Origin of the sequence: Belnapia rosea (assembly GCF_900101615.1) — a bacterium.
GTDB lineage: Bacteria > Pseudomonadota > Alphaproteobacteria > Acetobacterales > Acetobacteraceae > Belnapia > Belnapia rosea.
This window is the reverse complement of the sequence record NZ_FMZX01000002.1, coordinates 1-54,502: the sequence shown is the minus strand read 5'-3', so window position 1 is coordinate 54,502 and position 54,502 is coordinate 1. Positions and strand designations below refer to the sequence as shown.

The window sequence follows — 54,502 nt, the reverse complement described above, 5'->3', positions numbered from 1 at the left end:
GGCCGTGCCGAAGTTACGGTCGGTGATCAGCATGGTGATGGCGCCCGCCAGCACCGGCACCGCCAGCAGCAGCAGGAAGGCGGTGATCAGCATCGACCAGACGAACAGCGGCATCTTGTGCAGGGTCATGCCCGGCGCGCGCATGTTGAAGATGGTCGTGATGAAGTTGGCCGCGCCCATGATGGAGCTGGCGCCCGCCAGGTGCAGGGCAAAGAGCGCGAGGTCCATCGACGCGCCCGGATGGTAGGCGCTGTCGGAGAGCGGCGTGTAGATGGTCCAGCCGGCGCCGGCACCCTCGCCCACGAACATGCTGGCGCCGAGCAGCAGGAAGGCCGGGACCAGCAGCCAGAAGCTGATGTTGTTCATCCGCGGGAAGGCCATGTCCGGCGCGCCGATCATCAGCGGGACGAACCAGTTGCCGAAGCCGCCGATCAGCGCCGGCATGACCACGAAGAACACCATGATCAGGCCGTGGGCGCTGACCACCGTGTTCCAGGTCTGGCCGCTGCCGAAGAACTGAAGGCCGGGCTGCTGCAGCTCAAGCCGCATCAGCATCGACAGGGCTACGCCGATGGTCGCGGCGAAGACCGAGAAGATGAGATAGAGGGTACCGATATCCTTGTGGTTGGTGCTGAACAGCCAGCGCGCGACGAAGCCGGGGGCGTGGTCGTGGTGGCCGTCGTGATGTGCGTCTGTGGCGTGCGCCATGGGTCCGCCTCGTGAACTAAAGGGTCAGCAGCCGCTCAGCGGCTCAGTTCGGCGAGCCGGGTGCCGGCCTCGGCCGGCGCGGGCTCGGCCGCGGCATACTTCTTCTTCGCCTCCTCGACCCAGGCCTGGAACTCGGCCTGCGGCACGGCGCGCACCATGATCGGCATGAACCAGTGATTGGTGCCGCAGATCTGGTTGCACTGGCCGTAATAGGTGCCCGGCTGGTCGGCGCGGAACCAGGTTTCCAGCGTGCGGCCCGGGATGGTGTACTTCTGCACGCCGAGCGAAGGCACGAAGAAGCTGTGGATCACGTCCTGGCCGGTGGTCAGCACGCGGATATTGGCGCCGACCGGGATCACCAGGGGCTCATCCACCGCGAGGTTGCGGGGCTGGTCCGGCTTCAGGTCCTCATCCGGGATCGGGCGGCTGTCGAAGGCGAAGTCGCCGTGATCCGGATAGGCATAGTGCCAGTACCACTGCCGGCCCTGGACATTGATCGTCAGGTCGGCATCGCGCGCCCGGTCCTCGTAATAGATCAGGCGGAAGGACGGGATGGCGATGATCAGCAGGATCAGCACCGGGACCACCGTCCAGGCGATCTCGAGCACCGTGTTGTGGCTGGTGCGGGACGGCGTCGGGTTGGCCGATTCGCGGAAGCGCCACATGCAGTAGCCCAGCAGGATCATCACGAAGATGGTGATCGCGACAATGATCCAGAGGACCAGCGTGTTGAAGTCGTGGATCGCTTCCTTCACCGGGCCGCCAGCCGGCTGCAGGCCGGTGCCCCAGGGAATGGGCGCCCCGAGATTGGAATGAGTGTCCCCGACGACCCCGCCTGACGTACGGTTATCCTGTGCGAGGGCAGGGCCCATCAGCCCACCCAGCGCGAGCAGGCCGGCCAGCGCCAGCCCCGATGCCCTACCGAACCACTGACCAATCACCCGCTGCATCCCGTGTCCCGCCCGCCGCGCGCGGTGCGCGCACCGCCTGAGATTAGGTCCTGCCGTCCGACCTGGCCGGCCGACGCGTCGCGGCACCCTTTTCCGGATGCGCCGGCGACGCGGCCGGACCATAGTCGCCCAGCACCGCACCGCACAAGTGAGGGTGCCGCCGGGATGCGCAAGTCCACCGGGTTTCGCCACGAAATTCAGCCCTGAGGCGGGCGCCTCTCCGCCTCAGGGCGCCGCGGCCTCGGCCTCGGCGTCCACCTCGGCCACATGGTCCACCATGTCGGAGAGCATGGAGCGGATATGCTCGTCCTGCACCGCGTAGAAGACCTGCCGGCCACGGCGGTCGGCCTGGAGCAGCCGGGCGGCGCGCAGCAGGCGGAGATGGTGGGAGACGAGGGAGGCGGAGATGCCCAGGCGCTCCGCCATCTCCCCCACCGCGGCCGGGGCATCGAGGCAGGCGAGGATGATCTTCAGCCGCGTCGGGTCGCTCATCAGGCGGAACATTTCCGCCAATTCTACCACCTGGTCGTCGCCAATCCGGATTCGTCCGCGCATCTGCCCTCACCTTCGGCCCGGCGCCTTGACAGGCCTGCTTGTCGGGCGCACCTGCAACATGTCGCATAAACCACTGAAAAACAAGGAACCTTTGAACAGTTGAAGACCTGTTCAGCCATCCCCCTGGAATCCGGCCGGTGCTGACCCGGCCGGAGGCGCCGCCGCCCGCGCCCGCCAGATCCGATCTCAGCCTCGCCGAGATGCATGGCAGCGTCCGCATCCCCGATGCCGCCGGCTGGACACGCCGGCTCGGCGCCTTCATCGGGCCGGGCTACCTCATCGCCGTCGGCTATATGGACCCGGGCAATTGGGCGACCGCCCTCGCCGGCGGCTCGGCCTTCGGCTACACGCTGCTCTCGGTGGCGCTGGCCTCCTCGCTGATGGCGATGCTGCTGCAGGCGCTCTGCGCGCGGATCGGCATCGCCACCGGGCGGGACCTGGCGCAGCTGTGCCGGGACCGCTTCCCGAAGCCCGTCAATTTCGTGCTCTGGGCCCTGGCGGAGGTGGCGATCTGCGCCACCGACCTCGCCGAGCTGATCGGCACGGCCATCGCCCTCAACCTGCTCTTCGGCATCCCGCTGCTGGCCGGCGTGGTGCTGACGGCACTCGATGCGCTGCTGATCCTCTGGCTGCAGCATCGGGGCGTGCGCTGGCTGGAGGCGCTGGTGGCGGGGCTGATGTTCCTCGTCTTCGGCTGCTTCGCCACCCAGCTGGTGCTGGCCCAGCCGGATTGGGCGGCGGTGCTCGGCGGCTACCTGCCGCAGGCCTCGATCCTGACGAACGAGAACCAGCTCTACATCGCCATCGGCATCCTCGGCGCGACGGTGATGCCGCACAACCTCTACCTCCATACCGCCGTGGTGCAGTCCCGCGCCTATGGCGAGGACCGGGAGGCGAAGCGGGAGGCGATCCGCTTCGCCACCATCGACAGCTCGGTGGCGCTGACGCTGGCGCTGCTGGTGAACTCCGCCATCCTCATCACCGCCGCCGCGGTGTTCCATGCCGGCGGGCGGACGGAGGTCGCGGAGATCCAGGAAGCCTATGAGCTGCTGACGCCAATGGTCGGCACGACCATGGCCGCCACCCTCTTCGCCGTGGCGCTGCTGGCCTGTGGGCTGAATGCCACCGTCACCGCCACGCTGGCCGGCCAGGTGGTGATGGAGGGCTTCCTCGGCCTCCGCCTCTCCCCGGTGCTCCGGCGGCTGGTGACGCGGCTGGTGGCGATCGTCCCGGCGGTGGTGATCACCTGGCTCTATGGGGAAAGCGGGACGGCGCAGCTGCTGGTTTTCTCCCAGGTGGTGCTCTGCCTGCAGCTGCCCTTCGCCGTGGTGCCGCTGATGCTGTTCGCCGGGGACCGGCTGCGGCTCGGCCCCCATGCGGCGCCGCGCTGGCAGGTGGTGGTTGGCTGGGCCAGCACGGTCGTGATCGTGGCGCTGAACCTGAAGCTGCTCTGGGGGATCATAGCGGAGTAAGGCATGGGGCCATGCGCTGGCTGCCTCTGCTCCTCCTGATCCTCCTGGCGGCCGGCCCGGCCCGCGCCGAGGATGATAGCTGGACCGCCTGCCGGCGCGCCATCCTGGCTGCCGAGCGCGGCACCAGCCTGCCGCCCGGGCTGCTGCTGGCGGTCGCCCTGGTCGAGACCGGGCGGGGCGACGCGCGCAGCGGCCGCTTCGAGCCCTGGCCCTGGAGCTGGAACGCCGAAGGCGAAGGCCATGCCGAGCCGACGCGGGAGGCGGCGGTGGCCGCGGTGGCGGGCTTCCTCGCCAGCGGGCGGCGCTCGGTCGATATCGGCTGCATGCAGGTGAACCTGCTGCACCACCCCGACGCCTTCCCCGGCCTGACGGAGGGCTTCGATCCGGCAGTCAATGTGCGCTACGCCATCCGCTTCCTGCAGGAGTTGCGGGCCCGGACCGGCAACTGGGCCGATGCGGTCGCGCAATACCATTCCGGCGACCCGGAGCGCGGGGCAGGCTACCAACGGCGGGTGGCGCTGGCCCGGCTGGGGGCCGCCTGGGCGCGCGGCGGGGCGGTGCCCCTGCCGGCGCGGGCCCTGGCCGGGCTCTGCGCCGCGGGGCGGCAGCCGGCCCTCGTGATCCGCCGGGGCGGCGGCGGGGTCAGGCCAAGGCTGGCCTGCAGCGGGGCCGTCAGGCCGGGTTCGGCACGCGCACCAGGGTGAAGAGGCCAAAGGGCGGGCATACGGTGATCTCGGCCGCCTGGCGTGGATCCTCGAGCAGATCCGTCAGGGCGAAGTCCGGATGCCAGCCCAGCACGCGGGAGAGCGGCGCGAGCGTCCGCTCGGCCCACCAGCGCAGCCCGCCCTCGGCGGCGAAATGGTTGACGAAGAGCAACTCGCCACCCGGCCGCACCACGCGGCGCATCTCGCGGTAGAGGCGGCGCGCATCCGGCACCACGGTCGCGGTGAACATGGCGACGGCGATGTCGAAGCTGCCATCCTCGAAGGCCATGGACTCGGCGTCCATCTCGAGCAGGCCGGTGACGTTGCGCAGCCGCTCATTGGCCACGCGGTCGCGCGCGCGGCGCAGCATGTCGCGTGAGAGATCGATGCCGACGACCTGCTTCTTGGGCTCGTAGAGGGGCAAAGCGAGGCCCGTGCCGACACCCACTTCCAGCACCTTGGTGCCGGCCAGGCGGTTCACCGCGGCGACGGCGCGGCGGCGGCCGGCACCGGAGACGCCACCAAAGACCTCGTCATAGACCCCGGCCCAACGGCGATAGGCGTCCCGCACCGCGCCCGCATCCAGCGCTGTGCGGGGATGCGACTCGCGGTCGATCTGCTTGCGGTGGGGCTGTTCCAGCCTGGCGTGCGAAATGACCCGGCTCTCCTCAGTCAGGGCTCCTGCGCTAGACCAAGCGGGCCCCGGACGCAAGCCGGGGTGGAGGCTGGCAGCGGGCGGGAACCGGCTGTTGATCGCGATGGCGCCATTCAGCCGGTACGCCGATCCGGCAGCGCGACGAGAATGCCGCCGCCGGCGATCACCACCCCGCCGAGCAGCGTCCAGCCATCCGGCCAGTCACCGAAGACAAGCACGCCGGAAAGGCTTGCCCAGACAAGCTGCGTGTAGGAGAGCGGGGCGAGCAGGCTGACCGGTGCCCGGGCATAGGCAAGCACCAGCAGCCCATGGCCGAGCGCGCCGAACAGGCCGAGCAGCACGAGCAGCGGCCAGTGCAGCGCCGGCGGCCAGGTCCAGACGAAGGGCTGCACCAGGGTCGTCACCACGCAGCCGGCGAAGCCGGTATGCAGGATGGTGGTGCGCGGGTCGTCGATCGAGGCCAGCTTCCGCGTCAGGATCTGGTACACGGCGAACATGCAGGCCGTGCCGAGGGGCAGGATGGCGGCCCAGTGCGGCGGCTCCGCGCCGGTGAGGAAGGGTGGGCGCAGCGCCACCATCACGCCGGCGAGGCCGATGGCGACGCCGAGCCAGCGACGCGCGCTCACCCGCTCGCGCAGCCAGACGGCGGCCAGCGCCACGGTCAGCAGCGGCGAGGCGAAGCCGATGGCGGTGGCATCGGCCAGCGGCAGGTAGGGCAGCGCCGAGGAGAACATCAGGTTGGCGCCGGCCAGCATCAGGCTGCGCCAGGCCTGCATCCAGGGCGCGCGGGAGCGCCATGGCAGCCGGTGCATGGTCAGCTGGAACAGCAGCGCCACGGCGAGCAGGCTGAAGAGGAAGCGCGCCCACATCAGCTGCGGCACGGCATAGAAGGCGGTGAGCACCTTCAGCAGCGTGTCCATGCAGACGAAGACGGCAAGGGCTGCAACCTGCAGCAGCAGCCCGGCCAGCCAGCCGCTCATCGGCTGGCGAAAGGAGTGAACATCCGGTCAGGATCGCCGCAGTGCCGCGTGGTGGCAACCCGTTGGCGTGCCGGGGGAAGGCCGCATATGCCAGGCGCTGCGGAGTCACGGGATGCCCCGCGCCGCCGCGCGGCGGCGTCATGGGGAGCGGATCAGGCCGCGTCCTCGCGGCGGTCGCGGGCCTTCACATAGGCGACCGAGGCATGTTCCTGGCAGTAGGGCTTGCCGGTCATCGCATCGCCCGAGCAGAAGCGGAATTCCGGCGTGCCCGGCTCGCCGAGCGGCCAGCAGCAGGTGCGGGCGGAGGCGCGCGGGAAGGCACGGACCACGGTGCCCGCCGATGGCTGCGCGGGCTGCTCGAGCCGGCGGAGCGATGCCCCGTCCCGGGCCGGGGAACTGCTGCGGCGGGGCTGCGCCGCCGGGCGCTCGCCGGCCTCGGCCTCACGACGGATCGGGCTCGGCCGGGCATCGAGATTCAGCCGATGGGCCTTGCCGACCACGGCATTCTTCGAGATACCCATGCGCCTGCCTATTTCGGCAGTGGAATGGCCCTCTGCCCAATAGGCTCGGAGCTGGTCGATCGCCTCTGCCGTCCACTCCATGTGGTTCTCCCCTGCCCCGACCTACCAGATGTCGTCGTCTACTAGATACGGTAGGATATCGCATGGGTGGGCCACAAGTTCTGGCGGGTCCTCAACCCCATGATTCCTGTGGAAAAGCCCGATTCGGGCTCAACCGAAGAGCGTGCGCCACAGCAGCGGCAGCAATAGGGCCGAAGCAAGGGCATTTAAACCCATCGCCAGCCCGCTGAAGGCACCTGCCGTGGCGTTGACGGAGAGGGCGCGGGCGGTGCCGATCCCGTGCGATGCAGTGCCGATGGCGAGTCCCCTCGCGCGCATGTCGCGGACCCTTGCCATGTCGAGCACCAGCGGGCCGAGCGCCGCGCCGGTGATTCCGCTGGCGATGACAAGGGCAGCGGTGAGCGAGGGCAAGCCACCGATTCGCTCGGCGATGCCCATGGCGACCGGCGTGGTGACGGAGCGCGGGGCGAGCGAGGCCACCACCTCCGGCGCCGCGCGCAGGGCAAGCGCGATGCCGACCCCGACCGCCGCGGCGAGGAGCCCGCCGGTGACGACCGAGAGCGCGGCCAGCAACGCCGAGCGGCGCACCGCATGCCATTGCCGGTAGAGCGGCACCGCAAGCGCGACCGTCGCCGGGCCAAGCAGGAAGTGGACGAATTGCGCGCCCTCGAAATAGCTGCGGTAGTCGATGCCGCTGGCGAGCAGGCCCGCTGCCAGGATCAGCACGGCGAAGAGCACCGGATTCGCCAGCGGATGGCGCCGGCAGGCGCGTTGCAGCCGCAGCGCGCCGAGCCAGGCGAGCAGCGTCGCGGTGAGCGCGGCCAGTGGCTCCCGCGCCAGATAGACCCAGATCTCGCCGAGCTCGCTCATCGCCCGCGGAGCAGCCATTGCGCAAGGCGGCCGGTGGCGGCGATGGCGGCGAGCGTGCCCGCCACCACGCCGAGCGAGAGCGGCGCCCAGTCCCGGGCCAGCAGCGGCAGGTAGAGCATCACCCCGACGCCGGCGGGGACGAAGAGCAGGCCGAGATTGCCGAGCAGCGCATCGGAGGTGGCCTCGAGCGCCGGCGGTGCCTCGCGGCCGCGCAGCAGCAGGCCGGCGAAGAGCAGCGCCATGCCGATCACCGGGCCGGGCACGGGCAGGTGCAGCGCGCGGGCCAGCACCTCACCGGCCAGCTGGCAGGCGAGCAGCGTGGCGAGAGCGCCGATCATGCACCGCGTGCCTTGTAGGCCTCGAAGAAGCCGGCCGGGCGGATGATGCGGTTCTGCATGCGGATGAGCGCACCCTGATCCGCCACCTTTTGCAGGTAGCCGGCCCAGGCCGGGTCGGCGGCCATGGCGGCGCGGCGTCGTTCGCGGTCGCCCTGGTCGGCATAGCCCCACATATGGACGACCGTGTTCAGCTCGCCCTCGACGGTGGTGTACCAGCCGACGCAGTGGCCGAGATGCTTCAGCTGGATCGGCCACCCCTCCGCCTCGTAGAGCGCGACGAACTCGGCCATGCGGTTCGGCAGGGTGGTGTAGATGCGGAGGTCGACGATCATGGCGGCAGGACTCCTTCCCGCCGCCATGATCCCCCCTGCCCTATTGCAGGTCCACCGTCACCAGGTCCTGGAACCAGGATTGCGCGCTGACGAAGCCGCGGACGCGGCGCGACATGGCGCGCGGGTTGAGGTCGTGGACGATGTAGAGCCAGGGCGGGTTGTCCACCAGCCGCTCATGCGCCCGCGCATAGGCGGCGTTGAAGGTGGCCTCGTCGCGCGCGACCTCGAGGGCGGCGAAGGCCTCCTCGAATTGCGGGTCGTTCCACTGGCCCCAGTTGAAGCCGTTCGGCGGCACGAAGGCCTGCAGGAAGTAGCGCGCGGCCACCGCCGGGTCGGAGGAGGGCGAGGAGGGGTTCACCGAGGTCGAGCCGTTGAGGATCGGCGCGTCAGGCGCCTGGCGCACCGCGGTCAGCAGCGTGTTCCACTCCGTCACCTCGAAGGAGACCTCGACGCCGCAGGCCTCCTTCAGGTTCTGCTGCATGTACTCGTTCATCGGCAGCGGCAGCATCTGGCCGGAGCCGCTGGCCGAGATCATCACCTTGAAGCGCAGCGGCCGCTGGGCGGTGAAGCCGGCCTCGGCCAGCATTGCCCGGCCGCGGGCGGGGTCGAAGGCGTAGCGGTTCTGCGGGTTGCCGAAATTGGGGTCGGAGGGCTTCAGCCAGCCGACCGAGGGCTCCGCCGTGCCGTTCAGCAGCTGCACCAGGCCGGCGCGATCGACGCAGTAGTTCAACCCCTGGCGGACGCGGATGTCGCGGAAGGGCGAGGTGTTGCCGCCCATCTGGTAGAACCAGGGCCAGACATGGGGGTAGCTGTTGGTGACGACCTGGAAGCCGGCCTGCTTCAGGCTCGGGATGGCATCCGGCGGCGGCACCTCGACCCAGTCCACCTGGCCGGAGCGCAGCGCGGCGAGGCGGGAATTCGCCTCCGGGATCGGCAGCAGCAGCACGCGGTCGAGCTTCGGCACCCGCGCCTGGTCCCAGTAGCCCTCGTTCTTCGAGAGCTCGGCCGAGACGCGCGGCGTGAAGCGGGAGAGGCGGAAGGGCCCGGTGCCGGCCGGCGGCAGGGCGGCCACCTTGGCCCAGTCGCGCCCGCCCTGCTCGAAGCTCTGCGGGCTGATCATCAGGATATAGACCGCCATATAGGGGAAGTAGCTGGCGACCCGGGTGGTGGTGATCGAGACGGTGAAGTCGTCGATCTTGCGGTAGCTGGCGAGGATCGGGATGCGGGCGCGGGCGATGCCGCTGCCGGCCGGGTCGAATTGTGGGCTGTCGTTCTTCCAGAAGCGGTCGAGCGTCCAGATCACCGCATCGGCGTTGAACTCGGCGCCGTCATGGAACTTCACCCCGCGGCGGAGGTGGAAGACCCAGGTCTTCGGGTCGGCCGGGTCCTGCTCGTAGCGCTCGGCGAGGCCGGGGCGCAGCGTGGCCGGGCGGTCGGCGCGGGAGAGGTCCCAGAGCACCAGCCCCTCGAAGGAGGGGTAGCCGAGGAAGCGCACGCCCTCGAAGCCGTTATTGGGCGCGCCCGATGTCGTCGGCACATCGGCGGCCGTCATGGCGATGCGCAGCACCTTCTGCTGCGCGAGCGCCGGCCCCGCCGCCAGCAGCGCGGCCAGGGCGAGGCCACCCAAGCTTCCCAATCGCATCATCTGTTGTCCCATCCCCCGGAATCGGTTCGCCCAGGGGATGCAAGGACCGTGCAAGCCGCCGGCGGGGTGAGATGCGCCCCGCCCTGCCGGATTTTCCCAACGACTTGCCCAGAGGCTGCGCAGGCCTGCCTGCGCCTGCGGCAATGGGCCTTATTGCTGCAGGTCCACCCGCGTCAGGTCCTGGTACCAGGACTGGGCGCTGACGAAGCCGCGCACCCGTCGCGTCATGGCGCGCGGGTTGAGGTCATGGACGATGTAGAGCCAGGGGGCGCCGTCCACGAGGCGTTCATGCGCCTTCCGCAGCGCGGCGCGGATGCGCTCCGGGTCGCGCTCGGTCTCGACGGCGGCAAAGGCGGCGTCGAACTCCGCGTCGCGCCAGTGGCCGGCATTGGAGCCCACCGGCGTCGCGTTGGAGGAGAGGAACCAGCGCGCCATCTGCGAGGCGTCGGAGGAGACGAGGCTGATGTTCAGCGCATCGGCGCCGAGCCATTGCGGCGCATTGGGCTCGGCGCGCAGGCCGGCGAGCAGCGTGTTCCACTCCACCACCTGGAAGCCGATCTCGACGCCGCAATTCTCCTTCAGCGACTGCTGCAGGAACTCGTTCATCGGCAACGGCAGCATCTGGCCGGAGCCGCTGGTGGAGATGCCGATGGTGAGCTTCAGCGGCCGCTGCGGCCCGTAGCCGGCCTCGGCCAGCAGCGCCTTGCCGCGGGCGGCATCCAGCCGGTAGCGGTTCTGCGGCTGGCCGAAGAGCGGGTCGTTCCCCTTGTAGAAGCCGATCGACGGTTCCGCCGTGCCGTTCAGCAAGGTGGTCATACCGTCGCGGTCGAAGCAGTAGTTCAGCGCCTGGCGGACGCGCACATCGGCGGTCGGGCTGCCCGGCTTGCCGGCGGCGAAGACCCAGGGCCAGACATGCGGGTAGGAGTTGGTGATGACCTGGAAGCTGCCCGAGCGCAGCGAGGGGATGGCATCCGGCGGCGGCACCTCGATCCAGTCCACCTGGCCGGAGCGCAGCGCGGCAAGGCGGGTATTCGCCTCGGGCATCGGTAGCAGCAGGATGCGGTCGAGCTTCGGCTTGCGCTCCGGGTTCCAGTAGTTGTCGTTGCGCGAGATCTCGGCCGACTGGCGCGGGACGAAGCGGGTGATGCGGAAGGGCCCGGTGCCGGCGGCGCCGGCGGTGGCGACCTTCGACCAGTCGCGGCCATTCGCCTCCCAGCTCTGCGGCGAGGTGAAGAGGATCCAGGTCAGCAGGTAGGGCAGGTAGGAGACCGGGCGGGCGGTCTCGAGCTCGACCGTGCCGTCGTCGATCTTGCGGTAGCCCGTCAGGATGGAGACGCGGCCGCGGGCGAGCGCCGCGCCGGCCGCGTCGAATTGCGGGCTGTCGTTCTTGTAGAAGCGGTCGAGGTTCCAGATGACGCTGTCGGCGTTGAAGGCGCTGCCGTCATGGAAGCTGACGCCCTGGCGCAGGGTGAAGCGCCATTTGCGCGGCTCGGCGGCATCCTGCTCCCAGGCCGTGGCGAGGCCGGGGCGGATATCGGCCGGCTTGTCGGCCGCCGTCAGGTCCCAGTCGACCAGCGGCTCGAAAACCGGAAAGCCGAGGAAGCGCATGCCCTCCGAGCCGTTGTTCGGCATGCCGGAGGTGGTGGGCACGTCGGAGGCGGTCATCGCGATGCGCAGCACCTTCGGCTGCTGGGCACCGGCGGCGAGCGGCAATGTCAGGCAGGCGGCAAGGGCAAGTCGGGCGGCGATGCGCAATAGCTCCACTCCCATGGATGTCTCCCCTCCCCTAGCAAACATCCTGCCGCTGGCGTTCCAGCAATTCGACCATGACGCCCTCCGGCCCGCGGATGAAGGCGAGGCGGAGGCCGCCGGCATCGAGCGGGCCGACCACGATCTCGGCGCCGGCGGCGCGCAGATGGGCGATGGCGGCGTCCATGTCGGCGACGGCGAGGCCGATATGCTCGAGGCCGCAATAGGGGAAGGCGGGGCCGGGCGCGGGCGGGTGATCCGCGTTCGGCGGGCCGATCAGCAGGGCCTGGCCGTCGAGGTCGAGGACCCAGCGGCCGGGGCGGCCCTCCGGCCTGGCGGTGGCGCCGAACAGGCTGGTGAAGAAGCGGGCCATCGCCTCCGGTTCGCGGGCGCGGAGGTGGATGTGATCGAAGCGGAAGCGCGGTGCTGCCATCGGGCGGGGTCCATCCATCGCGGCGGGGCCAGGCTCAGCCCAGCATCGGCTCCAGGCCGGGATCGCCCTTGGCCATCGCCCGCCGATAGGCCGGCCTTGCCCCGATCCGCGCCAGATAGGCCAGGATATGGGGATAGGGCCGGAGATCCAGCGGCTGGAACAGCCGCATCGTGGTCAGCGAGAACACGCTCATGATGTCGGCCGCCGTGAAGTCCCGGCCCGCCAGGTGATCCGCCTCCGCCAGCCGAGCCTCCACCAGGGCCATCACCCGGTTGACCCGGCCCTCTGCCGATACCCGCACCGGATAGTCGGGGGCCAGCCCTGCCCGTCCCACCACCATCAGCCGGCCCATGACCGGCTGGAGGTTGCCGTTGGCGAAATGGAACCAGTACAGGTAGGCGGCAAAATCGGGATGCTCCGGCCCGGGCCGCAGGCGGCCGCCCCCATGCCTCGCCAGGATGTAGTCGACGATGGCGGCGGATTCGGCCAGCAGCAGCCCATCCTCCTCGATCACCGGCGCCGCGCCGAGCGGGTGGAGCGCCCGCAGCGCGGGGGGCGAGAGCATGGTCACCGGGTCGCGGTCGTGCAGCGTCAGCTCGTAGGGAATCCCCAGCTCCTCGCAGAGCCAGAGGATGCGCTCGGATTGCGACCGCCCGAGATGGTGGATCCTCAGCATCCTGCATCCTCTTCATGCCGCGGGTTGGCGCCCGGGCCGGGCGGCGCCTACCCGGACTTGCGGGCATCCTTGTAGCGGGTCTTGAGATCGGCCTTCCACAGCTTGCCGGTCGCGGTGTGGGGAAGGCTCTCGACGAATTCGACGGCGTCGGGAATCCACCACTTCGCCACCTTGCCGTCGTAGAAGGCCAGCAGCTCCTCCGCCGTCGGGCTCATGCCGGGCTTCGGCTGGACGAGCAGCAGCGGGCGCTCGTCCCATTTGGGGTGGGCCATGGCGATCACCGCCGCTTCCTGCACCGCCGGGTGGCCCATGATCAGGTTCTCGAGGGTGATGGAGCTGATCCACTCGCCGCCCGACTTGATGACATCCTTGGCGCGGTCGACGATCTCGATGCAGCCGAGCGCATCCACCGTCACCACGTCGCCGGTGCGGAACCAGCCATCCTCGGTGAAGGCCGGATCGCCCGGGCGGTTGAAGTATTGCGCGGCGATCCAGGGGCCGCGGACCTCCAGCTCGCCGAAGGCCACGCCGTCATGCGCGATCTCCTGGCCATTGCCGTCGCGGACGCGGATCTCGACGCCGAACAGGGCGCGGCCCTGCTTGCGGGCATAGTCGAGGAAGCGGTCGGCGTCCCAGCCGGCATTCTCGGGCTTGCGGGCATTGGTAGTGCCGAGTGGGCTTGTCTCCGTCATGCCCCAGGCGTGGAGGATGGAGACGCCGTATTCCTTGAGGAAGCCGGCATTGATCGCGGTCGGCAGCGCGGTGCCGCCGACGACGAGGCGCGGCGGCCGGGTGAAGCGGCGGCCCGGTTCGGCGCGCAGCCAGTTCAGCAGCGCGGTCCAGATCGTGGGCACGCCGGCGGAGAAGGTAACGCCCTCCTCCTCGATGAGGCGATGCAGGCTGGCGGGGTCGAGCTTCGGGCCGGGCAGGACGAGGGAGGCGCCGGCGGCGGCGCTGGAATAGGGGATGCCCCAGGCATTGACGTGGAACATCGGCACGACGGGCATCACCACATCCTGCGCGCCGATGTTGAAGCAGTCCTTCTGCAGGGTGCTGATGGCGTGGATCACCGTCGAGCGGTGGCTGTAGAGCACGCCCTTCGGCTCGCCGGTGGTGCCGGAGGTGTAGCAGAGCGAGGAGGCGCTGCGCTCATCGAGGTCCGGCCAGGGATAGGTGGCGGGCTGGCCGGCGATGAGGCTTTCCTGGGCCAGCAGCTCGAACCGGCCGCGCAGCGGGCATTCGGCGGGGATGTCCGCCTCCGTCCCCATGACGATGATGGTGCGGAGGCTGGCGGGGAGCTTGTCGGCCAGCGCCTCGGCGCCGGCGAGCAGCGTCGGGTCCACCAGCAGGTGGGTGTCCTCGGCATCGGCGAGGATATAGGCGATCTGGCCGGGGAAGAGACGCGGGTTCACCGTGTGGAGGACGGCGCCCATGGAGGAGATGGCGTAGTAGGCCTCGAGGTGGCGGTGCTCGTTCCAGGCGAGGGTCGCGATGCGCTCGCCACGCTGCACGCCGCGGGCGGCGAGCGCATGGGCGAGCTGGGCGGCGCGGGCGGCGATCTCGGGCCAGCCATGGCGGACCAGGCTGCCATCGGGGCGGGCGGAGACGATCCTGGCGCCGCCATGATGGCGGGCGGCATGCTCCAGCAGGCTCGAGATCAGCAGCGGTCGGTCCTGCATCAGGCCCAGCATCGTGACGGTCTCCCCGGATTGGTTGCTTGGGGAGACTATCGGGGCTGGGCCTGCTTCGGCGCAAGCAGGCCGATCAGATGCGGCCGGACCACATGTCGCCCATCAGCCGGTCCTGGACGAGGCTCGGGAAGCGGATGCAGGCGCTGGCCGGGTAGTGGGTGAGCTCGCCGAACCAGGCGCGGCCATTGGCGAAGTAGAGATCGACCCGGACGAAGTCGAAATCCTCGCCCAGCCGGCCGGCGATGGCGGCGAGCTGCCGCGCCTCGGGCGGCGGGGCATAGGGCACCGAGCCGCGCCAGCCGCCACCCATGAAGGGCAGCGGGCGGAGGTCGTCGGGTGCATAGAAGCGGTAGCCGTACTGTTCCGTCCCGCGGTCGAGATGGATGCTCAGCAGCCGGGCACGGCCGCGGAAGACGTAGAATTTGAAGTCCTCCGGGACGCTGCTCGGGCGCTCGCCGGTGATCAGCATCTCGGCCAGCAAGCGGGGGCGAAGCTTGTGGTAGCCCCACTCGCCGGTACGCTGGTAATGGTCCTCGGCGAGCCAGGCGGCGGCCTGCCGGGTGACGGCGGCGCGGTCGAGGCTGCTCTTGTCGCGGACCACCAGGTTCATCTGCCAGCCATGGCTGGCCTTGAGGACGAATTGCTCGGGCAGGTCATCCCAGGGGATGTCCTCGGCGCGGTCCCAGACGCCGTAATGCGGCAGCAGCAGATCGGCGCAGCCCTTCGAGGCCACGTAATCGCGTGCCGTGATCTTGTCCGTCGTCAACGGGATCAGCGGGCTGCGGTCGTTCAGGATTTTCCAGGCCACATGCTCGTTGAAGGTGCGTGGCCGGCGGAGGTTGGGGGTGTAGCCGAGGGCCGCTTCCATGCGCCGCTGCAGGCGCCGGGCGGCGCGGGGGCGGTCGAGGATGGGAAGGGCGTCTGCGGCCCGGCGAAGGGTGGCGGGAATGGTCTTGCGCAACCCTTCGTAGGCCGCCCGCGCGGGGGCGCCGATATCCACTGAATCCAGCGGCGGTTCGCCTTGCAACCCCGTGGATCGGATAATTCCGGACATGGACGAACCTCTATTCGGCCGGACGATAATCGCAACGCCTGACAGCGCACAGCCTCTTCGGGACCTTAAAAGGACTTTTTACCGGGACTTACGAGGTGACGAGGCCGCAAGCTCTATTACACCAGGTTTCATTTCGGCAGTTTACATATTCCTGCGAGGTATGTTGCGATATCTCGCAACTTGCACGAGAAGCCTGGGCCGTCGGCGCTGCGGATGGAGAGGACTCCACCCGCCGCCGCCGCTGCTAGTCGGGGCGGATGCCGGCCTCCTGGATCAGCCGGCCCCAGAGCGCGGTCTCGCGTGCCAGCAGCCCGCCGAGCGCCTCGGCGTCGCCGGTGATGAGGGCGACGCCTTGCTGTGCGAGGCGGGCGCGGAGATCGGCATCCTCGGTCGCCACCCGCAATGCGGCACCGAGCCGGGCGAGGATCGGGGCCGGGGTGCCGGCGGGGGCGAAGAGGCCCTGCCAGAAGACCGCGTCGAAGCCCGGCAGCACCTCGGCGACGGGCGGGATCTCGGGCAGCAGGGGCTCGCGCCCGGCGGAGGAGATGGCAAGTCCGCGGGTGGTGCCCTCGGCGAGGCTCGGCAAGGCTTCCAGCACCGCCTGGAACATCGCCTGGATGCGGCCGGCGCGGAGGTCGAGCAGCGCCGGCGCCCCGCCGCGATAGGGCACATGCGTCACCTGGATCCCGGCGCGCTGGGCGAAGAGGGCGAGCGCCAGGTGGTTCACCGCCCCGGTGCCGCTGCTGCCGAAATCCAGTTTCCCAGGGTTGGCGCGGCACCAGGCGATCAGCTCCGCCGTGCTGCGCACCGGCAGGTCCGGATGGACGTGCAGGACGAAGGCGCTGCGGAAGACCATGCCGACCGGCGCCAGCTCCCGCATCGGCTCGCGCGGCGTGAGGCTCGGCTGCAGGCCGGGGTTGATGGCGAGCGAGGTGGTGCCCATCAGCAGGCTGTAGCCATCCGGCCGGGCCTGGGCCACGGCGGTGTTGGCGACGGCGGTGGCGCCGCCGACGCGGTTCTCGACCACCACCGGCACGCCGAACTCGCGGCTCATGCGCTCGGCGACAGCGCGGGAGGTCACGTCGGTGACGCCGCCGGGGGCATAGCCGGAGACGACGGTGATGGGGCGGTTGGGAAAGCCGTCCTGCGCCCGCCCGGGGCGGGCGGCGAGCAGCATGGGCAGGGCCAGCAGGGTGCGGCGGTCGGTCATGGGTTCCTCCGGGTCGTTGCGGAGAAGCTGACCCGGCCGGCTGCGCCCGGCAAGGGACATGCGGATGTCATCCGAGCATCATCCGTTTGTCATGGGCGGCTGGTAGAGGCCCGCCAACCCCAAGCGGAAGAGACCCCCATGCTGACCCGCCGCCACCTCGCCGGCCTCCTGGCCGGGGCCGCCATCCTGCCCGCCGCCGCCGCCGCCCAGCGCCGCACGCTGGACCCTGGCACCGCCATGCCGGAGGCAGGCGAGCGCGGCTGGAAGGCGCAGGTGCCGCAGCTGCGGATCGGCCTGCTCGGCGGCGAGAACGAGAGCGACCGACTGGGTCGCTTCGGCGCCTATCAGAAGCTGCTGGAGGAGACCTTCAAGCTCCCGGTGCGGCTCTTCCCGGCCTCCGACTATGCCGGCGTGCTGCAGGCCTTCAGCGCCGGGCAGATCGAGATGGCCTCGATGGGCCCCTCCGGCTATGCGGGCGCCTGGCTCGACACCAATGGCGGCGTCGAGCCGCTGCTGGTGCCGGAGGAGCGGGACGGCTCCATCTCCTATGTCTCGGTGCTGGTGGTGCGGGCCGATAGCGGCATCACCGCGCTCGAGCAGATGCGCGGCAAGTCGCTGGCCTGGGCCGACCCGAATTCGACCTCGGGCTACCTTATCCCCCGCTTCGCCCTGCGGAAGGCCGGCATCGGCGTCGAGAACGGGCAGTATTTCGCCCGCACCGGCTTCGCCGGCGGGCATGAGCAGGGTGTCGTTGCCGTGCTGCAGAAGCAGTATGACGGCGCGATGACCTGGGCCAGCGGCCAGGGCGACCCGGCGCAGGGCTACAGCCGCGGCAACCTGCGGGCGATGGTGGAGAAGGGCATGCTCACCATGTCCGACCTCCGCATCATCTGGACCTCGGAGCCGATCATCAACGGCCCGCTGACCGTCCGCACCACGCTGCCGGCGGCCTTCAAGGAGGACATGAAGGCCTTCCACCTCGCCCTGCCGAAGAGCCACCCGCAGGTCTACGAGCAGATCGAGCGTGGCGGCGGGATGGGCTACCGCGAGGTGACGCATGCCCAGTTCCAGTTCCTGGTCGAGATGCGCCGCGAGGAGGCGAACGAGCGCCGCCGGCGGTCCTGACCGGGTGCGAGGCTTGAACGCGATGCCCGTCCCGGCCAAGGATGCCGCAGCCTGGATGGGTGCGCGCGGCATGCTGGAATTGCAGGGTCTGACCAGGCGCTTCGGCGCCACCCTGGCGGTGGACCATGTGAATCTCGAAGTGCCGGCCGGGCAGATGGTCGGCGTCATCGGGCGCTCGGGCGCGGGGAAGTCCACCCTGCTGCGGATGATCAACCGGCTGGCCGAGCCCTCCTCCGGCCGCATCCTGGCCGGGGGCCGCGACGTGACCGCGCTGCAGGGGCGGGCGCTGCGCGAGTGGCGGCGCGACTGCGCCATGGTCTTCCAGCAATTCAACCTGGTGCAGCGGCTCGACGTGCTGACCAATGTGCTGATCGGCCGGCTGGCCTGGCAGCGCGGCTGGCGGGCGGCGATGGTGCTGGTCGGCGCCCGCTTTACCGCCGAGGAGCGGGCGATGGCGCTGGCGGCGCTCGACCGCTTCGGCCTGGCCGAGACGGCGCTGCAGCGGGCCGAGACGCTCTCCGGCGGGCAGCAGCAGCGCGTGGCGATCTGCCGGGCGCTGCTGCAGCAGCCGCGGCTGGTGCTGGCCGACGAGCCGATCGCTTCGCTCGACCCGCGCAACGCCCAGGTGGTGATGGACGCGCTGCGGGACGTGAACCGGCGGGATGGGCTGACCGTGCTGGTGAACCTGCACCATCTCGACACGGCGCGGGAGTATTGCGACCGCATCGTCGCCATGCAGGCGGGAAAGGTGGTCTTCGACGGGCTGCCGGGGGCGCTGACGGCGGAGCGGGTGCGCGCCATCTACGGCATCTCCGAGCAGGAATTCGCCGCCGAGGCGGAGGCGCGGCAGCGGGCCGCCGCTGCCCCGGCCCGGCTGGCGATGGCATAGTCCGCAGTCCGACCCTTACCGGACAGGACCCCCGCCGATGCCGACGCGCCGCGCCCTCGCCGCCCTGCTTGCCCTCCCTGCCCTGCGGCCGGGGCCGGTCCTCGCCCAGCGCGCGCCGCGGCGGAGCACGGATGCGGATATCGCCTTCCCCGCCGCCGGGCCGCGCGCCTGGAAGGCGCAGCTGCCGCAGCTCCGCGTCGGGCTGCTCGGCGGGGAGAACGAGGCGGACCGGCTGGGGCGGTTCAGCGAGTACCGAGCGCTGCTGGAGCGGACCTTCGAGCTGCCGGTGCGGCTCTTCCCGGCCAGCGACTATGCGGGGGTGATCCAGGCCTTCGGGGCGAAGCAGCTCGACATCGCCAATATGTCGCCCTCCGCCTATGCCGGCGCCTGGCTGGATACCAATGGCGGCGTCGAGCCGCTGGTGACGACGGAGGAGGCGGACGGCTCCGTCTCCTATGTCGCGGTGATGGTGGCGCGGGCGGATAGCGGCATCACCTCCATCGAGGACATGCGCGGCAAGGCCATGGCCTGGTCGGACCCGAACTCGGCGAGCGGCTACCTCATCCCGCGCTTCTCGCTGCGCCGCCAGGGGATCAACCCGGAGCAGTTCTTCGGCCGCACCGGCTTCGCCGGCGGGCATGAGCAGGCGGTGGTCGCCGTGCTGCAGCGGCAATACGACGCCGCCGTCACCTGGGCCAGCGGTCAGGGCGAGGCGAGCGAGGGGTTCAGCCGCGGCGCGCTCCGGGCGATGGTCGAGAAGGGGCTGATCGATATGGGCCAGCTCCGCGTCATCTGGCGGTCCGACCCGATCATCAACGGGCCGCAGACCACGCGGGTGGAGCTGCCGGCCGCCTTCAAGGAGGACATGCGGCTGTTCCACCTCGCGCTGCCCAAGGCGCATCCGGAGATCTACCGCCAGATCGAGCGCGGCGGCGGCGCCGGCTACCGCGAGGTCTCGGCGGCGGACTACCAATTCATGATCGACATGCGACGGCAGGAGGCGGCGGAACGCCGGCGACGCAACTGAGCACCACCTCCCCCATCATCCTCGCCGGCGAGGCCGCGTATCAGGCGGCGCGGCGGCAGAAGCGCAACGCGACGCTGCTCGGCCTCGTCATCCTCGGCCTCTGCCTGCTGCTCTCGGCGCGGATCAGCGAGGCCTATCCGGCGACGCTGCTGGCCGGGCTGCCGCGCATCGGCGAGTACTTCTCCCGCATCCTGCCGGGGCTGCGCTGGGACAGCCTGCTGGCCGGAACGGAGACGGAGGGCAGCCTGGCCTTCTGGATGTACCGGCTCGACAGCTGGGCCTGGCTGCTGCTCGAGACCGCCAACATGGCGGCGCTGGCGACGCTGATGGGCGCGGGGGCAGCGGTGCTGCTGGCCTTCCCGGCGGCGCGCAACCTCGGCGCCGGGCGCATCCTCTGCCCGGCCGCGAGGCGGCTGCTGGAGGCGATGCGGACGGTCCCCGAGATCGTCTTCGCCCTGATCCTCGTCTGGGCCTTCGGCGTCGGGCCGCTGGCCGGCATCCTGGCGATCGCGCTGCATACGGCGGGCGCCTGCGGCAAGCTCTTCGCCGAGGCGATCGAGAATACCGGGCTCGGCGCCTGGGCCGGGGTGCGCTCCGCGGGGGGTACATGGATGCAGGCCTGCCGCTTCGCCATCCTGCCGCAGGTGGCGCCGAACCTGTTGAGCTATGCGCTGCTGCGCTTCGAGATCAACCTCCGCTCGGCGAGCGTCATCGGCTTCGTCGGCGCGGGCGGCATCGGCGAGGAGCTCTACAAGGTGATCGCCTTCAACTACTACGAGGAGATCAGCGCCATCCTGCTGCTGGTCATCCTCGCCGTCTGCGCCATCGACCTGCTGTCGGAGCGGCTGCGGCACCGCGTCATCGGAGCGATGGCATGAGCGCCGCCCCGATGAGCGCGGCGGATGTCGCTGCCTGGCGGGCGCGGATGCCGGGGGCCTTCGGCCGGGACGGGCGGGCGCGGGCGCTGCGGCTGCTGGGCTGGGCGGCCTTCCTGCTCTGGCTGGGCTGGGCGCTGTGGCATTTCGGCTTCACGCCGGAGCGGCTGTGGAACGGGCTCTCGGGGCTGGCGACCATCCTGCGGCTGATGGTGCCGCCCTCGCCCGGCGAGCTGTGGGTGGACATCCTCCAGGGTCTCGCCGAGAGCGTCGCCATGGCCTTCCTCGGCACCTTCATCGCCGCGCTGATCGCGGTGCCGCTCGGCTTCCTCGGCGCCGGCAATGTGGTGACGAACACGCTGTTCCGCTTCTCGCTGCGGCGGGTCTTCGACGGGTTCCGCGGCATCGACCAGCTGATCTGGGCCCTGGCCTTCGTCCGCGCGGTGGGGCTCGGGCCGCTGGCCGGCGTGCTGGCGATCGCCACGGCCGATGTGGCGGTGCTGGCGAAGCTGAATGCGGAGGCGATCGAGAATGCCGAGCGGCGGCAGGTGGAGGGCGTGACGGCGGCGGGCGGCGGCTTCCTCGCGCGGCTGCGCTTCGGCGTGCTGCCGCAGGTGCTGCCGGTGATGCTGGCCCAGGCGCTCTATTTCTTCGAGAGCAACACGCGCTCCGCCGCCATCCTCGGCGTGGTGGGCGCGGGCGGCATCGGGTTGCAGATCTCGGAGCGCATCCGGGTGCGGCACTGGGACGAGGTCGCCTTCATCATCCTGCTGATGGTGGCGACGGTGGCGGCCATCGACTGGCTCTCGGCGCGGCTCAGGCGGCGGATGATCGGCGGCTGAGCCGCGCCGGCCGCATGGCGGCGTGGCTGGCGCCCCTGGGCGCCCCTGGGTCCGGCAGCCGCTTTACGGGCCGGCGTGCTTCGTGCTGCAAGCGGGCCCGATGCTGCCGGAGGACCGTGACCGCCCATGCTGATCCATCGTCGCGCGCTGTTGGCCGCCCCTGCCCTGCTGGCGGCCGGCCGGGTGTCCCCGGGCCTCGCCCAGGCGCCCTGGCCGGAGCGGCCACTGCGGCTGATCGTGCCCTTCCCCGGCGGCTCGACGCCCGATATCGCCGGTCGGGCGGTGGCGGCGCATTACAGCCAGGTGCTGGGCCAGCCCTGCGTGGTGGACAACCGGCCGGGGGCGGGCGGCAATATCGGCACGGATGCGGTGGCCAAGGCGGTGGACGGGCATACGATCGGGGTCTCGATCAACGGGCCGCTCTCGACCGCGCCGGCGCTCTTCCCCAACCTGCCCTATGACCCGGCGCGGGACCTGGCGCCGATCTCGCTGCTGATGCGGGGGGCGCAGCTGCTGGTGGTGCGGGCCGATCTCGGGGTGGGGGACCTGGCGGGCTTCCTCGCCCGGGTGAAGGCCAGCCCGGGGAAGCTGTCCTTCGGCTCTGTGGGCTCGGGCTCGGGCGGGCATCTGGCGATGATGGACCTGCTGGCGCGGGGGGGCGGGGAGATGCTGCATGTGCCGTATCGCGGCTTCCCGCCCGCGGTGATCGACTTGGTGGCGGGGCGGATCGACGCCATGGTGCTGATCGCCGCCGGCATCCTGCCGCAGTTGCGGGAGGGCCAGGTGCGGGCGCTGGCGGTGACGGCGGAGCGCCGCATCGCCCAGGCGCCGGAGGTGCCGACCCTGGCGGAGGCCGGCATCGCCGATGCGGCGAGCTATGCCTGGATCGGCCTCATCGGCCCTGCGGCGATGCCGGAGGCCCGTGTCGCGCGCCTCGCCGAGGAGGCGCAGCGGGCGCTCGCCCTGCCGCAGACCCAGGCGACGCTGGAGGCGGCGGGCTTCGAGGTCATGGCGAGCAGCCCTGCCGTGCTGCGCCAGACCATGGCGGAGGAGGCGGAGCGCTGGGGCGGGCTGATCCGGCGGCTGGGGATCAAGGCGGAGGCCTGATCCCCGGCCGCCACCCCTCAGGCGGCGCGGGTGCGCCAGAGGCTGAGGGCGATGGAACCGCCGATGATGCTGCCGGTCAGCAGCAGCGCCCATTCGACCGGCACCGCCTTCCCGCCGGCCCAGTAGTTCGCCAGCATCTTCGCGCCCACGATCATCAGCACGACCGACAGCCCGTGCTTCAGGTAGCGGAAGCGGTGGATGATCCCGGCGAGGGCGAAGTACATCGCCCGCAGGCCGAGGATGGCGAAGACATTGGCCGTGTAGACGATGAACGGGTCGGTGGTGACGGCGAAGATCGCCGGGATGCTGTCGAGCGCGAAGACGAGGTCGGTCAGCTCGACCAGGATCAGCACCAGGGCCAGCGGCGTGAGCATCCGGCGCCCGGCCTCCCGCACGGTGAAGGCGCTGCCGCGGAAGCCCTCCGTCACCGGCAGGCGGCTCTGCAGGAAGCGGAGGATGGCGCTGTCGCGCGGGTCGCCCTCCGGCGCGTTCACCGATTGCAGCATCTTCCAGCCGCTGAAGATCAGGAACAGGCCGAAGACCACCATCAGCCAGTCGAACTCGCGCAACAGGCTGGTGCCGAGCAGGATCATCGCCGCCCGCATCGCCAGCGCGCCGAGGATGCCCCAGAACAGCACCCGGTGCTGGTAGGCGGCGGGGACGCCGAATTTGGCGAAGATCAGGACGAAGACGAAGATGTTGTCGACCGAGAGCGACCACTCGATGACATAGCCGGTGAGGAATTCGAGGGCGCGGGCCTGCCGCCCCTCCTCCGGCCCGTAGCCGGCCCAGAGCCAGGCGAAGAAGCCGAGGGCGAGGCCGACATAGGCGGCGGATTTCCACAGCGCGGTGCGCACCGGCACCGGGACGGGCTCGCCGTCCGGCCCCTTGCGGGCGAAGACGCCGAGATCGAGCAGCAGCAGGCCGAGCACGGCCGCGTTGAACCAGAGCCAGAACCAGATCGACGGCGCCATCGCCGGAGGACTCCTCATTGGCGCGACGGGCTGGGCTTGCGGAGGTCAGACGGGCCCGATCGCGCGACGTTGCACGCGATCCGACATCGCTCACCGGGCGGCAGGCGGGGCCTGGCGCCGGGCGGCCAGAGGGGCCCGGATCGTCATCGATATGGTTTATCCGAAAAGCCGTGTCAACCCCGTTGTGCCGGGGGCTTGGCCAGACCATCTCCGGGTTTGCTCTATGGGGGCCGGCGCATTAGTGTCCGGCCCGGCAAGGCCGCCCAGCGCGGCCGGCAACAAAGGTTTATCGGGGCGTCACATGGGTTCCTTCAGCATCTGGCATTGGCTCATCGTGCTGCTGGTCGTGCTCCTGCTCTTCGGCAGCGGCAAGATCAGCACCCTCATGGGTGACCTCGCCACCGGCATCAAATCCTTCAAGAAGAACATGAAGGAGGAGGATGACGCCTCGCTCGCCGAGGGCGCGCCGCCGGCGCCGGGCACGCATCCGACCGGGACCATTCAGGGCCCGGCCGCGACGACGACGCCGCACGCCACGACCACCACCACGACGAGCCGCCCGGCCGCCTGATGCCGGAGCTGGCCGAGGCCACGGCGGCGATCATCGCCGCCGGGCAGCGGCTGGACCGCCTCGGCTGGGTCCCGGCGACGGCCGGGAACATCTCGGTCCGGCTGCGGGACGGGACAGTGGCGATCACCCGCTCCGGCGGGCACAAGGGCTTCCTGGACGCCGATGGGGTGATCCGGGTCGGCCTCGATGGCGGGCCGCTGCGCGAGGGCGACCGGCCCTCCGCCGAGACGGGCCTGCATTGCGGCATCTACCGCCGCTTCCCCGAGGCGGGGGCGGTGCTGCACGGGCATTCCGTGCCGGTGACGGTGCTGTCGCGGCGCCTGGGCGGGAGCATCCGGCTCGAGAGCTATGAGCTGCTAAAGGCCTTCCCCGGCCTTGCGACCCATGCGGCCGCGGTCGAGCTGCCGATCTTCGACAACGACCAGGACATCCCACGCCTGCAGGCCGTGGTGGAGGCGCGCTGGGCCGGGGAGGATGCCGTCCTTCCTGGGTATCTGCTGCGCGGCCATGGTATCTATGTCTGGGGCGCCGACATGCCGCAGGCGCTGATGCGGCTGGAGGCGGTGGAATTCATGCTCCGCTGCGAGCTTGAGGTGAGGAGACTGCCATGAGCCGTCTGACGGTATGGGAGGCCGAGAGCGGCCGCGAGACCCTGAGGACCGAGGATGCGGCGCGGATCGCCGAGGCGCTGCGCGCCATCGGCGTGCGCTTCGAGCGCTGGGAGGGCGTCAGCTTCCCCGAGGGCGCGACGAACGAGCAGATCCTCGAGGCCTATCGCCCGCATCTGGATGCGCTGATGGGCTCGACCGGCGCGGGCAGCGCCGATGTGGTCGCGCTCACGCCGGACCATCCGCAGGCCCAGGCGATGCGCGAGAAATTCCTCAACGAGCATATCCACACCGAGGACGAGGTGCGCTTCTTCGTCCGTGGCGCCGGGCATTTCGTCATGCATGTGGACGGCAAGGTCTGGGATGCGCGCTGCGAGCAGGGCGACCTGATCAGCGTGCCGGCCAATACCCGGCACTGGTTCGACGCGGGCGAGCGGCCGGATTTCTGCGCGTTGCGCGTCTTCACCGACCCCTCGGGCTGGGTGGCGCAGTTCACCGGGACCGACATGGCGCAGCGCTTCCCCGTTGCCGTCTGAGGTGATGCCACCGCGTGCGGTCCTGACGGATATCGAGGGCACCACCACCGCCATCGCCTTCGTCAAGGACGGGCTCTTCCCCTTCGCCGCCGAGGCGCTGGAGGGCTTCCTCGCCACGCATGGCGCGGAGCCCGAGGTGGCCGGCCTGCTCGCCGAGGTGCGGGCGGCGGCGCCGGAGCGGGAGCCGGTGACGGTTCTGCGCGCCTGGATGGCGGCCGATTCCAAGGCGACGCCGCTGAAGGCGCTGCAGGGGCTGATCTGGCGCCAGGGCTATGCGGATGGGCGGCTCAAGGGGCATCTCTGGCCCGATGTGGCCGGCTGCCTCCGCGCCTGGGCGGCGGGCGGCCTGCGGCTGGCGGTCTATTCCTCCGGCTCGGTCGAGGCGCAGCGGCTGATCTTCGGCCATTCGGTGGCGGGCGACCTGGTGCCGCTCTTCTCCGGCTTTTTCGACACGCGCATGGGCGCGAAGCGGGAGCGGGCGAGCTACGACGCCATCGCCGCGGCCATGGGGCTGCCGCCGGGCGAGATCCTCTTCCTCTCCGATGTCGCGGAGGAGCTGGATGCGGCCGTGGCGGCGGGGCTGCAGGGCTGCCAGCTTGTCAGGCCGGAGGATGGGACGGTCGCCTCGGGGCGGCATCCGGAGGCGCGGGACTTCCCGGCAGTGGCGCGGCGGTTCGGCCTGCCGGCTCACAGCCAGGCCGGCTGATCCGCCCCCTGCCCGGCGAAGCGCCGCGGCAGGATAAGGCCGGCGGAGCGCATCAGCCGGCCCAGGCCTTCCAGCGAGGCAAGCGCGAATTCGGCCCCCTGGCGCGGCAGCAGGCCGGTTTGCAGCGTGGCGCGGGCGCGGGCGGGCAGGCCGGCCTGAGCCTCCGCGGCGGCGCAGAGGAGGCGCTGCTCGTCGCGCGAGAGATAGGGGCAGCAGGCGCAGCGGATATCGACCTGCCAGCGGGCGCTGCGGGCGATGACGCGCAGCAGGCGGTCGATGGAAAGGGCCGCGTCGGGGATGCCGGGACCCGCCATCAGCCGCCCCAGCCGGGGCAGCGGGCTCTCGCCCTGGCGCACGGCATCGAGCCAGTCGCGCAGGGCGGTGAGGATGAGGGTCTCGGAGGGCCAGAGATCGGCCATCGCCTGGGGGGTGCTGGCGTAGCTGGCGTCGGGGAGTCGGATATGGCCCATGACGGCCTCCCTATGCAGGCTGTTCCGAACCGCATAGATGCGAATGACTCGCAATGTCAATTAGGCGCTGGAGCCACGCCTGTGGCCGCCCTGACCGTGCCGGGGACCGTGCCGGGCGGCCAGGGGGCTCAACCCGCGAGCACCGCCTCCGCCTCCCGCACCACATCGGCCAGCGCGCCCGGGGCGAAGGGCGAGATCAGCCCGGCCGAGCGGACGAGGTTCTGGAAGGGGGCGCTGCCGCCACGCCCGCAGAGGGCGACGTAGTCCGCCAGCGCGGCCGGCGGGTCGCGGCGGGCCTTGACCCAGAACTGCATCGCGCAGCAGAGCGCCAGCGTGTAGTCGATGTAGTAGAGTGGCGAGTTGTAGATGTGCTGCTTCGCCTGCCAGCGGCCGCCCTTCGCGGGGTAGGCGAGGTCGCCGTAATCGGTCCAGGGCATGTAGCGGCGCTCCAGCCGCTGCCAGATGGCATGGCGCTCGGCGGGCGTCGCCTGCGGATTCTCGTAGACCTCATGCTGGAAGTGGTCGACGCAGACGCCATAGGGCAGGAAGGCGAGCGAGGTCTCGAGATGCATGCGGCGGAAGCGCTCCGCCGCCCCCTCCCCCACCAGCAGGCCCATATGCGGGTAGGTGAGGAATTCGAGGCCCATCGAGTGGATCTCCGCCGCCTCCATGGTCGGCCAGAGCTGGTCGATGCCCGGCAGGCCGCGGCTTTCCCAGTTCTGGAAGGCGTGGCCCATCTCATGGGTGAAGACGCCGATGTCGTGATGCGTGCCGTTGAAATTGGCGAAGATGAAAGGGACGCCGACGCTCGGGAAGCTGGTGCAGAAGCCTCCCCCCGCCTTGCCGGGGCGGTTGCGCATGTCGAGGAAGCCGCCCCTCTCCATCAGCCGGTAGAACTCCGCGAGGCGCGGGTCCATGCGGTCGAACATCGTCTGCGCCGCGGCGACGAGGGTGTCGTGGTCGCCGATGGGCTTCGGGTTGCCCTCCGGGTCGACCAGCGCCTCGTCCCAATAGCGCAGGCGGTCCCAGCCGAAGCGCTGGCGGCGGGCCTCCAGCAGGCGGCCAACCAGGGGGACGACATGCTCGGCCACCTGGTTGCGGTAGCGGGCGACATCGGCGGCGTCGTAGTCGGTGCGGCGGAGGCGGCGGTAGCCGAGGGGCAGGTAGTTCTCGTAGCCGAGCTTCCGCGCCATGCCGTGGCGGAGGCGGACGAGGGCGTCATAGATGCCGTCCAGCGCCTCGCCATGTTCGGCGAAGAAGCCCCAGCGCAGCGCCTCCGCCTCATGCCGCGTGGCGCGGTCGGGGTCCTCGGCGAAGGGGGCGAGGCCGGAGAGGTTGGTCGTGGTGCCCTGGATCGTCAGTTTCGCCGAGGCCATCAGCTCGGTGTAGCGGGCGGTGAGCCTAGCCTCCTCCTCCAGGTCCTCGGCGATGACCGGGTCGAAGGTGGTGATGTCGGTCTCCCACAGCCGCAGCACATGCGGGCCGGCGGCGGCGTTCAGCGCGGCGCGGTCGGGCAGCGCCAGCAGGCGGCGCTTGAGCGCGACCTCATGGCCGGTGGCCTCGGGCGAGAGCGCGTCGGCGTATTCGCGCGCCGCCTTGGCCTCGGCGCTGGTGGTGTCCTGCGCGAAGCGGAGATGGACGAGGGAGGACCAGCTCTCGGTGTCGCGGCGCCCGCGATCCCAGGCGGCGAGGGCCTCGTCGAGCCGGCCGGCATCGAGCAGCGCGTCGAGCGCGGCATGGTCGGCCGCGAGGCTCTCGCGCGTGGGCGCCGGGAAGTCGAGATCGGCGAAGCGGGGCGTGGTCATGCGGCGAGATTCTCCGGGACGCCGATGCTCTCGAGCGGGCCGAGCGCACGTTCCAGCAACGGCCGCACCCGCGTGGCGAAGCCCTCGATGCTGCGGAGCGCGAGCGCGGTGGAGGAGGCGCCGGCCTGGAATTGCAGGAGGTAGTGGCAGGGCTGGGCGGCCTCGACCTCGGCCACCATGCGCTCGGCGATGGTCTCGGCATCGCCGACGAGCATGTGGCGGGCCATGTCCTCGAGGCTCATCTCGCCGGGCCAGGGCTTCTCCAGCAGGATGCCGCCCTGCATGTGCTGCTCGCGGTGACGGAGGCTCTGCGAGAGGCGGATCTGGTAGCGGATGTTCTCGAGGAAGCCCTCGGCCTCCGCCTGGCTGTCGGTGACGCACATGTGGCGGAGCGCGCCGAAGCGCATCCGGGCGGGGTCCTGCCCGGCCTCGCGGTAGGTGGCCTCAAAGCGGGCGCGGGCACGGGCCAGCATCTCGGCGGTGTAGTGGCGGGGCGTGACCATCACGACATGGCCATGCCGGGCCGCCATGCGGTGGAGGTCGGGGTTGTCGCCGGCGACCCAGACCTCGGGGACGCCATGCACCGGGCGGGCGGCGATATGGGTCTCGGGCAGGGTGTGGAAGCGGCCCTGATAGCTGAAGGTCTCGCTGGCAGTGGCGCGTTCCAGCATCTCCATGAACTCGATGGTGCGGGGCGTCGATTCCGCCAGGTCGGCCTCGAAGCGCTCGAACTCGAAGGGCTGGTAGCCGCTGCCGATGCCGAGGACGAGGCGCCCATGGGTCATCTGGTCCACCATGCCGATCTCGGCCAGCAGGCGGGATGGGTGGTAGAGCGGCACGATGACGACGCCGCTGCCGAGCTTGATGCGGCTGGTCTCGCCGGCGCAGCGGGCGACCATCATCAAGGGCGAGGGGCAGACGCAGTAATTCGAGAAATGATGCTCGGCGAACCAGGAGATGGCGAAGCCCGCCGCCTCGGCCGCCCGCACCTGGGCGACGGCGCCGTCATAGAGGCTGGCCAGGTCGGTGCCCGGCTCGCGGTAGCCCATCAGGTTGAACTGGCCGAAATGCATGGACCGTCTCCCTCTTTGGCCGGGAGTGTCCGCCCTTGCCGCCGGTGCCTCAAGCCCTCGGGTCGAAACGGATGACGATGCAGGGGACATTGACCGGGGCCGGCAGGCTGACGGCATCGAGGCGGCGGTAGTCCGGGCCGGCCGCCTCCAGCAGGATGGCGAAGCCGGTGTCGTCCGGGCCGGGGATGCGGCGCTCGACCGTATGGCGCCACTGGGCGCGGTCGGAGATGGCGTTGAGGACCATGCTCGGGCTGCCATGCAGGCGGCAGCGGGCAGGCCAGGCGCCATCGAACCAGCGGGGCTGGAGGGGCGTGTCCAGGACCAGCGGGGGCTGGTCCTCGAAGTCCAGGGTGAAACCCTCACCCTCGATCAGGGTGATGGTGCGGTCCTGGCCGGCGAAGTTCGAGAATTCGGCGTCCCTGTCCACCCAGGCGAAGGTGATGAGCCAGCCGGGGCCGCCGACCACATCCGCCTTGCGGCCGGCGCCGTTGCGCCAGGGGGAGATGGTGAGGTCGGCGTGGTGGAGATGCATGGGGCCTCGGCGGGTTGGCCTGCGGCCTCCCCGGGCGGCACGCCCGGGGCGTGAATCGCCGGCCCGGCGGAGACTAGCCCAGGAGCGCCCCTGTGGTAGCCAGCGCGGTCCTGGGCCGGAGCCCTTTCCCGCCGCATGGGCCCAAGGACATCACCCCGGCCAGCAGCCCGGTCCTGACCAGGCCGGGGATGACCCGGACGGGGGCTACTTCTCGTAGGGGCGGGCAGCGGGGCGGCGTGGCGGGCCGGGTGGCCGGGCCGAGCGCGGCCGGGGGGTATCGGCCAGCGGGGCCTCGGACGGCATGATGCGGATATGCGCGTCCTTGGGGTCGCCCGGCCGGCCGGCGGCGGCGGCGAAGCGGTCGGCGGCCCAGGGGGCGACCTCGAAGCGCGTCTCCCGCTCCTGTACCTGGATGCGGCCGATCTCCTGGCGCGTCACGTTGCCGCGGCGGCAGAGGAAGGGCAGCACCCAGCGCGGGTCGGCATTGCCGTTGCGGCCGAGATTCATCTTGAACCAGCTGCCGGCCGCGCCCGGGTCACCGCGCTCGGCCTGGATGTGCTGGCGCGGCGGCGGGCGGTCGCTGATCTCGGCCAGGTCCTCGGGCGCCGGCAGGGGCGCGCGGAGGGTGCGCATCAGCGCGGCCGCCAGGGCCTCCGGCGACTGGGCGGCGAGGAGCTGGCGGGCCAGCGCCAGGTCGCCATCGACCGGCTCCTCCCCGGCGAGTTCCGTCGCCTGGGCGAGAATGCGGGCATCGTCCTTCTCGCGGATCGCCTCGGCCGAGGGGGCCGGGCCCCAGGCGGCCTGGACGCGGGCGGCCTGCAGCAGGCGCTCCGCGGCGCGGCGGCGGTTGTGCGGGACCAGCAGGGCGCTGATGCCCTTGCGGCCGGCGCGGCCGGTGCGGCCGCTGCGGTGGAGCAGCGTCTCCGGGTCGTTCGGCAGCTCGGCATGGATGACGAGGCCAAGGTCGGGCAGGTCGATGCCGCGCGCTGCCACGTCGGTCGCCACGCAGACGCGGGCGCGGCCGTCGCGCAGGCTCTGCATGGCGCGGTTGCGCTCGGCCTGGGACAGCTCGCCGGACAGCGCCACGGCGGCGAAGCCGCGCTCGGCGAGGTTGCCGTGCAGCCGCGTCACCGTGGCGCGGGTGCGGCAGAAGACCATCGCCGAGCGGGCCTCGAAGAAGCGGAGGCTGTTGACCACCGCACGCTCGATCTCGTGCGGGGCGATGAGCAGGGCGCGGTACTCGATGTCGCCATGCTGCGCGCCCGCGTCGCCGGCGGCGATGCGCAGCGCGTCCTTCTGGTAGGTGCGGGCGATGGCGGCGATGCCCGCCGGCACCGTGGCCGAGAAGAGGAAGGTGCGGCGGTCCGCGGGCGTCGTCTCGAGGATGGCCTCCAGCTCCTCGCGGAAGCCGAGGTCGAGCATCTCGTCGGCCTCGTCCAGCACCACGGCACGCAGGGCCTGCGGGCGGAGGTTGCCGCGCTCGAGATGGTCGCGGAGGCGCCCGGGGGTGCCGACGACCAGATGGGCGCCGCGCTCCAGCGCGCGCCGCTCGGCGATCGGGTCGGTGCCGCCGACGCAGGTCACGACGCGGCCGCCGGCCTTGGCGTAGAGCCAGGCGAGCTCTGACTGGACCTGCAGGGCGAGCTCGCGGGTCGGGGCGACGACGAGGGCGAGCGGCCCGCCGGGCGGCGGCAGGCGCCCCGCCTCTCCCATCAGCAGATGGGCCATGGCGAGGCCATAGGCGACGGTCTTGCCGGAGCCGGTCTGGGCGGAGACCAGCAGGTCGCGCCCCTCGGTCTCCGGCTCCAGGACGGCGGCCTGGACAGGGGTGGGCTCGGCATAGCCACGCTCGTCGAGCGCGGCCTGCAACGGAGCGGGAAGCGAGGGAAAGGGCATCTGAAATCCAAACAAAAGGCGGGGTCCGGGGCCAAGCTTTGGCCCCGGCGGGGGCATGGGGGCAGCGCCCCCGTTCTACATGACGAGCTTGGAGCGCCGCTGCTGCCGCAGCACATCCTCGATCCAGCGATCGAGTCGGATGGTCTCGGCCTCGGCCTCGTCGCGGGCGGGATAGGCCAGCTCGAAGCGGAGGGCGAGCCAGCGCCAGGCGACCAGGCGCTTATGCACCTTCTCGGCCCGTTCCAGCTCCTCCCGCGCCGCGCGCTCGGGCGCGGGCAGGCGGCCGGCCATGGGCGGCGGGACGGGGCGGCCGGCGCCGTGCTCCACCGCCCAGCGGGCAAGGCGGGAGACGCCGTTGTCGCGTTCATCCACCGGGCAGAGGGCGTAGGTCCAGCGGTCGAGCAGGGAGAGGCCGGGCACGCCATCGATGGCGGAAGCAACCGCCATCGCCTGGGTCAGGTCGGCGAGGCGGTAGTTGGGGTCGTCCGGGCGCAGCACGGCGCGCTTGATGCGGGCGAGGACGCCGAAGAGGCTGTCCGAGCCGATCTCGGCGGCGACGGCGGCGATGATGTCGGCATCGGGCTGCACCTGGGGGCGGATATCCTCCGGCACCTCGGGGGCGGCGTTCAGCATCATCTTGACGAAGTCGGGGCTGCCGCCGCCGGCCAGCACCGCGACGACGCCCTCCTCATGTTGGCCGAAGCGGCCGGCGCGGCCGCCGATCTGCTTCACCTCCTGGGTGTTCAGCTCGCGGCGGGATTCGCCGTCGAACTTGCGGAGGGTGGAGAATACGACGCGGCGGATGGGCAGGTTGAGGCCCATGCCGATGGCGTCCGTCGCCACCAGCACATCGGCATCGCCGGTGCGGAAGCGGGCGGCCTCGGCACGGCGCACCTCGGGGCTGAGCGCGCCGTAGACGACGGCGACGCGCCGGCCGCGCTTGACGAGTTCCGCGCGCAGGTCGAGCACGTCGCGCCGGGAGAAGGCGACGAGGGCGTCGCCGGTGCGGAGGTCGCTGAGGGCGACGGGCTTCGAGGCGGCGACCAGCGGGTTCTTCCGCTGCAGCTTCACCTCGTCCATCTCGTCGTCGCAGAGCCGGGCGATGCGGCGGACCAGCGTCGCGCATTCCGGGGCGCCGAGGACAAAGACCTCGCGAGCCGGGGCGCCCATGATGGCGGCGGTCCAGGCGGCGCCGCGGTCGCGGTCGCCGAGCATCTGCGCCTCGTCGATCAGGGCCACGTCCACGGGGTTGTGGAAGGGGCACATCTCGACGGTGGCCGCGAGGTGCCGGCTGCCGGGGATGGGCAGGCGCTCCTCCCCCGTCGAGAGGGAGGCGGCGACGCCGCGGGTCGCCAGCGCCTCGCGGAACTCATGGGCGAGCAGGCGGAGCGGGGCGAGCGCCATGCCGCTCTCCGACTTGGCCAGGCGGTCGAGCGCGGTGTGGCTCTTGCCGGAATTGGTCGGGCCGGTGACCAGGGTGATGCGGCGGTTCAGCGCGCGGGCCGTGGCGAAGTGGCCGGCATACCGGTCGAGCGCGGCGACGCGGGCCACGGCGGCATTGCCGGCGCGGGTCGGCTTCGCCACCGCTGGGCTGGCGGGGCGGCCGGTCGGCATGCCCGGGGCCTCGGCCTCGCGCCAGCCGATGACCTGCGGGCGGAGGGCGGCGACCTCCTTCGGGTCGAACTCCCATTTCTCCTGACCCTTGTTGCGGGTCGGGATGCGGCGGGCGACGGGGATCAGCCCCCCTCCGATCCAGCGCAGCACCTCCTTCTCGGTGGCGCCGAGCAGGTTGGGCAGGGCGCGGAACTCGACGAGGCTGCGCTCCCAGGCGCGGAGGCGCTGGACCTCCTCCCGGCGCTTGGCGCGGGCGGCGGTCTCGGCCTCGCGCAGTTCGCGGCGGCGGCGGGATTCGACGACGCTGACCGCATCGATGAAGGCGATGGCGGCCTCGCCCTCGAGGTCGAAGGCGGCAGCCACCTCGCGGGCCAGCATGGCATGGCGGTCGGCCGAAAGGCTGCCGGAGCCGGACTCGACCAGCTCGGCGGCGATGGCCTCGAGCGCCGCCTCCGGCGTCGGGCCGAGGCCGCGCAGCCGGTTGGCGACGGCGCTGTCGAGGGCAGCGAGCAGGGCGGGCTCGCCGGGCTCCAGCTCGGTAACGGTGCCCGCGGCGATCTCGGCCTCGGCGCGGCGGGCCCAGAGGCGGCCGGCGCGGTTGGCGAGGTCGTTCAGCCGGGCGACCCAGCCGCGGCGGCGCACCTCAATGAGCGCGGCGCGCACCGCCTCGGCATCGGCCGGCAGGCGGCGCTCGACGCGGCGGATGAGCGCCGGCATCTCGCGCGGCTCGACGGGGAAGCCGGCGGCGAGGATCGCGGCCTCGGCAGGGGAATGACGTGGCGCCGTGCCGTCCGCATGGAGGCTGTCGGCCAGCGCGAAGGGGGCGCCATCGGAATCGGTCAAATCGGAAACTCCGCGGCCCTCCCCAAGGGGAAGCCGCGCCAGGGAACGAAGCGGGGGATCGGACCTGCCGCCTTATAGGGCCGGAACGTCCGGCCGGAAAACACCCGGTGGACGCGGCTCGGCAACGTGTTGCAGGCCTCGCGGTTGCATATGGGGCATCCGGGGCCGCTTGACCAGGGGTTCCTATTGCGCCGCAGCAAAACCCTGGGTGCGGGCGCGGATGCCGGCCAGGGCATTCTGCAATTCCCAGGCGCGGAGCGGCTTCTCGACATGGGCGTCCATGCCGGCCGAGAGGCATTCCTCGACCTCGGCCCGGTTGGCGCTGGCGGTGACCGCGAGGATGGGCACGCGCGCGCGGGGCCCTGTGGCGGCGCGGATGCCGCGGGCGGCGGTGAGTCCATCCATCACCGGCATGTGGATGTCGAGCAGCACCGCGTCCCAGTCCTCAGCGAGGGCGGCCTGCAGGGCCTGGGCGCCGTCGGCGACCACTTCCACCTCATGGCCGGCGGCGTTCAGCAGGGCACGGGCGACCTCGCGGTTGACCAGCACGTCATCGGCGAGGAGCAGGCGGAGCGGCTCGCAGAGCGGCAGCAGGGCGGACGGCGCCGCGGCCTCGGTGGCGGCATCCGGCTGGGCGGGCGGAAGGGGAAGCTCGACCCAGAACAGGCTCCCCTGCCCTGGCTGGCTGTCGCAGCCGATGCTGCCGCCCATCAGCGCCACCAGCCGGGCGGTGATGGCGAGGCCGAGGCCGCTGCCCTCGGCGCGCTCGGCGCCGGCGAGGCGGAGGAATTCCTGGAAGATGCTGGCGCGCTCGGCCTCGGTCATGCCGGGGCCGGTATCGCTCACCTCGAAGCGGGTGCGGCCCTCCGCGCCGGGATGGATGCGCAGCACCACCTCGCCGCGGGTGGTGAATTTCACCGCATTGCCGAGCAGGTTCAGCAGCACCTGGCGCAGCCGCAGCGCATCCACCGAAACCCAGCCGGCGGCGCGCGGCGCCATCTCCACCCCGAAGGCGAGGCCCTTGGCGGCGGCGGCGGGGCGGATCAGCGCGGTGCAGGCCTCGGCCAGGGCAGCCAGGCCGACCGGGGCGGGGCTGAGGGTGACCTTGCCGGCCTCGATGGCCGCGAGATCGAGCAATTCGCGGATCATGGACATCAGGTGCTCGCCGCTGGCGGTGATCTGCTCGGCGCAGCGGCGCTGCGCCGGTGTCAGGTCGGGATCGGCCCCGAGCAGCTGAGCGTGGCCGAAGATGCCGTTCAGCGGGGTGCGCAGCTCATGGCTCAGCATGCCGACGAAGCGCGTCTTGGCGGCGCTCGCCGCCTCGGCTGCGTCGCGGGCGGCGGCGAGCTGCTCGGCAAGGCGGCCCAGCTCGGCATTCTTCGCCTCGAGCTCGGTCCGGTGGGCGGCCAGCCGGGCCGCCATGCCGTTCACCTCGGCGGCCAGGGCGCCGATCTCGCCGCTGAAGCGGCCAGTCTCGGCTCGCGCGCCGAGGTCGCCGGCGGCGATGCGGCGGACAGCGGAGGCGAAGCGGTCCATCGGCCGCAGCAGCATCCAGCGGCCGGCGACGAGGGCGAGCGCCAGGGCGGCCAGCGCCACGCCGAGCACGAGCAGCAGCACCCGGTGCTGCAGATCCTGCATCCTCGCCAGCACGACCTCGGTATCGCGCCCGACGACCAGGGTAGCCCTGGTACCCGGGATGGGGGCGAAGCCGAAGAGGCGCTGGCCGCCCAGGAGGCCGGCGCCCTGGCCATGGCCGGCGACGCCCTGGAGGGTGGGGGCGAGGTCGGTGCCGTGCAGGCTGCGGCCTACCAGCTCGGGCGCTGGCGGGAAGCGCGCGATGATGGTGCCGGCGGCATCGGCCAGCAGCATGGCATCGGCGCCTTCCGGGCGTTGCGGCCGGGCCGAGCCGCCGAGGGCGGCCAGGTCGATGCCCGCGACGATGAGGCGGCCAATTGCGCCCCCGGCGCCGGGCACCGGCTGGACGGCCAGCATCACCGGTGGGGCCGGCGCGCCGATCGCCCGATCGGACAGGTGGAAATGGCGGCTGGCTAGGGCGGCATGGAGCGGGGTGGTATCGTGGAGGACCGGCGCGCCCTCGGTGCAGACCGGCCGGGCCTCCGCGTCATAGACCCCAAGGAAGCGCAACCAGGGCGTGCCGCCGGCAAGGCTCCGCAGCGCGGCGCCGCATGTCTCCGCCGTACCTTCGGCCAGGCTGGGGATGCGGGCGAGGCCGCCGAGGAAGGTCTCGGCATGGCCAATGAGCGCGGCCTGCTCGCGCGCCGTATTGACCGCCAGGTCCTGCAAGGCGAGGCCGGTCTCGATCAGATGCGCCTCGGTATGGCGCCTTTGCTCCCACACTGTCAGCGCGCCGAGCGGCAGCACGGCGAGCAGGATCAGGGTGATCATGCGCAACCGCAGACTGCCGAGGCGAAATGCAGGAGGGAACCAGGACCGCAAGCTGAACATTCCAAAAGCTGAGTGCCAAGGATAGTCAAGCTACCGATACGTTCAACTAAAAGTTAGGAAACTTGCGGAGCCTGCACGCCAAGATACGGAAAGTGGAAAGGATTGCCCGGAATCGAGCGCTAATCTTGCGCGTAAAAGGTGCAGCCACGCCGCTGGGGCAGGCTCCGCCCGGTGCCGGCCTCGAAGCTGCCGAGCGTCAGTGTGGGGCTGGGAGAGAGGAGGCAGGCGGGTGGCGTCAGGCCTGGAAGAAGGCCATCCGGTCCGCTTCCAGCACCAGGCAGGTGAGTTCCCGGCCATAGGCGGCGCCGGTATCGATGCCGATGCGGTTGCGGCGCAGCACCGGCTCGCGGGTCGGCGTATGGCCATGCACGACGACCACGCCGAAATCGGCCGTGGAATCGAGGAAGCCGCCGCGGATGCGGATCAGGTCATCGGGCGATTGCGCCTCGAGCGGCAGGCCCGGGCGGATGCCGGCATGGACGAAGAGGTAGCCGCCGACCCGGTGCATCAGCGCCAGCCCCTCGACGAAGCGGCGATGGGCGGCGGGGATGGAGGCGGCCCAGCCGGACGGGTCGCTGTCCGGGTCGATGTCCCAGCTCGTCAGCGCCTCGCGCCCGCCATGAAAGCGCCAGTCGGTGATGGCGGCGCGCTCCCCGGCGAGGGCGTCGATCATGCTGCGCTCATGGTTGCCGAGGAGGTTGACCATGGGGAGGCCGGGCACCGGCGGGCCGGCCACGAGCCGGGCGATGACGCCGGCGCTGTCCGGCCCCCGGTCGATGTAATCGCCGAGATGCACGAGCAGCGGCCGGGCAGCCGGCCGGGCGGCGAGGTCCTCGGCGATCGCGGCGTGCAGGATGGCGAGCTTGTCGTCGCAGCCATGGACGTCGCCGATGGCATAGACGCGTTGGCCGGGTGGCAGGGTGGTGGGGGCGGCCTGGAAATCGGGCATGCGGGTCCGCCTATTGAGCGCGGCGGAGGCCCGTTGCAAGGCTCCGCTCATCCATGCGGGCATCGTAACGCAAACCGGCCCTGGTCGCCCAGGCATTGACCAGGTGGAACAGCGGGATCAGCGCCACCTCCTCGCTCGCCAGATGCACCGCCCCGCGCAGCAACCGCTCGCGTTCCTCGGGGTCGAGGATCGCGGCGGCGCGGTCGACCATCAGGTCGAGCGCCGGGTTGGAGTAGCGCCCGGCATTGGCGGCGCCGCGGCGGGCGGCCGGGTCGTAGGTGCCGAGCACGTTGGCGAGGAAATAGCTCGCCTCCCCCGTGCTGCTGCCCCAGCCGGAGAGGCGGACGGCGAATTCCTGCCGGGCGCTGCGGGCGGAGAAGCTGGCCCAGGGCAGCGCCGCCACCTCGGTGCGGATGCCGATGCGGCTCCACATCCGGGCCACCGCCTGGGCGGTGCGGGCGTCGTTCGGGTAGCGGTCGTTCGGGCTGTGGAGGGTGAGGCGGAAGCCATCCGGATAGCCAGCCTCGGCGAGCAGCCGGCGGGCCTGCTCCGGCGCGAAGGGCGGCACCGGGGTGTCTGGGTCATGGGAATAGACGCCGGGCGGCAGCCATTGCCCGGCGGGGCGGGCGGCGCCCTCCATCACCCGTTCGGCCAGCACCTCGCGGTCGATGGCCAGCGACAGCGCGCGGCGGATGCGGAGATCGAGGAAGGGGTTCCGCGGCAGGGGCTGGCCGGCCTGGTCGGTGACGAAGGGCATCGCCCCGTCATGCGAGAAATCCGCCTGGAGGAAGATCAGCCGCAGCCCCTGGATCTCGAACAGGCCGACGCGCGGCTCCGCCCGCAGCCGGGCGAGGTCGGCAGTGGGCACCTGGTCGATCATGTCCACCTCGCCGGCGAGCAGGGCCGCGGTGCGGGCGGCGTCATGGCCGATGAAGCGGAGGGTGACGCGGGACCAGGGCTCGCGCGGGCCGAAGAAGGTGTCGTTGCGTGCCAGCTCCGTGCGGTCATTGGGGGAATGGGAAAGCAGGCGGTAGGGACCGGTCCCGATGGCCGCGCGGCCGCTGTTGAAATCCTCGGTCGTCGCGCCCTGCGCGGCATGGCGGGCGATGATCGAGATATAGGCGATCTCGGTCGGCAGCAGCGCATGCGGCTGCCGGGTGTGCAGGCGGATGGTCAGCGGGCCCACCACCTCCACCTGCTTCACCAGGCGGAGGAAGCTGCCATAGCCACCCGGGCTGTTCGGCACATGGGGCGCGCGGGCGAGGCTGAAGGCCACGTCCTCGGCGGTGAAGGGGCGGCCGTCATGCCAGGTGACGCCGGGGCGCAGGCGGAATTCCCAGACGGTCGGGGCGATGGCGCGCCAGCTCTCGGCCAGGCCGGGCTGCAGCTGCACCCGGGCGTCGCGCTCGATCAGCCGGGAGAAGACATGCGAGGCGAGCTGCGAATTGGGCGCGGCATTGAAGAAATGCGGATCGACCGAGGTGGCCGGCGCGGCGACGCCGATGGTGACGGCATCCGCCGCACGCTGCACCGTGGCAGGCATGGCAAGGGCGGATGTTGCAAGGCCGGGCATGGCAAGTGCGGGCATGGCGAGGCCCATCAGGGCCATGGCCCGGAAGATGGGCGGCACGCGGTCTCTCCTGTCGTCCCGAGGCCGGGGTTATGGCCAAGCCTAGCCCGGTGTGCCAGGAATTCCAGCCGTGGCGGGCCATGCGCCGGTTCCGGGGCATGGCGCTTTCGCGTGAGTCACGGCCCAAGGGAGAGAAACCATATGCTGGAAGTGGAGACCATCGAGGCGCTGCATGCCCATATCGGCAAGAGCCTCGGCAGCAGCGACTGGATCACCGTCGACCAGAAGATGATCGACCAATTCGCCGAGGCGACGGGCGACCACCAGTGGATCCACATCGATGTCGAGCGGGCGCGGCGGGAGATGCCGGGCGGCAAGACCATCGCCCATGGCTATCTCACCCTGTCCCTGCTGCCGCGGCTCAACCAGGGCATCTTCCGCGTCAAGAAGCGGAGCCGGGGGGTGAATTACGGCTCGAACAAGGTGCGCTTCACGGCGCCGGTGCCGGCCGGCTCGCGGGTGCGCGGGCATCTGACGCTGAAGGCCATCGACCCGATCGAGGGCGGGGCACGGCTGACCATGGAATCGACGGTGGAGGTCGAGGGCAGCAGCCGTCCGGCACTGGTCGCGGAGACGCTCTCCCTCGTCTACGAATAGGGCCGGAGCACAAGGAGCCAGGGGATGTCCAGGCGCTTCGCGTTGCTCGCGGCCGGGCTGGCCATTGCCCTGGCGCTGGGGCCGGGGGACGCCTCGGCCCGTGATGGCCGCTACGGCGGATATGGCCATGGCGGATATGGCTATCGCGGGGGATATGGCCCCTATGCCCGGCCTCATGGCGGGTATTACGGCGGGCCACGCGCCTATTCGCGTGGCTATGGGTATTGGGGGCCACCGGCCTATGCGGCCCCTCCCCCGCCCATGACCTATGCACCGCCACTGGTCATCCCTGGCGCCAACCCCTATCCGCCCGCCGGGGCGGATGGGGGATACAAGCGCTGAGCCGGGCGCGGCTCAGGCCATGGCCGCCGTCGCGGAGCGCCGGAGCCCGGCATATTCCAGCTCGGCGATCAGCGCGGTGGCGATGGCCTGGGCCAGGATGAAGGCGCCGCCCAGCATGTTCGGCGCGATCCAGCCCGGCAGCAGCAGCAGCACGCTGTCGATGGCCCAGAGCGCATTGCCGGCGATGACGCCGAGCACCGCCCAGCGCGGCAGCACCGCCCTCGTGCCGAGCCAGGCGAGCAGCACGCCGAAGGCCAGCAGGAAGAGGCCCGCCTCCCGCAACAGGGCCAGCGGCAGGTGGAACCACCAGCCGAGCGGCGCGGCGCAGACGGCCATCAGCAGGCCGAGCAGCAGGCAGCACGCCGCATCCAGCAGCAGGGCGCGGCGGAGGAAGGTGGAGGGGGTGATCATCGTCATGGCTCAGGCCCCCGGCGCGAGGTCGATGAAGCCGATGACGCGGGCGAAGCGGCCATCGGCGGTGAGTTCCGCCACATCGGTGCCGGCGGCGACGGGTGCCTGACCCTCGGCCGCCAGCTCCCAGGCGAAGCGCAGCAGGTTGTGGTGCGCATCGACGCCCCCGCGGCGGCTGAAGCGGTGGCCGGGGAAATGCGCCCTCGCCGCGCCGATCATGGCGGCGATGCCGTCGGGACCACGACCTTCCATCAGCGGGTCGGTGTAGGTCGCGCCCTCGACGAAGGCCTCGGCGGCCAGGCCGGCCCGGCGCGCGGCATCCGCCTCGTTCCAGCAGGCGATGTAGGTGTCGATCAGCCTGTCGTGCTCGCTCATCTCCGTCACTCCCTTGCGGCGGCGGGGAGGTCCCGCCGGCACGGGGACGATGCGGCAGAGGATGAGGCGGCGCGATTACGTGGCAGGTAGGATCGTGCCGCGGCACTCGCCGAAGCCGATGGGCACGGCACCGTCGCGCGCCGCCCGGGCGCGGAAGATCACCGTGTCGCCATCCTCCAGGAAGCGGCGCTCCTCGCCATTCGGCAGGGTAGCGGGCTTACGGCCACCCCGGGTGATCTCGAGCAGGGCGCCGAAGCCATCCTCGCTCGGGGAGGAGATGGTGCCGCTGCCGAGGAGGTCGCCGGGCGAGAGGTTGCAGCCGCCGACCGTGTGGTGCGCGACCATCTGCGCCGGCGTCCAGTAGAGGAAGTTCGTGTTGCTGAGCGAGAGGCGGAAGGGGCCGCCGCGCGGCGTCTGCAGCAGGACCTCGACGGCGAGGTCGATGGCGCCGCGCGCCTGGTCGGCCTCGTCCCAGAGATAGTCCATCGGGCGCGGGTCGCCCTCCGGTCGGGGCGGCTGGGCGATGCGGAAGGGCTCCAGCGCCTCCGGCGTGATGATCCAGGGGCTGATGGAGGTATGGAAATTCTTGGCCAGGAACGGCCCCAGGGGCTGTGCCTCCCAGCCCTGGATGTCGCGCGCCGACCAGTCGTTCAGCAGGCCGTAGCCGGCGATCATCCCGCCCGCCTCGGCAATGGGGACGGACTCACCGAGCGCGTTGCCGCCGCCGATCCAGATGCCGAGCTCCATCTCGTAGTCGAGGTTGCGGCAGGGACCGAAGCTTGGGGCCGCCTCGTCCGCCGGCTTGCGCTGGCCCTTCGGGCGGCGGACATTGCTGCCCGAGGCGCGGACGGAGGAAGCGCGGCCGTGATAGCCGACGGGGACGTATTTGTAGTTCGGCAGCAGCGGGTTGTCGGGGCGGAAGAGCGTGCCCGCATTGGCCGCATGATGGATGCCGGCGTAGAAATCCGTGTAGTCGCCGATGCGCGCGGGCAGATGCAGCGTGCAGGCCGAGGCGGGGTGAAGATGCGGGCGGAGCTGCTCCGCCCTGGCGCTGTCGGTGGCGAGCAGCGCGGAGATCCCGGCGCGGAGCGCACGACGTGCCGTGGCGCCGAGGGCGAAGAGCGCGTTCAGATGATCCGTCGCCATGGCCTCGGCGGCCGCGCGCGCGGCGGCGGGCAGCAGCGTGGCGACCGGGGCGACGTCGAGGATCATGTCGCCGATGGCGACGCCGCCGCGCGGCCTGCCGCCTGCCGTGGAGAAGACGCCGAGCGGCAGGTTCTGGATCGGGAAGTCCGGGTGGCCGTTCGCGGAGGCGACGAAGCTCGTCAGCCGCGGGTCATGCGTCGCATCCATCAGCGCGGTCCCGTGAAGGTCTTCGGCAGGCCGTCCCAGCAGGCGTCGTAGCCGGGCTGGAGCTGCGGGCAGGCCATGGCGAAGGCGCTCGGGCGGATCACCTGGCTGGTCTCGACCATGAAGGCGAGCGTGCCGCCGATCTTGTGCGGCTTGAGCTCGGCGGCGATGGCCCGCTCGGTCGTCGCCGCATCGGGGCCATGGGCGGAGAGGCGCGGATGCAGCGAGACGCCGCCGGGCAGGAAGCCCTCCGCCTTCGCGTCATAGACGCCCTGCACCAGCCCCATGCACTCGTTCATGACGTTGCGGTGGAACCAGGGCGGCCGGAAGGTGTCCTCGGCGACCATCCAGCGTGGCGGGAAGATGACGAAATCCATGTTGGCGACGCCCGGCGCCGTGGTCGGGCTGGTCAGCACGGTGAAGATCGACGGGTCCGGATGGTCGAAGCTGACGGTGTTGATCGTGTTGAAATGCGCCGTGTCGTAGAGGTAGGGCACGTTGTTGCCGTGCCAGGCGACGACATCGAGCGGCGAGTGGCCGAGCGTGGTCGCCCAGAGCGTGCCGCAGTATTTCTGCACCAGCTCGGTCGGCTCATCGCGCTCCTCGTACCAGGCGACCGGCGAGAGGAAGTCGCGCGGGTTGGCGAGGCCATTGGCGCCGATGGGGCCGAGATCGGGCAGGCGCAGCGGCGCGCCATGGTTCTCGGCGACATAGCCGCGCACGGGGCCATCCGGCAGCTCGACGCGGAATTTCATCCCGCAGGGGATGACGGCGATCTGGCCGGGGGCGACGAGCAGGCGGCCGCATTCCGTCGCCAGCAGCAGGCGGCCCTGCTGCGGGATGAGCAGCAGCTCGCCATCGCTGTCCATGAAGACGCGCTGCATGGGCTGGTTGGCGCGGTAGAGATGGATGGTGACGCCGGAGAGCGCCTCGCCCGGCGCATTGGCGCCGATGGTGGCGAGGCCGGCGACGAAATCGGTCGGGCCCTCGGGGATCGGCAGCGGGTCCCAGCGGAGGCGGTTCGGGTTGGGCGGGGCGAGCGGGCCGCAGAGCAGGCCCTGCTCGATCGGGCGGAAGGCGCGGTGCCCGGCAGAGGGACGGATGCGGTAGAGCCAGGTCCGCCGCGCCTCATGGCGGGGGACGGTGAAGGCGGTGCCGCTGAACTGCTCGGCATAGAGGCCGTAGGGCACCCGCTGGGGCGAGTTGCGGCCGGGCGGCAGGGCGCCCGGCAGGGCCTCGGTGGCGAATTCATTGCCGAAGCCGGAGAGGGTGGCGAGCTCCTGCTGCACCGGGGGCGCGATGGCGTTCATGGACAGTCTCCCTCCTGCTGGGCGCCTACCTGCACCTCGGCCCCATTGGTTTCAAGTGAAACCTTCTAGCGGGCCCGGGCCAGCAGCCGGCGCGCGCGCTCGACCACGGGCAGGTCGATCATCGCCCCCTCGAAGGCGACGGCTCCCTGCCCTTCCGCCAGCGCCGCCTCGAAGGTCTCGATCAGGCGGCGGGCGCGGTCGGCCTCGGCGGGCGGGACGCCGTATTCCTCGTTGATGATGGGCACATGCGCCGGATGGATGCAGGCAGTGCAGGCGAAGCCGAGCTGGCGGGAGCGGCGCAGGCTGGCGCGGTAGCCCTCGAGGTCGCGGAAATCGGCGAAGGCGCCGATGGAGCCGAGGGGGAGGATGCCGGCACCGCGGGCGGCGGCCACCACCATCATGCCGAAGGGGTAGAGCATGTCGGCGCCCGGCACCGCCTCCAGCTCGGTCGACAGATCCTCGGAGCCGAGGCCGAGCGCGGCCATGCGCGGGTCGGCCAGGGCGATGGCGGCGAGGTTCGGCAGGGCCTGGGGCGTCTCGACGATGCCGATGAAGCGGGTATGGCCGGTGGGCAGGCCGAGCGCCGCCTCCCGCGCCGCGACCACCTCGGAGAGCAGCCGCACATGCTCCGCCCCCATCACCTTGGGCAGCATCAGCGCCGCGACCTCGGGGCGGATGGCGGCGGCGATATCGGGGATGGCCAGCTCCAGCGGGCGGTTGATGCGGATGGCGAGTGCTTGGCCCTCCGCATGCAGCGCGGCGGCGGCACCGGCAAGCGCGGCGCGGGCGGCCTCCTTCTCGGCCGGGGGAATGCTGTCCTCGAGGTCGAGGATGATGACATCGGCACCGCGGGTATGGGCCTTGGCGACGAAGCGCTCGGCGGTGGTGGGGACGAAGAGGAGGGAGCGCCAGTTCGGCACGGTCATCGGGGACTCCTTGATGGGACAGCCCGGGCCGGCCGCCTCAGGCGGCAGCGCCGGATTGCAGCATGGCCTCGATCTCGGCGGGGGCGTAGCCGGCCTCCGCCAGGATCGCGCGGGTATGGGCGCCCAGGCGCGGGGCGGGCAGCACCTCCTCCCGCATGCCGCCCCGGAAGGTGACGGGGGTGCGGGTGCGGCGGATGCGGCCCTCGGTCGGGTGCTCGTCCGCCTGCCAGAAGCCGACATCGCCGAGATGCGGGTCGTCCAGCAGGTCGTCGATCGAGTTGTAGCGGGCGGCCGGCACATCGGCGGCGGCGAAGATCTCGAGCCATTCCGCCGTGCTCCGCCGCGCCAGCGCCTCGACCTGGATGGTGAAGTAGTCGGCGGCGTGCTCGGTGCGGCTGATCGGCGTGGCGAAGCGCGGGTCCGCCTTCAGCTCCGGTTGGCCGATGGCGTCGAAGAAGGCGAAGGCCTGGCGGTTGTCGTTCGGGCGGATGGTGATGAAGCCGTCGCTCGTCGGCAGCGGGCGGTAGTCGGGGGAGAGCAACCGGGCATCGCCGCTCGGCCCCTCGGGCGGGTCGAAGGTGGCGGCGCCGAGATGCTCGCTGGTGACGAAGCTTGCCATGGTCTCGAACATCGGCACCTCGATCGCCTCGCCCTGCCCCGTCTTCTCCCGCCTGAACAGGGCGAAGCCGATGCTCTGGGCGGCGACCAGGCCGGTGATGTGGTCGGTCATCACCATGGGCACGAAGCGCGGCTCGCCGGTGGCGCGCTCGAAGGTGCCGGCGACGCCGGAGAGGGACTGGATCACCGGGTCATAGGCCGGGCGGCCGGCATAGCGGCCCTCCGTCCCGAAGGCGACGATGCCGCAATGGATCAGGCGCGGGTTGGCGGGCGCGAGCGAGGCATGGTCGAGCCCGGCGCGGGCCAGGGCCGCGGGGCGGACATTGGAGACGAAGACATCGGCGCCGGCGATCAGCCGCTTCAGCGCCGCGAGCCCCTCCGCCTGCTTGATGTCGAGGACGATGCTGCGCTTGTTGCGGTTGAAGTTGATGAACTTGCCTGACATGGCGGGCGAGCGGCTGCCGGCGGCGAGGTAGCGGAGGATGTCACCGCCCGGCGCCTCCACCTTGATGACCTCGGCGCCCTGGTCGCCGAGGGTGCGGGTGCAGATGGGGCCGACCACCACGGTGGTGAGGTCGATGACCCTCACCCCCTCCAGCGGCCCGCCGGTCATCCCTGGAACTCGCAGTCGAGCTGGCCGCAGAGGTTGCCGTCGCGGTCCTGCACCCAGGTCGCCGCTTTTCCTCCGTCCGGGGCCCGGCCGCAGAGGGTGATGGTGTCGCCGACATAGATCGGCCGGGTCAGCCGGGCGGAGAAGCCGGCGAGGCGGCCGGGCGTATGGGCGACGGCCGCCTCGAGCAGGAGCTGCATGGTCAGCCCGCCATTCTGCACGGTGGCGGGGTAGCCCTCCTCGCCGCGGGCATAGTCGGCATCGTAGTGGATGCGATGGGCGTTCCAGGTCAGCGCCGAGTAGCGGAAGACGAGCGGCGGGCTGAGATGCGCCTCGACGCGCCAGGCGGCGTCGGTGGGCGCAGGGGCGGGCGGCGCGACCGGGCTTGCCTCGCCGGGCTTCGGCGCCTCGCGGTAGACGGCGTCGAACTCCTCCTCGGCCACCACCTGGCCGGCGACGCGGTAGGTGTGGCGCATGGTGAGCACGGTGATGAAGCCGGTGCGGGCCTGCTTCGGCAGGATGGCGGCGACCTCGGCGGTGCGCTCCGCCATGTCGCCGATCCGCAGCGTGCCCGGCATGGTGACGCGGCGGCCGGCGCCCATGCGGCGCGGCAGCGGGATGGGCGGCAGGACGACGCCGGGGTTGGGGTGGCCGTCCGGGCCGATATCGGCCTGGAGCGGCGCCTCGTTACAGAAGAAGACGAACCAGTGCGGCGGCAGCGCGTCGCCCGGGCGGAAGCCGGCCGGGTCCATGTCCAGCATCCCGGCGACGCGACGTGCGGTGCCGAGGCTGACATCCTCCTCGACGACCCGCTGGCGGCCGACCCAGGCCTGCAACTCCTTGCTCAATTCCATGACGAGCCTCCTTCGGGGGTCAGGGCCGCCATTCGGCCCGGAGCGCGGCCATGATCCGGTCCACATCCGCCAGCGAATTATAGCCGTGGAAGCTGAAGCGGATGCGGCCGCGGCCGTTCCAGGCCCAGACGCCGCGCTGCACCAGCGCCTCGGTCAGCGCGGCGGCGCCGGGGCAGGCGATGCAGACGCTGGCACCGTGGCGGGAGGGCTCGCGCGGGGTGGTGCTCGGGATGCCCTCGGCCCGCAGCCGGTCGTGCAAAGCCGCGGTCAGGCCCTGCACATGCGCGAGCACCGCGCCGGGCGGGTGGCGGCCGAGATAGTCGAGCGCCTCGGCCAGCACATAGACCGCGCCATGCGCCGGGTTGCCGCGGGCGAAGCGCATGGCATCCGGCACCAGCCGCAGCCCGGCGGCGTAGTCGGGCCGGCCGGTGTCGTCGATGGAATGCCAGCCGGCGGTGCTCGGCGCCCAATCCGGCTGGCGGGCGCGGTTCCAGTAGGCGACGGCGGTGCCGGTCATGCCGAGCAGCCATTTGTAGGTGGCGGCGAAGGCGAAATCGGCGATGCGCGGGTCGATCGGCAGGTAGCCGGCGGCCTGGGTGTGATCCACCACCAGCAGGGCGCCGACCCGGTCCGCCACGCGGCGGAGGGCGGCGAGGTCATAGCGCTCCCCTGTCAGATAGGAGACATGGGAGACGGCGATCATCCGCGTCCGCTCCGTCACCACGGCGGCGAGCGCCTCGGCGTCGTTGGCGCGGGCATGGCGGATGGCGATATGCGGGTGACGCTGCAGGGCGACGGGGGCGACGAGGGAGGGGTACTCGTCCGGGTCGACGACCATGTTGTCGCCCGGCCGCCAGTCGAGGCTCTCGACCAGCATGGACATGCCCTCGGCGACATTGGCGACGAGCCCGATATCGGCGCGCTCCACGCCCCAGGCGGCGGCGACCAGGCTGCGGGCGCGCAGGACCTCGGCATCCTGGGCGTGGCGGCCATGGGGGCCGCGGCTCTTGTCCGCCGCGTAGCGGGCGAGCGCGGCGTCATGGCGATGGAGGAAGGCGGTCTCGCCCCCGGCGCAGACATGGGTGATGCCGGCGGGGATGCGGAAATTTCCCGGATCGAACAACGGGGCCACGCCGGCGGCCGGGCTCGCGGCCCGCACGGCATCCGCCAGGCTGGACATGGTTGGTTCCTCCCGCAATTCCGGCGGATGATAGGAGGATACCGGGTTTCGGCAAGCCGGGGGCGCGGCGGCGGCCCGAACGCAAAAAGCCGGGCTCTCGCCCGGCTCCCTACCGAAAGGCTGGCTACCAAAAGCCTGGGCGGCGGCTCAGGCCGCGGCGCCGGCCTTCTTCGCCTGGGCGCGGAGGATGCGCCGCTTCAGCACCTGGGCCTCGTCCGGCAGGTTCCGGTTCGGCGTGGTGATGAGGAAGGCATCGAGGCCGCCATTGTGCTCGATGGTGCGGATGCCGTTGGTCGTCAGGCGCAGCTGGATGCTGGCGGCCAGGACGTCCGAGAAGAAGGACGTCTCCTGCAGGTTCGGCAGGAAGCGACGCCGCGTCTTGTTGTTGGCGTGGCTGACGTTGTTACCCGTCAGGACGCCCTTGCCGGTGATGCCGCAGCGGCGGGCCATGGTGAAAATCCCAAGCGTTAGGGGCGCGCGGGATGGTTCCCGGGCGCGGGTGGTGTGGAAGGTGGGGCGATATGCCCCGCGCCGGGGGGTGGCGTCAAGGCCGCGCTTGCGCGAGGCTCGCCCGAACAACCACGGGAGGAAGGCCGATGCGCCTCGCCAACAAGATTGCCCTCGTCACGGGTGCCGCCTCGGGCATGGGGGCGGCGACCGCCCGGCTGATGGCCGCCGAGGGGGCCAAGGTCGCGGTCGCCGACCTGCTGGAGGCGGAGGGCGCGGCGGTCGTCGACGCCATCGCGGCGGCCGGCGGCACCGCCCGCTTCATCCGGCTCGACGTGGCGGAGGAGGCGGAGTGGGAGGCGGCGCTGGCCGATGTCACCACGGCCTGGGGCGGGCTCGACATCCTGGTCAACAATGCCGGCATCTCGGGCAGCGCGACCAACAACCTCTACGATACGGCCCTCTGGGACCGGATCATGGCGGTGAACGCCCGTGGCACCTTCCTCGGGGTGAAGCACGCCGTGGCGGCGATGCGGGCCCGGGGCGGCGGCTCGATCGTCAACCTCTCCTCGATCTCGGGCAATGTGGGGCAGGAGCGCATCCACTGCGCCTACAACGCCTCGAAGGCGGCGGTGCGGCTGCTGACCAAGTCGGTCGCGGTGCAGGAGGGCGCAGCGAAGATCCGGGTGAACACCGTCCATCCCGGGCTGATGCCGCCGATGCGGACCTCGGGCGCGACGGCCGACCCGGTCTTCCGGGCGAAGATGCTGGGGCATGTGCCGATGGCCCGCTCGGGCGAGGTGGACGAGGTGGCGCGGGCCATCCTGTTCCTCGCCTCGGACGAGGCCTCCTACGTCACCGGGGCCGAGTTGCATGTCGATGGAGGCTACCTGGCCGCCTGACGGCTTGCGCCCGGGGCGGAAACCTCGTCTCATTCCGCGTGGAAAGCCTCGCCGCGCGGCCACACATATATCTGGAGACGCCGATGGTGCTCAGGACCATCGCGGCCGGGCTGTGCGCGCTCATGCTCGCCGTCGCCCCCGCGCACGCACAAGACCGCGCCCTGCTGCAGCTCGACTGGATCCCGACCGGGGAGCATGCCGCCTATTTCGCCGGCGCCACGCGTGGCTTCTGGCGCGAGCAGGGCATCGAGCTGTCGCTCACGCGCGGCTACGGCTCGGGCGACACGGTGAACAAGCTGGCGGCCGGCGCGGCGCAGTTCGGCGTGGCCGATCTCGGCGCCGTGCTGGCGGCCCGCGCCCGCCAGAACGTCCCGGTGCGCGCCGTCTCGGCGATCTACACCCATTCGCCGCATTCGCTCTTCGTGCTGCGGAGCAGAGGCATCACCGACTTCCGCGGGCTCGAGGGCCGGCGGATCGCGGTGACGCCGGGCAACAGCCACCGCCTCTACTTCCCCGAGGTGGCGCGGCGGGCGGGCACCAACCCGGACCGCATCACCTGGGTGAACACCGACGCCTCGGCCATGGCGGCGCTGCTCATCAGCAAGCGGGTGGATGCGGCGCCCTTCTATTCCATCCACCACTACTACACGAACAAGGCGGCGTTGGCGGCGGGCGAGGAGATCGTGGTGCTGCCTTTCGTCGAGACCGGCTTCGCCATCTATGCCGCCTCGATCGCCGTGACCGACGAGATGATCCAGAAGAACCCGGACCTGGTCCGGCGCTTCCTGGTGGGCTTGCAGAGGAGCCTGGAATGGTCGCGCGACAACCAGGCCGAGGCCTGCAAGCTGCATGTCGCCCGCAACCCGGAGGTGGCGCAGGATGACTGCGAGGGCTCGCTGCGGGCGGTGATGAGCTTCGTCTTCACCGACCATGCGCGCGAGACCGGGCTCGGGCGCTTCCAGCCGGAGCGGCTGGCGACGACCTGGAAGGTGGTGGCCGAGAGCCTGCAGCTCGACCCGAATTGGGATCCGGCCGGGGCGATCAACACCAGCCTGCTGCCGTGATCCGCCTCGATCGCGTCACCAAGAGCTTCGGCAGCGTCGAGGCGCTGCAGGACGTCTCGCTCGAGGTCGCGCCCGGGGAGTTCGTCGCCATCGTCGGCGCCTCGGGCTGCGGCAAGTCGACCTTGCTGCGGCTGGTCGCCGGGCTGGTCAGGCCGAGCGCGGGGCATGTGGCGCTCGACGGGCGCCCGGTGACGGAGCCGCGGGCGGAGACGGCGATGGTGTTCCAGGCGGCGACGCTGCTGCCCTGGGCCGATGTGCTGCGCAACGTCACCTTCCCGCTGCGGCTGATGCGCCGGGCGGGCGGGGATACCGAGGCGCGGGCGCGGGCGCTGCTGGCGACGGCCGGGCTCGCCGGCTTCGAGCACCGCCTGCCGCGGGAGCTGTCGGGCGGCATGCAGCAGCGCGTCGCCATCTGCCGGGCGCTGCTGCAGGACCCCAGGGTGCTGCTGATGGACGAACCCTTCGGCGCGCTGGATGCGCTGACGCGGGAGGAGATGTCGCTCGAGCTGCTGCGCATCTGGCAGGGGCGCGAGATGGCGGTGGTGTTCGTGACCCACTCCATCCCCGAAGCCGTGCTGCTCGCCGACCGGGTGGTGGTGATGTCGCCGCGGCCGGGGCGGATCGCCGAGATCATCCCCGTGGAGCTGCCGCGGCCGCGCGGCTTCGAGCAGGAAGGGCTGCCCGCCTTCCAGGCGGCGGCGCGGCGCATCCGGGCGCTGATCTATGGCGGGAGGGCGGCGCATGCGGCGTAGCCTGCCCTCGATCATCGCCGTCCTGGTGCTGTTCCTCGGCTGGGAGGCGATGTGCCGGGGCTTCGGCATCCGCCCCTTCATCCTGCCCATGCCGAGCCTCATCCTGGCCGAGACGCTGCTCTCCTGGCCGAGCGTGCTGAACCATACCTGGGCGACGCTGGTGACCGTGCTGCTCGGCTTCGCCGCCTCGGTCGCGGTCTCGCTGCCGCTGGCCATGCTGATCGCCGCCTCGCCCACCATCTCGGCGGCGATCTACCCGATCCTCGTCATCACCCAGTCGATCCCGAAGGTGGCGCTGGCGCCGATCCTGATCGTGGCGCTCGGCGCCAACGAGCTGCCACGGGTGATCGTCACCTTCCTCGTCGCCTTCTTCCCGCTGGTGGTCGGCACCGTGGCCGGGCTGCTGGCGACGCCGCCGGAGCTGATCGAGCTCGGCCGCGCCTGCCGGGCGGGGCGGGTGCAGGAGCTGCTGCGCATCCGCCTGCCCTTCGCCGTGCCCTTCGTCTTCGGCGGGCTGAAGGTGGCGGCGGCGCTGGCGGTGGTCGGGGCGGTCGTCGCCGAGTTCGTCGGCGCCGATGCGGGGCTCGGCTACCTGATCCAGACCTCGATGGCCTTCTTCCGCACGCCGCTCGCCTTCGGGGCGGTGGTGATCCTCGCCATCATGGGCATCCTGCTGTTCCAGGCGGTGACGCTCGCCGAGCGCATCCTGTTTCCATGGTCGAGCGGCGCGGCGACGCCGCCGGCATCGAGCTAGAGGGGGGCCGCATGGCCATCAGCGAGAAAGGTTTTCTACTGGTTCGCGGCGCCCTTCTCGCCGATCCGTCGAAGCGGCGGGGCGAGCCGGCGGATGTGCTGGTCGAGGATGGGGTGATCCATTCGGTCGGCACCGGGCTCACGGCGCCGGAGGGCACGCCCGTCTTCGACGCCACGGGGCTGCTGATGCATCCCGGCCTCATCAACGCCCACACCCATGGCCATACCGGCCTTGCCAAGGGCATGGGCGACAAGTGGACGCTGGAGCTGCTGCTGGCCGCGGCGCCCTGGATCGGCGGCGGCCGCTCCACCGAGGACAAGAAGCTCACCACCCTGATCTGCGCCGCCGAGATGGTGGCGAAGGGCTGCACCGCGGCCTACGACCTCTACTACGAATTCCCCCTGCCCTCGCGCGACGGGCTCGACGCGGCGGCCTCCGCCTATGCCGAGGCGGGAATGCGGGCGGTGATCGCGCCCATGGTCGCCGACCGCACCATGTACGAGGCCATCCCCGGGCTGATGGACGCGCTGCCGGATGCGCTGCAGGCCCAGGTGGCGCGGCTGAGGCTGATGCCCTTCGAGCAGACGCTGGGTGCCATCGGCGATGTGCTGAAGCATTGGCGCTGGTCGGGGCAGGACATCCTGCCCGCCGTCGCGCCGACCATCCCGCTGCATTGCGCGGATGAGTTCATGTGCGGCTGCGCGCGGCTGGCGCGGGAGCATGGCGTCGGCCTGCACAGCCATGTCGGCGAGAGCAAGGTGCAGGCGGTGGTCGGCCGCAAGAAGTACGGGAAGACGCTGGTGGCGCATCTCGACGCGCTCGGCCTGCTGGGCCCCGACTTCACCGCGGCGCATGCCGTCTGGCTCGACGATGACGACCTCAGGCGGATGGCGGACCACGGCGCCTCCATCGCGCACAACCCGGGCAGCAACATGCGGCTCGGCAATGGCATGTTCCGGCTGCGCCAGGCGCTCGATGCCGGCTGCAATGTCGGCATCGGCACCGACGGGGCGAGCTGTGCCGACAACCAGAACATGTACGAGGCGATGCGCTACGCCTCCATGCTGTCGAAGGTGCGGACGCCGGACCCGCATCACTGGGCGACCAGCGACGAGGTCTACCGGGCGGCGACCATCGGCTCGGCGCGGGCGCTGGGCTTCAAGGATCTCGGCCTGATCGCGCCGGGCTACAAGGCGGATATCGTCTTCCTCGACCTCGGCAGCATCAACTGGGTGCCGCACAACTGGTCCACCAACCAGATCGTCCATACCGAGGATGGCGGCGGCGTGCGGCATGTGATGACCGGCGGGCGGTTCATCTTCAAGGACGGGCGGCACACCACGCTCGACCTGGCGCGGCTTGCCCGCGAGGCGGAGGCGGCGCGGGCGCGGCTCGAGGCGCTGAACGCCGAATGGCACGAGCTGTATCTCAGGCTGGAGCCGGTGGTGGCGAGCTTCTGCCCCGCCATCGCCGCGCAGCCCTACCATGTGCGGGGCTATCTCTGCGATGCGCCGGGTTGAGGCGTTGGCACGGGATTGGCTAAGCCCGGCGGGACCCTGCCGGGATTCCGCCATGCCTGCCCCTCGCCGCGCCCTGCTTGCCCTGCCCGCCGTCATCGGCACCCTCCGCACTGCCCAGGCGCAGGGCAACTGGCCGGAGCGACCGATCCGCTGGATCGTCAATTTCCCGCCCGGCGGCGCGGCGGACACGCTCTCGCGCATCCTCGCCGAGCAGATCGGCACCAGGCTCGGCCAGCCTATCGTGGTCGAGAACCGGCCGGGCGCGGGCGGGATGGTCGGCGCCGACCTCCTCGCCAAGGCGCGGGGCGACGCGCATATCGTGATGATGTCGAGCGCCGCCTCGCATGGCATCGGCCCGGTGCTCTACCCCTCCGTGCCCTATGACCCGCTCGGGGATTTCACCCATGTGGCGCTGGTCGGCACCTTCCCGAGCGTGCTCGTCGTCAATCCCGGAGTGCCGGCGCAGAATCTCGGCGAATTCGTCGCGCTGGCGAAGGGCCGGCAGGGCGGCATCGCCTTCGGCACCGGCGGCAACGGCACGATGAACCATCTGACCGGCGTGTTGCTGGCCCGCGCCGCCGGGGTCGAGCTGACGCATGTGCCCTATCGCGGCTCCGCCCCGGCGCTGGCCGATGCGATGGGCGGGCAGATCCCGGCGGTGATGGAGAGCCTGCCCATCGCCCTGCCGCATCTCCGCGCCGGGCGGCTGCGGGCGCTCGGCACCAGCGAGGCAGGGCGCGATGCCTCCCTGCCCGAGGTGCCGAGCTTCGCCGAGGCGGGCTTCCCGGCGGTGCAGAGCACCAACTGGTTCGGCTTCTCCATCGCCGCCGGGATCCCGGCCACGGTCGTCGAGCGCTGGCGGGCGGCGATCGAGGAAGCGCTGGCCGATGGCCGGGTGCGGGAACGCTTCGCCGGCCTCGGCGTGGTGCCGGGGCGGATGGGGCCCGCTGAATACACGGCCCTCGTCAGCGGCGAATTGGCGCGCTGGCGCCGGGTGGTCGAGGGGGCGGGGGTGAAGCCGGACTAGGTTCTGTGGACTCTAAGGCTTCCCGAGACGGCCATGGTGTGATTAGAGGCTGCCTTTCTGGAGGCGGTCTTGGGCGTTCTGGATCGGTTGGTGTTGAGCGACACGGCGTGGGAGCGGATGGCGCCGCTGATCATCGGCCGGCCTGACCAGAAGGGCTCGACCGGGCGGGACAACCGCATGTTTGTTGAAGGCGTGTTGTGGATCGTGCGCACGGGCGCGCCATGGCGCGACCTGCCGGAGGTCTTCGGCGAGTGGAACTCCGTGTTCCGCCGCTTCAGCCGATGGAGCGACAAAGGTGTATGGCGACGGATCTTCGATGCGA

Annotated in this window: 56 protein-coding genes (1 of these 56 cut by a window edge); 21 read left to right on the top strand and 35 right to left on the bottom strand. The window is 71.4% G+C overall.

Translation table 11 applies throughout. The features are described from left to right. The 3 genes from ctaD to BLR02_RS06370 all read right to left on the bottom strand — a co-directional run. A protein-coding gene (gene ctaD, locus BLR02_RS06380; protein ID WP_090564857.1) for a cytochrome c oxidase subunit I crosses the window boundary here: on the bottom strand, positions 1 to 708 show its 5' end (the start). It extends 888 nt beyond the left edge of the window; 708 of the gene's 1,596 nt are visible here — the first part of the coding sequence; the start codon lies at positions 706 to 708; its stop codon lies beyond the left edge, outside the window. Positions 709 to 743: 35 nt separating this feature from the next. Next, the gene (gene coxB / locus BLR02_RS06375) at positions 744 to 1,658 is read right to left on the bottom strand and encodes a cytochrome c oxidase subunit II (protein ID WP_090564859.1); all 915 of its coding nucleotides are present in this window, start codon (positions 1,656 to 1,658) and stop codon (positions 744 to 746) included. A gap of 225 nt (positions 1,659 to 1,883) precedes the next feature. After that, positions 1,884 to 2,213 carry an ArsR/SmtB family transcription factor gene (locus tag BLR02_RS06370; protein ID WP_090564860.1) on the bottom strand — a complete coding sequence of 110 codons (330 nt, stop codon included), beginning with the start codon at positions 2,211 to 2,213 and terminating at the stop codon, positions 1,884 to 1,886. Between the two features lie 137 nt (positions 2,214 to 2,350). On the opposite strand from BLR02_RS06370, the gene BLR02_RS06365 reads away from it, so the two are divergent. Both BLR02_RS06365 and BLR02_RS06360 read left to right on the top strand, forming a co-directional pair. Next, positions 2,351 to 3,685 carry an Nramp family divalent metal transporter gene (locus tag BLR02_RS06365; RefSeq protein ID WP_256336901.1) on the top strand — a complete coding sequence of 445 codons (1,335 nt, stop codon included), beginning with the start codon at positions 2,351 to 2,353 and terminating at the stop codon, positions 3,683 to 3,685. An 11-nt stretch (positions 3,686 to 3,696) separates the two neighbouring features. Then, positions 3,697 to 4,389: a lytic transglycosylase domain-containing protein gene (locus BLR02_RS06360; protein ID WP_090564862.1), complete on the top strand. Its 693-nt coding sequence runs from the start codon at positions 3,697 to 3,699 to the stop codon at positions 4,387 to 4,389. Here BLR02_RS06360 and BLR02_RS06355 read toward each other — a convergent pair. From BLR02_RS06355 to BLR02_RS06295, 13 genes are all read right to left on the bottom strand, one after another. Then, positions 4,358 to 5,005, bottom strand: a complete 648-nt coding sequence (locus BLR02_RS06355) for a class I SAM-dependent methyltransferase (RefSeq protein ID WP_408735480.1) — start codon at positions 5,003 to 5,005, stop codon at positions 4,358 to 4,360. The genes BLR02_RS06360 and BLR02_RS06355 overlap by 32 nt on opposite strands. A 152-nt stretch (positions 5,006 to 5,157) precedes the next feature. Further along, entirely contained in the window at positions 5,158 to 6,024 is an 867-nt protein-coding gene (locus BLR02_RS06350) for a DMT family transporter (RefSeq protein WP_090564864.1), read from the bottom strand. A 152-nt stretch (positions 6,025 to 6,176) separates the two neighbouring features. Continuing rightward, positions 6,177 to 6,626, bottom strand: a complete 450-nt coding sequence (locus BLR02_RS06345) for a GcrA family cell cycle regulator (RefSeq protein WP_090661724.1) — start codon at positions 6,624 to 6,626, stop codon at positions 6,177 to 6,179. Between the two features lie 129 nt (positions 6,627 to 6,755). Next, positions 6,756 to 7,475 (bottom strand): LrgB family protein, encoded by a 720-nt coding sequence (locus tag BLR02_RS06340; RefSeq protein WP_090661721.1) that lies wholly within the window; start codon positions 7,473 to 7,475, stop codon positions 6,756 to 6,758. Further along, positions 7,472 to 7,813 (bottom strand): CidA/LrgA family protein, encoded by a 342-nt coding sequence (locus BLR02_RS06335; RefSeq protein WP_090661719.1) that lies wholly within the window; start codon positions 7,811 to 7,813, stop codon positions 7,472 to 7,474. The genes BLR02_RS06340 and BLR02_RS06335 overlap by 4 nt, the downstream gene beginning before the upstream one ends. Beyond that, the gene (locus tag BLR02_RS06330; RefSeq protein ID WP_090661716.1) at positions 7,810 to 8,145 is read right to left on the bottom strand and encodes an NIPSNAP family protein; all 336 of its coding nucleotides are present in this window, start codon (positions 8,143 to 8,145) and stop codon (positions 7,810 to 7,812) included. The genes BLR02_RS06335 and BLR02_RS06330 overlap by 4 nt, the downstream gene beginning before the upstream one ends. 40 nt (positions 8,146 to 8,185) lie before the next feature. Continuing rightward, on the bottom strand, positions 8,186 to 9,790 hold the full coding sequence (locus BLR02_RS06325; RefSeq protein ID WP_218127882.1) for an ABC transporter substrate-binding protein: 1,605 nt from the start codon (positions 9,788 to 9,790) through the stop codon (positions 8,186 to 8,188). Between the two features lie 150 nt (positions 9,791 to 9,940). Next, positions 9,941 to 11,560, bottom strand: a complete 1,620-nt coding sequence (locus BLR02_RS06320) for an ABC transporter substrate-binding protein (RefSeq protein WP_090661713.1) — start codon at positions 11,558 to 11,560, stop codon at positions 9,941 to 9,943. A gap of 16 nt (positions 11,561 to 11,576) precedes the next feature. Then, on the bottom strand, positions 11,577 to 11,972 hold the full coding sequence (locus tag BLR02_RS06315; RefSeq protein ID WP_090661709.1) for a VOC family protein: 396 nt from the start codon (positions 11,970 to 11,972) through the stop codon (positions 11,577 to 11,579). Between the two features lie 34 nt (positions 11,973 to 12,006). Then, on the bottom strand, positions 12,007 to 12,648 hold the full coding sequence (locus BLR02_RS06310) for a glutathione S-transferase family protein (RefSeq protein WP_090661706.1): 642 nt from the start codon (positions 12,646 to 12,648) through the stop codon (positions 12,007 to 12,009). A 47-nt stretch (positions 12,649 to 12,695) separates the two neighbouring features. Then, the gene (locus BLR02_RS06305) at positions 12,696 to 14,327 is read right to left on the bottom strand and encodes a long-chain-fatty-acid--CoA ligase (RefSeq protein ID WP_090662409.1); all 1,632 of its coding nucleotides are present in this window, start codon (positions 14,325 to 14,327) and stop codon (positions 12,696 to 12,698) included. Positions 14,328 to 14,412: 85 nt separating this feature from the next. Next, on the bottom strand, positions 14,413 to 15,393 hold the full coding sequence (locus BLR02_RS06300) for an ATP-grasp fold amidoligase family protein (protein WP_090564880.1): 981 nt from the start codon (positions 15,391 to 15,393) through the stop codon (positions 14,413 to 14,415). Positions 15,394 to 15,637: 244 nt separating this feature from the next. After that, on the bottom strand, positions 15,638 to 16,603 hold the full coding sequence (locus tag BLR02_RS06295) for a Bug family tripartite tricarboxylate transporter substrate binding protein (RefSeq protein WP_090662407.1): 966 nt from the start codon (positions 16,601 to 16,603) through the stop codon (positions 15,638 to 15,640). A gap of 138 nt (positions 16,604 to 16,741) precedes the next feature. Between BLR02_RS06295 and phnD (BLR02_RS06290) the strand changes: the two genes are divergently transcribed. From phnD (BLR02_RS06290) to BLR02_RS06265, 6 genes are all read left to right on the top strand, one after another. After that, positions 16,742 to 17,728 carry a phosphate/phosphite/phosphonate ABC transporter substrate-binding protein gene (gene phnD, locus BLR02_RS06290; protein ID WP_090661703.1) on the top strand — a complete coding sequence of 329 codons (987 nt, stop codon included), beginning with the start codon at positions 16,742 to 16,744 and terminating at the stop codon, positions 17,726 to 17,728. 22 nt (positions 17,729 to 17,750) lie between these two features. Further along, a complete protein-coding gene (gene phnC, locus BLR02_RS06285; protein ID WP_245704691.1) occupies positions 17,751 to 18,617 on the top strand; it encodes a phosphonate ABC transporter ATP-binding protein in 867 nt (288 codons plus the stop codon). A 37-nt stretch (positions 18,618 to 18,654) separates the two neighbouring features. Next, on the top strand, positions 18,655 to 19,644 hold the full coding sequence (phnD, locus tag BLR02_RS06280) for a phosphate/phosphite/phosphonate ABC transporter substrate-binding protein (protein ID WP_090661700.1): 990 nt from the start codon (positions 18,655 to 18,657) through the stop codon (positions 19,642 to 19,644). Next, on the top strand, positions 19,590 to 20,522 hold the full coding sequence (phnE, locus tag BLR02_RS06275) for a phosphonate ABC transporter, permease protein PhnE (protein ID WP_342670566.1): 933 nt from the start codon (positions 19,590 to 19,592) through the stop codon (positions 20,520 to 20,522). Before phnD (BLR02_RS06280) ends, phnE (BLR02_RS06275) begins: the two co-directional genes overlap by 55 nt. After that, positions 20,519 to 21,361, top strand: a complete 843-nt coding sequence (gene phnE / locus BLR02_RS06270; protein WP_090564888.1) for a phosphonate ABC transporter, permease protein PhnE — start codon at positions 20,519 to 20,521, stop codon at positions 21,359 to 21,361. Before phnE (BLR02_RS06275) ends, phnE (BLR02_RS06270) begins: the two co-directional genes overlap by 4 nt. Positions 21,362 to 21,487: 126 nt before the next feature. Beyond that, positions 21,488 to 22,468, top strand: coding sequence for a Bug family tripartite tricarboxylate transporter substrate binding protein (locus BLR02_RS06265; protein WP_090661697.1), 981 nt, complete (start codon positions 21,488 to 21,490; stop codon positions 22,466 to 22,468). A 17-nt stretch (positions 22,469 to 22,485) separates the two neighbouring features. Here the strand turns inward: BLR02_RS06265 and BLR02_RS06260 are convergent, their stop codons facing one another. Then, positions 22,486 to 23,442, bottom strand: coding sequence for a TerC family protein (locus BLR02_RS06260; protein WP_090564892.1), 957 nt, complete (start codon positions 23,440 to 23,442; stop codon positions 22,486 to 22,488). 301 nt (positions 23,443 to 23,743) lie between these two features. On the opposite strand from BLR02_RS06260, the gene BLR02_RS31050 reads away from it, so the two are divergent. From BLR02_RS31050 to mtnC, 4 genes are read left to right on the top strand one after another with little or no spacing between them, the layout of a single operon-like run. After that, positions 23,744 to 24,013, top strand: coding sequence for a twin-arginine translocase TatA/TatE family subunit (locus tag BLR02_RS31050; RefSeq protein WP_043364721.1), 270 nt, complete (start codon positions 23,744 to 23,746; stop codon positions 24,011 to 24,013). Continuing rightward, positions 24,013 to 24,624 carry a methylthioribulose 1-phosphate dehydratase gene (locus BLR02_RS06250; RefSeq protein ID WP_090661694.1) on the top strand — a complete coding sequence of 204 codons (612 nt, stop codon included), beginning with the start codon at positions 24,013 to 24,015 and terminating at the stop codon, positions 24,622 to 24,624. The genes BLR02_RS31050 and BLR02_RS06250 overlap by 1 nt, the downstream gene beginning before the upstream one ends. Further along, positions 24,621 to 25,157 carry a 1,2-dihydroxy-3-keto-5-methylthiopentene dioxygenase gene (locus BLR02_RS06245; protein WP_090661691.1) on the top strand — a complete coding sequence of 179 codons (537 nt, stop codon included), beginning with the start codon at positions 24,621 to 24,623 and terminating at the stop codon, positions 25,155 to 25,157. Before BLR02_RS06250 ends, BLR02_RS06245 begins: the two co-directional genes overlap by 4 nt. A 4-nt stretch (positions 25,158 to 25,161) precedes the next feature. Further along, on the top strand, positions 25,162 to 25,863 hold the full coding sequence (mtnC, locus tag BLR02_RS06240) for an acireductone synthase (protein ID WP_090661688.1): 702 nt from the start codon (positions 25,162 to 25,164) through the stop codon (positions 25,861 to 25,863). Here mtnC and BLR02_RS06235 read toward each other — a convergent pair. The 9 genes from BLR02_RS06235 to BLR02_RS06195 form a co-directional block, all read right to left on the bottom strand. After that, a complete protein-coding gene (locus BLR02_RS06235; protein WP_090661685.1) occupies positions 25,845 to 26,333 on the bottom strand; it encodes a hypothetical protein in 489 nt (162 codons plus the stop codon). The genes mtnC and BLR02_RS06235 overlap by 19 nt on opposite strands. Before the next feature lie 128 nt (positions 26,334 to 26,461). Next, positions 26,462 to 28,138, bottom strand: a complete 1,677-nt coding sequence (locus BLR02_RS06230; protein ID WP_090661682.1) for a M3 family oligoendopeptidase — start codon at positions 28,136 to 28,138, stop codon at positions 26,462 to 26,464. Further along, entirely contained in the window at positions 28,135 to 29,211 is a 1,077-nt protein-coding gene (locus BLR02_RS06225; protein ID WP_176849404.1) for an LLM class flavin-dependent oxidoreductase, read from the bottom strand. The genes BLR02_RS06230 and BLR02_RS06225 overlap by 4 nt, the downstream gene beginning before the upstream one ends. 49 nt (positions 29,212 to 29,260) lie before the next feature. Continuing rightward, entirely contained in the window at positions 29,261 to 29,743 is a 483-nt protein-coding gene (locus BLR02_RS06220) for a HutD/Ves family protein (protein ID WP_090661676.1), read from the bottom strand. 204 nt (positions 29,744 to 29,947) lie between these two features. After that, positions 29,948 to 31,639, bottom strand: coding sequence for a DEAD/DEAH box helicase (locus BLR02_RS06215; protein WP_090564907.1), 1,692 nt, complete (start codon positions 31,637 to 31,639; stop codon positions 29,948 to 29,950). Between the two features lie 75 nt (positions 31,640 to 31,714). Continuing rightward, positions 31,715 to 34,066 (bottom strand): helicase-related protein, encoded by a 2,352-nt coding sequence (locus BLR02_RS06210; protein ID WP_245704689.1) that lies wholly within the window; start codon positions 34,064 to 34,066, stop codon positions 31,715 to 31,717. Positions 34,067 to 34,279: 213 nt separating this feature from the next. After that, the gene (locus BLR02_RS06205; RefSeq protein WP_090661673.1) at positions 34,280 to 36,502 is read right to left on the bottom strand and encodes an ATP-binding protein; all 2,223 of its coding nucleotides are present in this window, start codon (positions 36,500 to 36,502) and stop codon (positions 34,280 to 34,282) included. A gap of 295 nt (positions 36,503 to 36,797) precedes the next feature. Then, on the bottom strand, positions 36,798 to 37,511 hold the full coding sequence (locus BLR02_RS06200; RefSeq protein ID WP_090564911.1) for a metallophosphoesterase family protein: 714 nt from the start codon (positions 37,509 to 37,511) through the stop codon (positions 36,798 to 36,800). Between the two features lie 10 nt (positions 37,512 to 37,521). Beyond that, a complete protein-coding gene (locus tag BLR02_RS06195; protein WP_342670561.1) occupies positions 37,522 to 39,141 on the bottom strand; it encodes an ABC transporter substrate-binding protein in 1,620 nt (539 codons plus the stop codon). 141 nt (positions 39,142 to 39,282) lie between these two features. Between BLR02_RS06195 and BLR02_RS06190 the strand changes: the two genes are divergently transcribed. Together BLR02_RS06190 and BLR02_RS06185 are read left to right on the top strand one after the other, a co-directional pair. Next, entirely contained in the window at positions 39,283 to 39,738 is a 456-nt protein-coding gene (locus BLR02_RS06190; protein WP_090564912.1) for a MaoC family dehydratase, read from the top strand. A gap of 24 nt (positions 39,739 to 39,762) precedes the next feature. Then, positions 39,763 to 40,080: a hypothetical protein gene (locus BLR02_RS06185; RefSeq protein ID WP_090661670.1), complete on the top strand. Its 318-nt coding sequence runs from the start codon at positions 39,763 to 39,765 to the stop codon at positions 40,078 to 40,080. 12 nt (positions 40,081 to 40,092) lie between these two features. On the opposite strand, the gene BLR02_RS06180 is transcribed toward BLR02_RS06185, so the two are convergent. The 9 genes from BLR02_RS06180 to rpmB form a co-directional block, all read right to left on the bottom strand. Next, complete coding sequence (locus BLR02_RS06180) at positions 40,093 to 40,497, bottom strand: hypothetical protein (RefSeq protein WP_218127880.1); 405 nt, start codon at positions 40,495 to 40,497, stop codon at positions 40,093 to 40,095. 3 nt (positions 40,498 to 40,500) lie between these two features. Further along, entirely contained in the window at positions 40,501 to 40,866 is a 366-nt protein-coding gene (locus tag BLR02_RS06175; protein WP_090564919.1) for a nuclear transport factor 2 family protein, read from the bottom strand. A gap of 75 nt (positions 40,867 to 40,941) precedes the next feature. Next, positions 40,942 to 42,219, bottom strand: coding sequence for a fumarylacetoacetase (gene fahA, locus BLR02_RS06170; protein ID WP_090661667.1), 1,278 nt, complete (start codon positions 42,217 to 42,219; stop codon positions 40,942 to 40,944). Beyond that, a complete protein-coding gene (gene hmgA, locus BLR02_RS06165; protein WP_090661664.1) occupies positions 42,219 to 43,526 on the bottom strand; it encodes a homogentisate 1,2-dioxygenase in 1,308 nt (435 codons plus the stop codon). Before hmgA ends, fahA begins: the two co-directional genes overlap by 1 nt. 65 nt (positions 43,527 to 43,591) lie before the next feature. Beyond that, positions 43,592 to 44,452 (bottom strand): HpcH/HpaI aldolase/citrate lyase family protein, encoded by an 861-nt coding sequence (locus BLR02_RS06160; RefSeq protein WP_090661661.1) that lies wholly within the window; start codon positions 44,450 to 44,452, stop codon positions 43,592 to 43,594. A 37-nt stretch (positions 44,453 to 44,489) separates the two neighbouring features. Then, the gene (locus BLR02_RS06155) at positions 44,490 to 45,683 is read right to left on the bottom strand and encodes a CaiB/BaiF CoA transferase family protein (RefSeq protein ID WP_090661658.1); all 1,194 of its coding nucleotides are present in this window, start codon (positions 45,681 to 45,683) and stop codon (positions 44,490 to 44,492) included. After that, positions 45,680 to 46,534, bottom strand: a complete 855-nt coding sequence (locus tag BLR02_RS06150; RefSeq protein ID WP_090661653.1) for a hypothetical protein — start codon at positions 46,532 to 46,534, stop codon at positions 45,680 to 45,682. Before BLR02_RS06150 ends, BLR02_RS06155 begins: the two co-directional genes overlap by 4 nt. A 19-nt stretch (positions 46,535 to 46,553) precedes the next feature. Further along, positions 46,554 to 47,714 (bottom strand): aminotransferase class V-fold PLP-dependent enzyme, encoded by a 1,161-nt coding sequence (locus BLR02_RS06145; protein WP_090564933.1) that lies wholly within the window; start codon positions 47,712 to 47,714, stop codon positions 46,554 to 46,556. A 147-nt stretch (positions 47,715 to 47,861) separates the two neighbouring features. Beyond that, positions 47,862 to 48,164, bottom strand: a complete 303-nt coding sequence (gene rpmB / locus BLR02_RS06140; protein WP_090661650.1) for a 50S ribosomal protein L28 — start codon at positions 48,162 to 48,164, stop codon at positions 47,862 to 47,864. Positions 48,165 to 48,310: 146 nt separating this feature from the next. Here rpmB and BLR02_RS06135 point away from each other — a divergent pair, with 146 nt between their 5' ends. The 7 genes from BLR02_RS06135 to BLR02_RS06105 form a co-directional block, all read left to right on the top strand. Next, positions 48,311 to 49,063 (top strand): SDR family NAD(P)-dependent oxidoreductase, encoded by a 753-nt coding sequence (locus BLR02_RS06135; protein WP_090661647.1) that lies wholly within the window; start codon positions 48,311 to 48,313, stop codon positions 49,061 to 49,063. An 83-nt stretch (positions 49,064 to 49,146) separates the two neighbouring features. Continuing rightward, complete coding sequence (locus BLR02_RS06130; RefSeq protein ID WP_090564940.1) at positions 49,147 to 50,127, top strand: ABC transporter substrate-binding protein; 981 nt, start codon at positions 49,147 to 49,149, stop codon at positions 50,125 to 50,127. Continuing rightward, positions 50,124 to 50,879, top strand: coding sequence for an ABC transporter ATP-binding protein (locus BLR02_RS06125; protein WP_090564942.1), 756 nt, complete (start codon positions 50,124 to 50,126; stop codon positions 50,877 to 50,879). Before BLR02_RS06130 ends, BLR02_RS06125 begins: the two co-directional genes overlap by 4 nt. Then, entirely contained in the window at positions 50,869 to 51,633 is a 765-nt protein-coding gene (locus BLR02_RS06120; protein ID WP_090564944.1) for an ABC transporter permease, read from the top strand. Before BLR02_RS06125 ends, BLR02_RS06120 begins: the two co-directional genes overlap by 11 nt. Then, the gene (locus tag BLR02_RS06115; protein ID WP_245704650.1) at positions 51,594 to 53,153 is read left to right on the top strand and encodes an amidohydrolase family protein; all 1,560 of its coding nucleotides are present in this window, start codon (positions 51,594 to 51,596) and stop codon (positions 53,151 to 53,153) included. Before BLR02_RS06120 ends, BLR02_RS06115 begins: the two co-directional genes overlap by 40 nt. A 52-nt stretch (positions 53,154 to 53,205) precedes the next feature. Then, positions 53,206 to 54,180, top strand: a complete 975-nt coding sequence (locus tag BLR02_RS06110) for a Bug family tripartite tricarboxylate transporter substrate binding protein (protein ID WP_090661644.1) — start codon at positions 53,206 to 53,208, stop codon at positions 54,178 to 54,180. A 69-nt stretch (positions 54,181 to 54,249) separates the two neighbouring features. After that, on the top strand, positions 54,250 to 54,502 hold a 253-nt coding region (locus BLR02_RS06105; RefSeq protein ID WP_143018050.1), incomplete at its 3' end, for a transposase.

Coding starts and splice junctions, on each gene's coding strand:
- BLR02_RS06335 (WP_090661719.1), bottom strand. CDS start 7,813: ATGATCGGCGCTCTCGCCACGCTGCTCGCCTGCCAGCTGGCCGGTGAG.
- BLR02_RS06175 (WP_090564919.1), bottom strand. CDS start 40,866: ATGAGCGAGCACGACAGGCTGATCGACACCTACATCGCCTGCTGGAAC.
- hmgA (WP_090661664.1), bottom strand. CDS start 43,526: ATGAACGCCATCGCGCCCCCGGTGCAGCAGGAGCTCGCCACCCTCTCC.
- BLR02_RS06155 (WP_090661658.1), bottom strand. CDS start 45,683: ATGACCGGCGGGCCGCTGGAGGGGGTGAGGGTCATCGACCTCACCACC.
- BLR02_RS06325 (WP_218127882.1), bottom strand. CDS start 9,790: ATGATGCGATTGGGAAGCTTGGGTGGCCTCGCCCTGGCCGCGCTGCTG.
- BLR02_RS06340 (WP_090661721.1), bottom strand. CDS start 7,475: ATGAGCGAGCTCGGCGAGATCTGGGTCTATCTGGCGCGGGAGCCACTG.
- BLR02_RS06200 (WP_090564911.1), bottom strand. CDS start 37,511: ATGCCCGATTTCCAGGCCGCCCCCACCACCCTGCCACCCGGCCAACGC.
- phnE (WP_090564888.1), top strand. CDS start 20,519: ATGAGCGCCGCCCCGATGAGCGCGGCGGATGTCGCTGCCTGGCGGGCG.
- BLR02_RS06330 (WP_090661716.1), bottom strand. CDS start 8,145: ATGATCGTCGACCTCCGCATCTACACCACCCTGCCGAACCGCATGGCC.
- BLR02_RS06120 (WP_090564944.1), top strand. CDS start 50,869: ATGCGGCGTAGCCTGCCCTCGATCATCGCCGTCCTGGTGCTGTTCCTC.
- BLR02_RS06115 (WP_245704650.1), top strand. CDS start 51,594: ATGGTCGAGCGGCGCGGCGACGCCGCCGGCATCGAGCTAGAGGGGGGC.
- BLR02_RS06250 (WP_090661694.1), top strand. CDS start 24,013: ATGCCGGAGCTGGCCGAGGCCACGGCGGCGATCATCGCCGCCGGGCAG.
- BLR02_RS06135 (WP_090661647.1), top strand. CDS start 48,311: ATGCGCCTCGCCAACAAGATTGCCCTCGTCACGGGTGCCGCCTCGGGC.
- BLR02_RS06160 (WP_090661661.1), bottom strand. CDS start 44,452: ATGACCGTGCCGAACTGGCGCTCCCTCCTCTTCGTCCCCACCACCGCC.
- phnC (WP_245704691.1), top strand. CDS start 17,751: ATGCCCGTCCCGGCCAAGGATGCCGCAGCCTGGATGGGTGCGCGCGGC.
- BLR02_RS06320 (WP_090661713.1), bottom strand. CDS start 11,560: ATGGGAGTGGAGCTATTGCGCATCGCCGCCCGACTTGCCCTTGCCGCC.
- BLR02_RS06190 (WP_090564912.1), top strand. CDS start 39,283: ATGCTGGAAGTGGAGACCATCGAGGCGCTGCATGCCCATATCGGCAAG.
- BLR02_RS06220 (WP_090661676.1), bottom strand. CDS start 29,743: ATGCATCTCCACCACGCCGACCTCACCATCTCCCCCTGGCGCAACGGC.
- BLR02_RS06260 (WP_090564892.1), bottom strand. CDS start 23,442: ATGGCGCCGTCGATCTGGTTCTGGCTCTGGTTCAACGCGGCCGTGCTC.
- BLR02_RS06315 (WP_090661709.1), bottom strand. CDS start 11,972: ATGGCAGCACCGCGCTTCCGCTTCGATCACATCCACCTCCGCGCCCGC.
- BLR02_RS06145 (WP_090564933.1), bottom strand. CDS start 47,714: ATGTCCAGCCTGGCGGATGCCGTGCGGGCCGCGAGCCCGGCCGCCGGC.
- BLR02_RS06215 (WP_090564907.1), bottom strand. CDS start 31,639: ATGCCCTTTCCCTCGCTTCCCGCTCCGTTGCAGGCCGCGCTCGACGAG.
- BLR02_RS06180 (WP_218127880.1), bottom strand. CDS start 40,497: ATGACGATGATCACCCCCTCCACCTTCCTCCGCCGCGCCCTGCTGCTG.
- BLR02_RS06245 (WP_090661691.1), top strand. CDS start 24,621: ATGAGCCGTCTGACGGTATGGGAGGCCGAGAGCGGCCGCGAGACCCTG.
- BLR02_RS06130 (WP_090564940.1), top strand. CDS start 49,147: ATGGTGCTCAGGACCATCGCGGCCGGGCTGTGCGCGCTCATGCTCGCC.
- BLR02_RS06360 (WP_090564862.1), top strand. CDS start 3,697: ATGCGCTGGCTGCCTCTGCTCCTCCTGATCCTCCTGGCGGCCGGCCCG.
- BLR02_RS06230 (WP_090661682.1), bottom strand. CDS start 28,138: ATGACCACGCCCCGCTTCGCCGATCTCGACTTCCCGGCGCCCACGCGC.
- BLR02_RS06265 (WP_090661697.1), top strand. CDS start 21,488: ATGCTGATCCATCGTCGCGCGCTGTTGGCCGCCCCTGCCCTGCTGGCG.
- BLR02_RS06110 (WP_090661644.1), top strand. CDS start 53,206: ATGCCTGCCCCTCGCCGCGCCCTGCTTGCCCTGCCCGCCGTCATCGGC.
- fahA (WP_090661667.1), bottom strand. CDS start 42,219: ATGGATGCGACGCATGACCCGCGGCTGACGAGCTTCGTCGCCTCCGCG.
- BLR02_RS06150 (WP_090661653.1), bottom strand. CDS start 46,534: ATGGAATTGAGCAAGGAGTTGCAGGCCTGGGTCGGCCGCCAGCGGGTC.
- BLR02_RS06225 (WP_176849404.1), bottom strand. CDS start 29,211: ATGCATTTCGGCCAGTTCAACCTGATGGGCTACCGCGAGCCGGGCACC.
- BLR02_RS06185 (WP_090661670.1), top strand. CDS start 39,763: ATGTCCAGGCGCTTCGCGTTGCTCGCGGCCGGGCTGGCCATTGCCCTG.
- BLR02_RS06205 (WP_090661673.1), bottom strand. CDS start 36,502: ATGATCACCCTGATCCTGCTCGCCGTGCTGCCGCTCGGCGCGCTGACA.
- BLR02_RS06345 (WP_090661724.1), bottom strand. CDS start 6,626: ATGGAGTGGACGGCAGAGGCGATCGACCAGCTCCGAGCCTATTGGGCA.
- phnD (WP_090661703.1), top strand. CDS start 16,742: ATGCTGACCCGCCGCCACCTCGCCGGCCTCCTGGCCGGGGCCGCCATC.
- BLR02_RS06300 (WP_090564880.1), bottom strand. CDS start 15,393: ATGTCCGGAATTATCCGATCCACGGGGTTGCAAGGCGAACCGCCGCTG.
- BLR02_RS06235 (WP_090661685.1), bottom strand. CDS start 26,333: ATGGGCCATATCCGACTCCCCGACGCCAGCTACGCCAGCACCCCCCAG.
- BLR02_RS06350 (WP_090564864.1), bottom strand. CDS start 6,024: ATGAGCGGCTGGCTGGCCGGGCTGCTGCTGCAGGTTGCAGCCCTTGCC.
- rpmB (WP_090661650.1), bottom strand. CDS start 48,164: ATGGCCCGCCGCTGCGGCATCACCGGCAAGGGCGTCCTGACGGGTAAC.
- phnD (WP_090661700.1), top strand. CDS start 18,655: ATGCCGACGCGCCGCGCCCTCGCCGCCCTGCTTGCCCTCCCTGCCCTG.
- mtnC (WP_090661688.1), top strand. CDS start 25,162: ATGCCACCGCGTGCGGTCCTGACGGATATCGAGGGCACCACCACCGCC.
- BLR02_RS06305 (WP_090662409.1), bottom strand. CDS start 14,327: ATGCAGGACCGACCGCTGCTGATCTCGAGCCTGCTGGAGCATGCCGCC.
- BLR02_RS06295 (WP_090662407.1), bottom strand. CDS start 16,603: ATGACCGACCGCCGCACCCTGCTGGCCCTGCCCATGCTGCTCGCCGCC.
- BLR02_RS06310 (WP_090661706.1), bottom strand. CDS start 12,648: ATGCTGAGGATCCACCATCTCGGGCGGTCGCAATCCGAGCGCATCCTC.
- BLR02_RS06370 (WP_090564860.1), bottom strand. CDS start 2,213: ATGCGCGGACGAATCCGGATTGGCGACGACCAGGTGGTAGAATTGGCG.
- coxB (WP_090564859.1), bottom strand. CDS start 1,658: ATGCAGCGGGTGATTGGTCAGTGGTTCGGTAGGGCATCGGGGCTGGCG.
- BLR02_RS31050 (WP_043364721.1), top strand. CDS start 23,744: ATGGGTTCCTTCAGCATCTGGCATTGGCTCATCGTGCTGCTGGTCGTG.